At 45.1% G+C, this 55,691-nt stretch carries 53 protein-coding genes, 6 tRNA genes and 1 riboswitch (1 of these 60 cut by a window edge); of the genes, 37 read left to right on the top strand and 22 right to left on the bottom strand.

Going from position 1 to position 55,691, the window contains the following annotated elements:
- The 8 genes from ISX59_RS02985 to ISX59_RS02950 all read left to right on the top strand — a co-directional run.
- Positions 1–484, top strand: a 484-nt coding sequence (locus tag ISX59_RS02985) for a UDP-N-acetylglucosamine 2-epimerase (RefSeq protein WP_220575653.1), incomplete at its 5' end; no start/stop codon positions are given.
- A gap of 19 nt (positions 485–503) precedes the next feature.
- Positions 504–1,361, top strand: a complete 858-nt coding sequence (locus tag ISX59_RS02980) for an SDR family oxidoreductase (RefSeq protein ID WP_220575652.1) — start codon at positions 504–506, stop codon at positions 1,359–1,361.
- An 11-nt stretch (positions 1,362–1,372) separates the two neighbouring features.
- On the top strand, positions 1,373–2,572 hold the full coding sequence (locus ISX59_RS02975) for a glycosyltransferase family 4 protein (RefSeq protein WP_032540021.1): 1,200 nt from the start codon (positions 1,373–1,375) through the stop codon (positions 2,570–2,572).
- A gap of 6 nt (positions 2,573–2,578) precedes the next feature.
- Positions 2,579–3,475: an NAD(P)-dependent oxidoreductase gene (locus ISX59_RS02970; RefSeq protein ID WP_220575651.1), complete on the top strand. Its 897-nt coding sequence runs from the start codon at positions 2,579–2,581 to the stop codon at positions 3,473–3,475.
- Between the two features lie 126 nt (positions 3,476–3,601).
- On the top strand, positions 3,602–4,555 hold the full coding sequence (locus tag ISX59_RS02965) for a glycosyltransferase family 4 protein (protein WP_220575650.1): 954 nt from the start codon (positions 3,602–3,604) through the stop codon (positions 4,553–4,555).
- Positions 4,556–4,705: 150 nt separating this feature from the next.
- Complete coding sequence (pheT, locus tag ISX59_RS02960) at positions 4,706–7,168, top strand: phenylalanine--tRNA ligase subunit beta (RefSeq protein ID WP_220575649.1); 2,463 nt, start codon at positions 4,706–4,708, stop codon at positions 7,166–7,168.
- Between the two features lie 98 nt (positions 7,169–7,266).
- The gene (locus ISX59_RS02955) at positions 7,267–8,004 is read left to right on the top strand and encodes a YebC/PmpR family DNA-binding transcriptional regulator (RefSeq protein ID WP_005778114.1); all 738 of its coding nucleotides are present in this window, start codon (positions 7,267–7,269) and stop codon (positions 8,002–8,004) included.
- Positions 8,004–8,249 (top strand): TIGR03905 family TSCPD domain-containing protein, encoded by a 246-nt coding sequence (locus ISX59_RS02950; RefSeq protein ID WP_005778113.1) that lies wholly within the window; start codon positions 8,004–8,006, stop codon positions 8,247–8,249. Before ISX59_RS02955 ends, ISX59_RS02950 begins: the two co-directional genes overlap by 1 nt.
- A gap of 150 nt (positions 8,250–8,399) precedes the next feature.
- Here the strand turns inward: ISX59_RS02950 and ISX59_RS02945 are convergent, their stop codons facing one another.
- Positions 8,400–8,792, bottom strand: a complete 393-nt coding sequence (locus tag ISX59_RS02945) for a hypothetical protein (protein ID WP_005778111.1) — start codon at positions 8,790–8,792, stop codon at positions 8,400–8,402.
- A gap of 142 nt (positions 8,793–8,934) precedes the next feature.
- Between ISX59_RS02945 and ISX59_RS02940 the strand changes: the two genes are divergently transcribed.
- Positions 8,935–10,188 (top strand): Nramp family divalent metal transporter, encoded by a 1,254-nt coding sequence (locus tag ISX59_RS02940; protein WP_005806476.1) that lies wholly within the window; start codon positions 8,935–8,937, stop codon positions 10,186–10,188.
- Positions 10,189–10,198: 10 nt separating this feature from the next.
- Entirely contained in the window at positions 10,199–10,960 is a 762-nt protein-coding gene (locus ISX59_RS02935) for an exodeoxyribonuclease III (RefSeq protein WP_005778108.1), read from the top strand.
- Position 10,961: 1 nt separating this feature from the next.
- Here the strand turns inward: ISX59_RS02935 and ISX59_RS02930 are convergent, their stop codons facing one another.
- On the bottom strand, positions 10,962–11,372 hold the full coding sequence (locus tag ISX59_RS02930) for a secondary thiamine-phosphate synthase enzyme YjbQ (RefSeq protein WP_005806473.1): 411 nt from the start codon (positions 11,370–11,372) through the stop codon (positions 10,962–10,964).
- A gap of 70 nt (positions 11,373–11,442) precedes the next feature.
- On the opposite strand from ISX59_RS02930, the gene ISX59_RS02925 reads away from it, so the two are divergent.
- The 7 genes from ISX59_RS02925 (at position 11,443) to ISX59_RS02895 (ending at position 19,008) form a co-directional block, all read left to right on the top strand.
- The gene (locus tag ISX59_RS02925) at positions 11,443–11,907 is read left to right on the top strand and encodes a C-GCAxxG-C-C family protein (protein WP_005806471.1); all 465 of its coding nucleotides are present in this window, start codon (positions 11,443–11,445) and stop codon (positions 11,905–11,907) included.
- A gap of 146 nt (positions 11,908–12,053) precedes the next feature.
- Entirely contained in the window at positions 12,054–12,254 is a 201-nt protein-coding gene (locus ISX59_RS02920) for a winged helix-turn-helix domain-containing protein (RefSeq protein ID WP_005778103.1), read from the top strand.
- A gap of 125 nt (positions 12,255–12,379) precedes the next feature.
- On the top strand, positions 12,380–14,161 hold the full coding sequence (gene lepA / locus ISX59_RS02915) for a translation elongation factor 4 (RefSeq protein ID WP_005806468.1): 1,782 nt from the start codon (positions 12,380–12,382) through the stop codon (positions 14,159–14,161).
- 144 nt (positions 14,162–14,305) lie between these two features.
- Positions 14,306–15,484 carry a sodium:proton antiporter gene (locus ISX59_RS02910; RefSeq protein WP_005806466.1) on the top strand — a complete coding sequence of 393 codons (1,179 nt, stop codon included), beginning with the start codon at positions 14,306–14,308 and terminating at the stop codon, positions 15,482–15,484.
- Between the two features lie 44 nt (positions 15,485–15,528).
- Positions 15,529–16,842 carry a Na+/H+ antiporter NhaA gene (nhaA, locus tag ISX59_RS02905; protein ID WP_101603195.1) on the top strand — a complete coding sequence of 438 codons (1,314 nt, stop codon included), beginning with the start codon at positions 15,529–15,531 and terminating at the stop codon, positions 16,840–16,842.
- Positions 16,843–16,991: 149 nt separating this feature from the next.
- Positions 16,992–17,357, top strand: a complete 366-nt coding sequence (locus tag ISX59_RS02900; RefSeq protein WP_005778094.1) for a BlaI/MecI/CopY family transcriptional regulator — start codon at positions 16,992–16,994, stop codon at positions 17,355–17,357.
- Between the two features lie 4 nt (positions 17,358–17,361).
- Positions 17,362–19,008, top strand: coding sequence for a M56 family metallopeptidase (locus ISX59_RS02895; protein ID WP_005778093.1), 1,647 nt, complete (start codon positions 17,362–17,364; stop codon positions 19,006–19,008).
- 70 nt (positions 19,009–19,078) lie between these two features.
- On the opposite strand, the gene ISX59_RS02890 is transcribed toward ISX59_RS02895, so the two are convergent.
- The 3 genes from ISX59_RS02890 to map are packed head-to-tail and all read right to left on the bottom strand — an operon-like array spanning position 19,079 to position 21,942.
- Positions 19,079–19,834, bottom strand: coding sequence for a DUF169 domain-containing protein (locus ISX59_RS02890; protein WP_032539965.1), 756 nt, complete (start codon positions 19,832–19,834; stop codon positions 19,079–19,081).
- Positions 19,835–19,860: 26 nt separating this feature from the next.
- Positions 19,861–21,087 carry a DNA recombination protein RmuC gene (locus ISX59_RS02885; protein WP_032539963.1) on the bottom strand — a complete coding sequence of 409 codons (1,227 nt, stop codon included), beginning with the start codon at positions 21,085–21,087 and terminating at the stop codon, positions 19,861–19,863.
- Positions 21,088–21,942 carry a type I methionyl aminopeptidase gene (map, locus tag ISX59_RS02880; RefSeq protein ID WP_005806458.1) on the bottom strand — a complete coding sequence of 285 codons (855 nt, stop codon included), beginning with the start codon at positions 21,940–21,942 and terminating at the stop codon, positions 21,088–21,090.
- An 829-nt stretch (positions 21,943–22,771) separates the two neighbouring features.
- Between map and ISX59_RS02875 the strand changes: the two genes are divergently transcribed.
- On the top strand, positions 22,772–23,215 hold the full coding sequence (locus tag ISX59_RS02875; protein ID WP_005806437.1) for a hypothetical protein: 444 nt from the start codon (positions 22,772–22,774) through the stop codon (positions 23,213–23,215).
- Positions 23,216–23,236: 21 nt separating this feature from the next.
- Positions 23,237–23,641, top strand: a complete 405-nt coding sequence (locus tag ISX59_RS02870; RefSeq protein ID WP_005778083.1) for a hypothetical protein — start codon at positions 23,237–23,239, stop codon at positions 23,639–23,641.
- A 68-nt stretch (positions 23,642–23,709) separates the two neighbouring features.
- On the opposite strand, the gene ISX59_RS02865 is transcribed toward ISX59_RS02870, so the two are convergent.
- Both ISX59_RS02865 and rlmD read right to left on the bottom strand, forming a co-directional pair.
- The gene (locus ISX59_RS02865) at positions 23,710–24,627 is read right to left on the bottom strand and encodes an RluA family pseudouridine synthase (RefSeq protein WP_005778080.1); all 918 of its coding nucleotides are present in this window, start codon (positions 24,625–24,627) and stop codon (positions 23,710–23,712) included.
- Between the two features lie 10 nt (positions 24,628–24,637).
- Positions 24,638–26,056 carry a 23S rRNA (uracil(1939)-C(5))-methyltransferase RlmD gene (gene rlmD, locus ISX59_RS02860; protein WP_220575648.1) on the bottom strand — a complete coding sequence of 473 codons (1,419 nt, stop codon included), beginning with the start codon at positions 26,054–26,056 and terminating at the stop codon, positions 24,638–24,640.
- A 266-nt stretch (positions 26,057–26,322) separates the two neighbouring features.
- Here rlmD and ppdK point away from each other — a divergent pair, with 266 nt between their 5' ends.
- The 3 genes from ppdK (at position 26,323) to ISX59_RS02845 (ending at position 30,528) form a co-directional block, all read left to right on the top strand.
- The gene (ppdK, locus tag ISX59_RS02855; RefSeq protein ID WP_005778073.1) at positions 26,323–29,043 is read left to right on the top strand and encodes a pyruvate, phosphate dikinase; all 2,721 of its coding nucleotides are present in this window, start codon (positions 26,323–26,325) and stop codon (positions 29,041–29,043) included.
- 200 nt (positions 29,044–29,243) lie between these two features.
- The gene (locus tag ISX59_RS02850; RefSeq protein ID WP_022012391.1) at positions 29,244–29,813 is read left to right on the top strand and encodes a porin family protein; all 570 of its coding nucleotides are present in this window, start codon (positions 29,244–29,246) and stop codon (positions 29,811–29,813) included.
- A gap of 199 nt (positions 29,814–30,012) precedes the next feature.
- A complete protein-coding gene (locus ISX59_RS02845; protein WP_005778068.1) occupies positions 30,013–30,528 on the top strand; it encodes an outer membrane beta-barrel protein in 516 nt (171 codons plus the stop codon).
- Positions 30,529–30,608: 80 nt separating this feature from the next.
- Here ISX59_RS02845 and ISX59_RS02840 read toward each other — a convergent pair whose 3' ends face one another.
- The 9 genes from ISX59_RS02840 to ISX59_RS02800 form a co-directional block, all read right to left on the bottom strand.
- A complete protein-coding gene (locus ISX59_RS02840) occupies positions 30,609–31,217 on the bottom strand; it encodes a thiamine phosphate synthase (RefSeq protein WP_005778065.1) in 609 nt (202 codons plus the stop codon).
- A gap of 61 nt (positions 31,218–31,278) precedes the next feature.
- Positions 31,279–31,980 (bottom strand): HesA/MoeB/ThiF family protein, encoded by a 702-nt coding sequence (locus tag ISX59_RS02835; RefSeq protein WP_032539238.1) that lies wholly within the window; start codon positions 31,978–31,980, stop codon positions 31,279–31,281.
- Between the two features lie 15 nt (positions 31,981–31,995).
- The gene (gene thiH / locus ISX59_RS02830) at positions 31,996–33,120 is read right to left on the bottom strand and encodes a 2-iminoacetate synthase ThiH (RefSeq protein ID WP_005806424.1); all 1,125 of its coding nucleotides are present in this window, start codon (positions 33,118–33,120) and stop codon (positions 31,996–31,998) included.
- A gap of 1 nt (position 33,121) precedes the next feature.
- Positions 33,122–33,667, bottom strand: a complete 546-nt coding sequence (locus tag ISX59_RS02825) for a hypothetical protein (RefSeq protein ID WP_005778058.1) — start codon at positions 33,665–33,667, stop codon at positions 33,122–33,124.
- Positions 33,668–33,678: 11 nt separating this feature from the next.
- Complete coding sequence (thiC, locus tag ISX59_RS02820; RefSeq protein ID WP_032530984.1) at positions 33,679–35,373, bottom strand: phosphomethylpyrimidine synthase ThiC; 1,695 nt, start codon at positions 35,371–35,373, stop codon at positions 33,679–33,681.
- A gap of 30 nt (positions 35,374–35,403) precedes the next feature.
- Positions 35,404–36,180, bottom strand: coding sequence for a thiazole synthase (locus ISX59_RS02815; protein ID WP_005806419.1), 777 nt, complete (start codon positions 36,178–36,180; stop codon positions 35,404–35,406).
- Between the two features lie 128 nt (positions 36,181–36,308).
- Positions 36,309–36,923, bottom strand: coding sequence for a thiamine phosphate synthase (locus ISX59_RS02810; protein WP_022012389.1), 615 nt, complete (start codon positions 36,921–36,923; stop codon positions 36,309–36,311).
- A gap of 3 nt (positions 36,924–36,926) precedes the next feature.
- Complete coding sequence (thiS, locus tag ISX59_RS02805) at positions 36,927–37,124, bottom strand: sulfur carrier protein ThiS (protein WP_032530986.1); 198 nt, start codon at positions 37,122–37,124, stop codon at positions 36,927–36,929.
- A gap of 65 nt (positions 37,125–37,189) precedes the next feature.
- Positions 37,190–37,282, bottom strand: a riboswitch (TPP riboswitch).
- 182 nt (positions 37,283–37,464) lie between these two features.
- Positions 37,465–38,082, bottom strand: coding sequence for a superoxide dismutase (locus ISX59_RS02800; protein ID WP_005778049.1), 618 nt, complete (start codon positions 38,080–38,082; stop codon positions 37,465–37,467).
- 121 nt (positions 38,083–38,203) lie between these two features.
- Between ISX59_RS02800 and ISX59_RS02795 the strand changes: the two genes are divergently transcribed.
- From ISX59_RS02795 to ISX59_RS02760, 8 genes are all read left to right on the top strand, one after another.
- Positions 38,204–40,537: an ATP-dependent helicase gene (locus tag ISX59_RS02795; RefSeq protein ID WP_220575647.1), complete on the top strand. Its 2,334-nt coding sequence runs from the start codon at positions 38,204–38,206 to the stop codon at positions 40,535–40,537.
- A gap of 118 nt (positions 40,538–40,655) precedes the next feature.
- Positions 40,656–41,795, top strand: a complete 1,140-nt coding sequence (gene nspC, locus ISX59_RS02790) for a carboxynorspermidine decarboxylase (protein ID WP_032537980.1) — start codon at positions 40,656–40,658, stop codon at positions 41,793–41,795.
- A 130-nt stretch (positions 41,796–41,925) separates the two neighbouring features.
- Positions 41,926–41,998 (top strand) — tRNA-Gly (locus tag ISX59_RS02785).
- 25 nt (positions 41,999–42,023) lie between these two features.
- Positions 42,024–42,105, top strand: a tRNA-Leu gene (locus ISX59_RS02780).
- A gap of 37 nt (positions 42,106–42,142) precedes the next feature.
- A tRNA-Leu gene (locus tag ISX59_RS02775) sits at positions 42,143–42,226 on the top strand.
- A gap of 22 nt (positions 42,227–42,248) precedes the next feature.
- Positions 42,249–42,321, top strand: a tRNA-Gly gene (locus tag ISX59_RS02770).
- Between the two features lie 61 nt (positions 42,322–42,382).
- A tRNA-Leu gene (locus ISX59_RS02765) sits at positions 42,383–42,464 on the top strand.
- Positions 42,465–42,471: 7 nt separating this feature from the next.
- Positions 42,472–42,544: transfer RNA gene (locus ISX59_RS02760), tRNA-Gly, on the top strand.
- A gap of 260 nt (positions 42,545–42,804) precedes the next feature.
- Here the strand turns inward: ISX59_RS02760 and ISX59_RS02755 are convergent.
- The 5 genes from ISX59_RS02755 to ISX59_RS02735 all read right to left on the bottom strand — a co-directional run bounded on the left by ISX59_RS02755 (position 42,805) and on the right by ISX59_RS02735 (position 46,857).
- On the bottom strand, positions 42,805–43,248 hold the full coding sequence (locus ISX59_RS02755) for an N-acetylmuramoyl-L-alanine amidase (protein WP_032539239.1): 444 nt from the start codon (positions 43,246–43,248) through the stop codon (positions 42,805–42,807).
- Between the two features lie 218 nt (positions 43,249–43,466).
- Complete coding sequence (locus ISX59_RS02750) at positions 43,467–43,946, bottom strand: HU family DNA-binding protein (RefSeq protein WP_032539240.1); 480 nt, start codon at positions 43,944–43,946, stop codon at positions 43,467–43,469.
- Positions 43,947–44,075: 129 nt separating this feature from the next.
- Positions 44,076–45,440: a replicative DNA helicase gene (gene dnaB, locus ISX59_RS02745; protein ID WP_005806404.1), complete on the bottom strand. Its 1,365-nt coding sequence runs from the start codon at positions 45,438–45,440 to the stop codon at positions 44,076–44,078.
- A gap of 130 nt (positions 45,441–45,570) precedes the next feature.
- Positions 45,571–46,191 carry a hypothetical protein gene (locus tag ISX59_RS02740; protein WP_032539241.1) on the bottom strand — a complete coding sequence of 207 codons (621 nt, stop codon included), beginning with the start codon at positions 46,189–46,191 and terminating at the stop codon, positions 45,571–45,573.
- 354 nt (positions 46,192–46,545) lie between these two features.
- The gene (locus tag ISX59_RS02735; protein WP_032539242.1) at positions 46,546–46,857 is read right to left on the bottom strand and encodes a DUF4248 domain-containing protein; all 312 of its coding nucleotides are present in this window, start codon (positions 46,855–46,857) and stop codon (positions 46,546–46,548) included.
- 345 nt (positions 46,858–47,202) lie between these two features.
- Between ISX59_RS02735 and ISX59_RS02730 the strand changes: the two genes are divergently transcribed.
- From ISX59_RS02730 to ISX59_RS02715, 4 genes are all read left to right on the top strand, one after another.
- Positions 47,203–48,411 carry a hexokinase gene (locus tag ISX59_RS02730; protein ID WP_005778023.1) on the top strand — a complete coding sequence of 403 codons (1,209 nt, stop codon included), beginning with the start codon at positions 47,203–47,205 and terminating at the stop codon, positions 48,409–48,411.
- Between the two features lie 208 nt (positions 48,412–48,619).
- Positions 48,620–50,173 carry an ATP-binding protein gene (locus tag ISX59_RS02725; protein ID WP_220575646.1) on the top strand — a complete coding sequence of 518 codons (1,554 nt, stop codon included), beginning with the start codon at positions 48,620–48,622 and terminating at the stop codon, positions 50,171–50,173.
- A gap of 161 nt (positions 50,174–50,334) precedes the next feature.
- Positions 50,335–51,912 carry an ATP-binding protein gene (locus tag ISX59_RS02720; RefSeq protein ID WP_220575645.1) on the top strand — a complete coding sequence of 526 codons (1,578 nt, stop codon included), beginning with the start codon at positions 50,335–50,337 and terminating at the stop codon, positions 51,910–51,912.
- Positions 51,913–52,169: 257 nt separating this feature from the next.
- Positions 52,170–52,736, top strand: coding sequence for a hypothetical protein (locus ISX59_RS02715; RefSeq protein WP_032539245.1), 567 nt, complete (start codon positions 52,170–52,172; stop codon positions 52,734–52,736).
- A gap of 112 nt (positions 52,737–52,848) precedes the next feature.
- Here ISX59_RS02715 and ISX59_RS02710 read toward each other — a convergent pair whose 3' ends face one another.
- Positions 52,849–53,223: a hypothetical protein gene (locus ISX59_RS02710; RefSeq protein ID WP_005806391.1), complete on the bottom strand. Its 375-nt coding sequence runs from the start codon at positions 53,221–53,223 to the stop codon at positions 52,849–52,851.
- A gap of 206 nt (positions 53,224–53,429) precedes the next feature.
- Between ISX59_RS02710 and ISX59_RS02705 the strand changes: the two genes are divergently transcribed.
- The 3 genes from ISX59_RS02705 to ISX59_RS02695 form a co-directional block, all read left to right on the top strand.
- Entirely contained in the window at positions 53,430–54,377 is a 948-nt protein-coding gene (locus ISX59_RS02705; protein WP_080594274.1) for a Tsr25 family tyrosine-type DNA invertase, read from the top strand.
- A gap of 390 nt (positions 54,378–54,767) precedes the next feature.
- Positions 54,768–55,142 (top strand): hypothetical protein, encoded by a 375-nt coding sequence (locus tag ISX59_RS02700; protein ID WP_032530991.1) that lies wholly within the window; start codon positions 54,768–54,770, stop codon positions 55,140–55,142.
- Positions 55,143–55,177: 35 nt separating this feature from the next.
- Positions 55,178–55,691, top strand: partial view of a DUF3575 domain-containing protein gene (locus tag ISX59_RS02695; RefSeq protein ID WP_032539246.1) — the 5' portion only. It continues 44 nt past the right edge of the window; 514 of the gene's 558 nt are visible here — the first part of the coding sequence; its start codon is at positions 55,178–55,180; its stop codon lies off the right edge, out of view.

Below are 55,691 nucleotides of genomic sequence, written 5' to 3'. Positions count from 1 at the left end.
TCTGCTTTCTTCTCTGAACGCCATTGTGGACAGGTATCATAAAAAGGTGATTGTTTCCACTCATCCCCGTACCCGCAAAAAGTTGGAATCTATAGGCTTTATTAATTCCAATCCGATGATTGAGTTTATGAAACCTTTTGGCTTCATGGAGTATATCAAACTTCAACAGAATGCTTTTTGTGTTATTTCTGACAGTGGTACGATCACGGAGGAATCTTCTATTCTTCATTTTCCGGCTATAACTATCCGTCAGGCACACGAGCGACCTGAAGGTATGGATGCAGGGACGCTGATCATGACCGGATTGAATAGTGACCGTATTCTGGAGTCTATCGAAATTGTAACTTCCCAGTATGCAGAAGGTGCAGACGTAATTCACTCTATTCCTGATTATGCTTCGGATAATGTATCTAAAAAAGTAGTCCGTATCATTCTTTCCTATACAGATTATATCAACCGTACGGTTTGGCATAAAGAAATCTAGTTCCTGTTTTTCATTTTTTATGGTTAAAAAGAAGATTCTGTTGTTCGGCGCCACAGGTATGGCCGGGCATATGGCTTATTATTATCTGCAATGTACGGGGAAATACGATCTTGTGAATGTAGTTTATCGTACCCAATTGACTGATGATAGTATCGTTGTGGATGTGACGGATGGGGATGCTGTCAGTCGGCTCGTTCGTGAAGTCCGTCCCGATTTTATCCTGAATTGTATTGGCGTATTGATAAGAGGTTCCAGAGAACATCCGGACAATGCTATTCTGATAAATGCATGGTTCCCCCATTTGCTCAAGAAACTGTCGGATGAAGTGGGAGTAAAGTTGATTCATATCAGTACGGATTGTGTTTTCTCCGGTAAAAAAGGCAACTATTCAGAAACTGATTTCCGGGATGCTGACGATGTTTATGGTCGTAGCAAAGCACTCGGTGAGATAATCAATGACAAAGATCTGACAATCCGTACTTCTATCATAGGTCCTGAATTGAAGGAGAATGGCGAAGGCTTGTTTCATTGGTTTATGCATCAGCATGGTTGTGTGAATGGTTTCCAGACTGCTATTTGGGGAGGTGTGACCACTCTGGAATTGGCGAAAGCCATTGATGTGTCCATCGATCAGGGAGTAACCGGTTTGATACAACTGAGTAATGGCCTTGGTATAAGTAAATATGATTTGTTACATCTGTTTTCCCGTATATGGCACAAACAAGATGTTGAGATCCTGCCATTTGATGGAAATGGAATAGACAAGTCGATCGCAAAGTCCGCAAGATTTAGTTATGTTGTACCCGGATATGAAGAGATGCTTCGGGAACAATATGATTGGATGCAGGAAAATGAATCATTGTATTCATTTTATTAAATACTTTCATAATGAAGAGAATTTGGATTGCTTCTGAGTATTATTATCCGATTGTTACTTCTACAGGGTATTATATGACAGAAATAGCTGAGTATTTGGCGAAGAGTGGAATGGAGGTCCATGTGATCTGTACGGATGCCAGATATAATGAAACAGACGAATATAAATCACTTAAATTAGAGAAACATAATGGTGTCATCATTCATCGTGTATTAAGTGGGAATATCGATAAAAACAATTTTGCAAAGCGAACATTCCGGTTATTGAACTCGAGTATCCGACTTTGGTTTAAGATTTTGAAAAATGTGAAGCGAGGCGATAAATTGCTCGTCGTTACTAATCCCGCTTTTCTTTTGTTATTTGTTCCTTGGATAAAACGGATTAAAAAGATTCAGTATTACCTGCTTGTTCATGATATTTTTCCGGAAAATTTGGTTGCTATCGGTAAGATGAACTCTTCTTCCCGGCTGTATCATAGCTTGAAATTTTTCTTTGATCGAGCGTATTCTCAAGCAGATGTTTGTATTTCTATTGGTCGGGATATGGCCCGGGTGATTCGTTCTAAGGTCCATAAAGACATGAAAATAGCCTTAATATCTAATTGGGCGGATAATAAGGAGGTTTTTCCTTTAGACAAAAAGGAGACATGTATGTATGCCGAATTAGCTTGTCGGGATAAGTTTATTTTTCAATTTGCCGGTAATTTGGGGCATGCCCAAGGATTAGATAATATATTGAGCGCCATTTCCTTAGTTGAAAATCCCAATCTTCATTTTGTATTCATTGGTGGAGGAGCCAAGTATGAAACAATCAAGAAATTTGCCTCTGTTAGGAATAACGTAACATTGTCAGGATTTCAACCCCGTTCTATGCAGAATGATTTTTTAAACGCTTGTGATGTGTCTATTGTAACTTTGAGTGACGGTATGTATGGTCTTGGGGTACCTTCAAAATCTTACAATATTATGGCAGCCGGAAAACCTATCTTAATGGTGGGAGAAGCGGATTCGGAAATTGCTTTGTGTATCAAAGAATTTAACCTGGGTTGGATTGTAGAACCAAATAACCCATCTGCATTGAAAGATATGTTTGAGTCGGTTTATGAATCTCGTGACCAATTATCCTCTTTCCGGAGTAATGCCAGATGTGTGGCTGATACAGTGTTTGCAAAGGAAATTATATTAGATAAATATTATCAGTTATTTGATTAAAGATTAATGAAACTCTTATTTACCGGTGCCTCCGGATTTTTGGGAAGAAACATCTATCAGCTTTTGGAAAAGACGTATGTAATCAAAACGGTTGGACTTACTCCCCAAGATGATTATAAGATAGATATAGCTCGGAATATTCCTGTCTTTACAGAGGTATTTGATATTGTGCTGCATGCTGCAGGTAAAGCGCATTCTACTCCTAAAACAGAAGAGGAGAAACAGGCCTTTTTTGATGTAAATTTACAAGGTACTAAGAATTTGTGTACCGCTTTGGAACAAAGTGGTATTCCTAAAGCTTTCATTTTTATTAGTACCGTTGCTGTTTATGGTTGTGATTCGGGTGAGAATATCACGGAAGAGCATCCTTTAAATGGAACTACTCCTTATGCTTTGAGTAAGATTAAGGCTGAGAAATACCTGGAAGGATGGTGTGCTATGTATAATGTAAAGTTAAGTATACTCCGTCCTTCATTGATTGCCGGACCTAATCCTCCGGGAAATTTAGGAGCGATGATTCATGGGATTAAAACTAATAAGTATCTGAGTATTGCAGGAGGAAAAGCAAGAAAGAGTGTTCTGATGGTTCAGGATATTGCAAATCTTCTTCCTATGTTAATAGAAAAGGGTGGAATATATAATGTTTGTGACAGTTACCAGCCGAGTTTTCGTGAGTTGGAGATGGTGATATGTAAGCAATTGAATAAAAAAACACCAATATCTATTCCTTATTGGTTGGCTAAAAGTATGGCTGTAATGGGCGACTGTCTGGGAGCAAAAGCTCCGATTAATTCTTTGAAACTTCGCAAAATCACAAGCTCTTTGACCTTTAGTAATGAAAAGGCAGTACGAGAACTTGGATGGAAACCTATGAATGTTTTAGAGAATTTTCGAATAGAATAGAATAGGATAGAAGAAAGTGTGGTGAATATTCTTCTTTCGATAATAGGGCTTTTGATGGGATTGGCAGCTTTAGTCTTTTTAGGGCTTCAGTTTTGGTTTCATTTAATAGACAAGAATGAATAATTTATGTATTATTTGATGATTTTAGTTCTGCTATTCTTAGTAGAACTTCTTTATTTTCGTATCGCTGATAAATGTAACATTATCGATAAACCTAACGAGCGTAGTTCGCACACCCGGATCACGCTGCGGGGTGGGGGAATTATCTTTTATTTGGGGGCGTTGGTTTATTTTCTGACAAACCATTTCGAATATCCCTGGTTCATATTGGCCTTGACCTTGATTACTTTTATCAGTTTTGTGGATGATATCCGTTCTACCTCACAAGGATTGCGTTTAGTCTTTCATTTTACGGCAATGGCTTTAATGTTCTATCAATGGGGATTGTTCAGTTTGCCTTGGTGGACGGTCTTTGTTGCCCTGATTGTTTGTACGGGAATTATTAATGCTTATAACTTTATGGACGGGATTAATGGCATAACAGGAGGTTATTCTTTAATTGTATTACTTGCTTTAGCCTTTGTCAATATGCAAATGGTTCATTTTGTGGAAGGGTATCTTATATACACTATGCTTTGTGCGGTATTGGTATTTAATTTTTTCAATTTTCGCAAGAAAGCAAAATGCTTTGCCGGAGATGTCGGATCGGTCAGTATTGCTTTCGTTGTTCTTTTTTTGATAGGCAAATTAATAATCCGGACAGGGGATTTTAGCTGGATCGTTTTGCTTGCGGTGTATGGAATAGACAGTGTACTGACTATTATCCATCGGCTTATGTTACATGAAAATATTGGTTTGCCGCATCGCAAGCATCTATACCAGTTGATGGCAAATGAATTGAAAATTCCACATGTGGTGGTTTCATTGATTTATATGATGTCACAAGCTGTAATTATAGTTGGCTATCTGTTAATTCCCGGCAATGGTTATTGCTATTTGATGGGAGCAATCATCGTATTAAGTGTAGTGTATGTCTTGTTTATGAAGAAATATTTCCACCTGCATCAGATGACAGAATGATGCTTCGGTGGCAAGTCTGATGAAAAAAGCCTCCCGGCCATCCTTTTTTAAAGGTGACCGGGAGTTTTTTTATAAGCATTCATTCCCTGTCAACCAAAAAATCTTATTAACTTTGCGGGTCACTTTTGAAAACATAAAAAACTTAATGATATGAATATCTCTTATAATTGGCTGAAAGAGTATGTCAATTTCGATCTGACGCCCGATGAAGTGGCGGCTGCGCTGACTTCTATCGGACTGGAAACAGGTGGAGTGGAAGAAGTTCAAACGATTAAAGGCGGACTGGAAGGCCTCGTGATTGGCGAAGTGCTGACTTGCGTTGAACATCCGAATTCAGACCATTTACACATCACAACCGTAAATTTGGGTAACGGCGAACCTACTCAGATTGTGTGCGGAGCACCTAATGTCGCTGCCGGACAAAAAGTAGTTGTTGCCACTCTGGGCACGAAGCTTTATGATGGTGACGAATGTTTTACGATCAAGAAGTCGAAGATTCGTGGTGTAGAGTCTATTGGTATGATTTGTGCTGAGGACGAAATTGGTATCGGAACATCACATGACGGCATCATTGTATTGCCGGAAGACGCAGTGCCGGGAACACTTGCCAAAGATTATTATAATGTAAAGAGCGACTATGTACTTGAAGTAGATATTACTCCGAACCGTGCGGATGCTTGTTCACACTATGGAGTGGCGCGTGACTTGTATGCTTATCTGATACAGAATGGTAAACAAGCTGTATTAACCAAGCCGTCTGTCGATGCTTTTGCTGTCGAAAATCATGATCTGGATATCAAGGTAACTGTGGAAAACAGTGAAGCATGTCCTCGTTATGCAGGCGTTACTGTGAAGGGCGTTACAGTAAAAGAGAGCCCGGAATGGTTGCAGAATAAGTTGCGTATCATCGGATTGCGGCCTATTAATAATGTAGTGGATATTACTAACTACATTGTTCATGCTTTCGGGCAGCCGCTTCACTGCTTTGATGCGGACAAAATAAAAGGTGGCGAAGTGATTGTGAAAACAATGCCGGAGGGTACACCGTTTGTTACACTGGACGGAGTAGAACGTAAGCTGAATGAACGTGACCTGATGATTTGCAACAAAGAAGACGCCATGTGTATTGCAGGTGTTTTCGGAGGTCTTGATTCCGGTTCTACAGAGGCCACAACGGATGTGTTTATCGAAAGTGCTTATTTTCATCCGACATGGGTACGTAAGACTGCCCGTCGCCATGGTCTGAATACAGATGCTTCTTTCCGTTTCGAAAGAGGTATTGATCCGAATATCACTATCTACTGTCTGAAACTGGCAGCTATGATGGTGAAAGAACTCGCCGGAGGTACCATTTCTTCGGAGATTAAAGATATCTGTGCTGCTCCTGCGCAGGATTTTATTGTCGAGTTGACTTACGAAAAGGTACACAGCCTGATTGGTAAAGTGATTCCGGTAGAGACGATTAAGAGCATTGTTGCCAGTCTTGAAATGAAAATCATGAACGAGACAGCCGAAGGACTGACATTGGCAGTACCTCCTTATCGGGTAGATGTACAGCGTGATTGTGATGTAATCGAAGATATCCTGCGTATCTACGGATACAATAATGTGGAAATTCCATCGACTTTGAAGTCGAGTCTGACTACTAAAGGAGATTGTGACAAGTCGAATAAGTTACAGAATCTGGTAGCCGAACAACTGGTTGGTTGCGGTTTCAACGAAATACTGAATAACTCTTTGACTCGGGCAGCCTATTACGATGATATGGAAACTTATGCTGCCAAGAATCTGGTGATGCTGTTGAATCCTTTGAGTGCAGACTTGAATTGCATGCGTCAGACATTGTTGTTCGGTGGCTTGGAAAGCATTGCTCACAATGCAAACCGTAAGAATGCCGACTTGAAATTCTTTGAATTCGGTAACTGTTATCACTTTGATGCAGAAAAGAAGAATCCGGAAAAGGTATTGGCTCCTTATTCAGAAGACTACCATTTGGGCTTGTGGGTAACCGGTAAGATAGTATCAAACTCTTGGGCACATGCAGATGAAAACAGTTCTGTGTATGAACTGAAAGCTTACGTAGAGAATATTCTCAAACGTTTGGGACTGGAATTGCATACACTGGTGGTGGGTAACCTGAGTGACGATATTTATTCTACAGCCTTGACTGTGAACACAAAAGGTGGCAAGAGACTGGCTACGTTCGGTGTAATTACCAGGAAACTGCTGAAAGCTTTTGATATCGATAATGAAGTTTATTATGCAGACCTGAACTGGAAAGAGTTGATGAAAGCCATCCGTTCAGTGAAAGTAAGCTATAAAGAGATCTCTAAGTTCCCGGCCGTAAAACGTGACTTGGCTCTGTTACTGGATAAGAAAGTACAGTTTGCCGAGATCGAGAAGATAGCTTATGAAACGGAGAAAAAGCTTCTGAAAGAAGTTTCTTTATTCGATGTTTATGAAGGCAAGAATCTTGAAGCCGGTAAGAAATCGTATGCTGTCAGCTTCCTGCTTCAGGACGAGAGTCAGACTCTGAACGATAAAATGATTGATAAAATCATGTCGAAACTGGTGAAGAACCTTGAAGATAAACTGGGAGCAAAGCTCAGATAATACGGAACATAAAAATAACAATTAAATAATTAATAAAACTCACGCTCGCTTTTTCTATCGGGATAGGGGAGGCGGGGTGAGGCAAATATTTTAAACCAATGGGAAGAGCGTTCGAATATAGAAAAGCTACCAAGCTGAAAAGATGGGGCAACATGGCCCGTACATTTACGAGAATCGGTAAACAAATTGCTATCGCTGTAAAAGCCGGTGGTCCCGATCCTGAAAACAACCCGCATCTGCGTGCAGTAGTTGCCACTGCCAAACGTGAGAACATGCCGAAGGATAACGTGGAACGCGCTATCAAGAATGCAATGGGCAAGGACCAAAAGGACTACAAAGAGATGAATTATGAAGGTTACGGTCCGTTTGGTATTGCAGTATTTGTAGAAACTGCTACAGACAATACGACCCGTACTGTGGCTAACGTTCGCAGTGTCTTCAATAAGTTTGGCGGAACATTGGGTACTTCGGGTAGCCTTGATTTTATGTTCAGCTGGAAGTCAATGTTCACTATCACAAAGAAAGAAGGTGTGGACATGGATGATCTGATTCTGGAACTGATTGATTACGGAGTAGAAGAAGAATATGATGAAGATGGTGATGAAATCACACTTTACGGTGATCCGAAGTCATTTGCCCAGATTCAGAAATATCTTGAAGAGAATGGTTTCGAAGTGAAGGGTGCTGAGTTTACCCGTATTCCGAATGATGAAAAGGACCTGACTCCGGAACAACGTGCCACGATCGATAAGATGGTAGAGCGTCTGGAAGAAGATGAAGATGTACAGAATGTGTACACAAACATGAAACCTGCTGAGGACGAAGGCGAAGAATAATGAAATACGTTTATAAAACCAAGGGCACTTGCAGCACGAACATTGAACTGGATGTTGAGAATGGCATCGTGAAGGAAATTGCTTTTTGGGGTGGATGTAACGGCAACCTGCAGGGCATTTCACGTTTGGTGACGGGAATGCCTGTGTCAGAGGTGATCACGAGACTTGAAGGGGTCCGTTGCGGGACTCGTTCTACTTCATGTCCCGACCAACTATGCCGTGCTTTGCACGAGATGGGTTTCTAAAAAACAAAGTCTGTATTCGGGGTAAACAGAGCCTTTGTCAACTACGAACGTAGCTTCTGTTTGCACCATTTAAAGGCTCTATTTAAAAATAAGGGAGGCGATGAACTGTCAGTTCATCGCCTCCCTTATTTTTAAATAGAATACAGCTTCTTATTTATACATCTCGGGAGTAACTGTTACCTGCATCAGCTCTTCTTGCGTTTTACCTGACAGATAAATATATTTAATCGTCACATCTGATTCTCTGTACACTTTCATCTCTTCAGTGTTCTTTATAGTTTCCGGGAGCGTTTCTTCAAGTGATTTCTTTAATTGTTCCGACATGGTAGGATCGTCAGCCTGTCCGCTCAGGGTATAGAAATAGGTAAATGTATTGTCTTTGCCCGAATAAGTGGTACTGTCCATTCTTGTCATTTCATCTACAGTGATAGGGCACTGTTTGTTTACTTGTTCAGAAGCCAGTTCGAAAACCTTTTGTTTAGCTTGTTGGCAAGAAGCCAGCGTGAAAAGAACAGCGCAAGCTCCGAGAATGATTTTTTTCATTTGCTTAATCTTTTTAATGTGTGAATATGGAACAAAGATAGTTGTTAAAAGTGAACCGAACAAGGTTCTTGCTTGTTATTAATAGCTATCTTTGTAGATACATTCTGTAAATTAGAGGAAAAACAAGAGACATGACATCCTTATGAAAAATATTTTTAAAGATTTGAGAAGTAAAGACCACAAACGCTATCTGGGAGGTTTGGACGTCTTCAGATATATTGGTCCCGGTTTATTGGTTACTGTAGGTTTTATTGATCCGGGCAACTGGGCTTCTAATTTTGCAGCAGGTTCAGAATTTGGTTACTCACTGTTGTGGGTGGTCACGCTGTCCACCATCATGCTGATCGTATTGCAGCATAATGTTGCCCACTTGGGGATTGTGACCGGACTTTGCCTTTCGGAGGCTGCCACACAGTATACTCCTAAGTGGGTATCACGCCCTATTCTGGGTACAGCCGTACTCGCTTCCATCTCCACATCGCTGGCCGAAATACTGGGAGGGGCTATCGCTCTGGAGATGCTGCTTGATATTCCCATTATCTGGGGAGCGGTGCTGACAACTGTTTTTGTATCCATTATGCTTTTTACAAATTCATATAAGAAAATCGAACGTTCTATTATCGCTTTTGTATCGGTGATCGGGCTGTCGTTCATTTATGAACTTTTTCTGGTAGACATTGACTGGCCTATGGCAATCGAAGGTTGGGTGACACCGTCTATACCCAAAGGAAGTATGCTTATCATTATGAGTGTATTGGGAGCGGTGGTGATGCCTCATAATCTTTTCCTCCATTCGGAGGTGATTCAAAGCCACGAATATAACAAGCAAGATGATGCATCTATAAAAAAGGTATTAAAGTATGAACTGTTTGATACCCTCTTTTCCATGATTGTGGGATGGGCCATCAACAGTGCTATGATTCTGCTGGCAGCCGCTACTTTCTTTAAAAGCGGTATCCAGGTGGAAGAATTGCAACAGGCAAAGTCATTGCTTGAACCCTTGCTTGGTAGCAATGCAGCCATTGTTTTTGCTCTGGCATTACTTATGGCAGGTATCTCGTCTACAATCACCAGCGGGATGGCAGCCGGATCTATTTTTGCCGGTATCTTTGGTGAATCTTATCACATCAAGGACAGCCACTCTCAGGTAGGAGTCATTTTATCGTTGGGCATTGCGTTGCTGCTGATCTTCTTTATTGGTGATCCGTTTAAGGGGTTGATCATTTCCCAGATGGTGCTGAGTATCCAGCTTCCGTTTACCGTTTTCTTACAGGTAGGTCTGACCTCTTCGCGTAAGGTGATGGGAGATTATGTAAACAGCAGATGGAGCACGTTTGTGCTTTATGCCATTGCTGCGATAGTGACTGTATTGAATATCATGTTGTTGTTCTCATAAAATATAGACGATGAAAATTATAACTTATAACGTGAACGGACTTCGTGCCGCGGTGAATAAAGGGTTGCCCGAATGGTTGGCAGAAGAGAATCCCGATGTGCTTTGTTTGCAGGAAACCAAATTGCAACCCGACCAATATCCGGCAGAGGCATTCGAGGCGCTTGGATATAAAGCATATCTTTACTCTGCACAGAAGAAAGGGTATAGCGGAGTGGCCATATTGACCAAAATCGAGCCCGACCACATCGAATATGGGATGGGTATCGAAGAGTATGATAATGAAGGGCGTTTTATCCGTGCGGATTTTGGCGACTTGTCGGTGGTAAGTGTTTATCATCCTTCGGGTACGAGCGGAGATGAACGTCAGGCTTTTAAGATGGTTTGGCTTGAAGCGTTCCAAAAGTATGTGACCGAACTGCGAAAATCCCGTCCGAATCTGATTCTTTGCGGGGATTATAATATTTGTCATGAACCCATCGATATTCATGATCCTGTACGTAATGCCACCAACAGTGGTTTCTTGCCTGAAGAACGGGAATGGATGACTCGCTTCCTGTCCGCAGGGTTTATCGACTCCTTCCGCACGCTTTATCCCGAAAAGCAAGAGTACACCTGGTGGAGTTATCGTTTCAACTCACGCGCTAAGAACAAGGGGTGGAGAATTGATTATTGTATGGTAAGCGAACCGGTGCGCTCTTTATTGAAAGAGGCCGTTATCTTGAACAATGCGGTTCATTCCGACCATTGTCCGATGGCATTGGAAGTCGGCTGAATTATTCGAGAATGGTGATACTCAGTTTGCGTCTGTCTCCTCCGTCACGGAACTCACACAGGTAAATGCCCTGCCAGGTTCCGAGGTTGAGCCGGTGGTTTCGGATGGGAATGGTGACCGATGTTCCTATTAATGACGCCTTAATGTGTGCGCTCATATCGTCCGGTCCTTCTTCGGTATGGATGAAGTAAGGTGCCCCATCGGGTACCAGTTTGTTGAAAAACGTATTAAAATCATGGCGCACGTCCGGATCTGCATTCTCGTTGATGGTGATGCCTGCCGAGGTGTGTTTGATGAACACGACCAACAGTCCGTTTTCCGGTAATTCAGGGATAAGGGAGAGGACGTCATGAGTGATCAGATGAAAGCCGCGCGGATAGTGCGGCAGTCGTATATCGAAAGTTGTTGCCATAAAAATCATTGGTTAGTTGCCGGCAAAGATACTTTTTTAATAAATTTGCAAGAAATTAAAAAGATATAAAATGACACTGGAAGATAGAATAAACCGGGCCTCTGAGCTTTTTAAGAGCGGTTATAATTGTTCGCAGTCTGTAGTAGCTGCTTTTGCCGATATGTATGGATTTACTGAAGAACAGGCACTGCGTATGGCTGCTTCGTTCGGTGGAGGTATCGGACGCATGCGCGAAACGTGCGGAGCGGCTTGTGGCATGTTTCTGCTTGCCGGATTGGAGAAGGGAGCTGTCGACGGAGCCGATCGTGAAGGGAAGGCTGCCAATTATGCTTTGGTGCAAGAGCTTGCAGCCGAATTCAAGAAACGAAATGGTTCGTTGAATTGTGGCGAACTGCTTGGTTTAAAGAAGAAAGCGCCGGTTTCATCCGAACCGGAGGCCCGGACAGAACAGTACTATGCCAAAAGACCTTGTTCGAAAATGGTAGAAGAAGCAGCCAGAATATGGGCTGAATATCTCGAAAAACAGAAAAAATAGCTGTTAAATTGATGTTTTCATTACAAAGAAGAGAAAAAACTTACTAATAATCTGTTATATAACATAATTATAACTATCTTTGCAGCCGAAATAAAATCTGATTTGTTCAGGTTTTAACTCATGTCTAACTAAAATTTCTAAAGCAAATGTTGAAAGAAAAAGCAGGTGAAATTGCAGGTAAAATCTGGAATGCACTGAATGGAACAGAAGGACTGACTGCCAAGCAGATTAAGAAAGCGACTAAGTTGGTAGATAAAGATTTGTTCCTTGGCCTCGGATGGCTGTTGAGAGAAGACAAGATCTCTACTCAGGAAATCGAAGGTGAAATCTTCGTTACATTGAACTAAGGAGTGGGCTACTTCCCCAATAAAAAAATGCGTTGATACATTATGATATGTTATCAGCGCATTTTTTTATGTTCTGGCATTTGTGTATATTTGCGCACCAAATTAAATTAAGATAATAGTATCAGATGGATAAAATCAGAAATTTTTGCATCATAGCTCATATCGACCATGGTAAATCAACATTAGCGGACCGCTTGTTGGAGTTCACTAATACCATTCAAGTGACAGAAGGGCAGATGCTTGATGATATGGACCTGGAGAAGGAGAGGGGGATTACAATTAAAAGTCACGCCATACAGATGGAGTATGCATACAGGGGGGAAAAGTATATTTTGAACCTGATTGATACTCCGGGTCATGTTGACTTTTCGTATGAAGTGTCCCGCTCGATAGCTGCCTGTGAAGGTGCGTTGCTTATTGTAGATGCATCACAAGGGGTCCAGGCACAGACCATCTCAAATCTTTATATGGCTATTGAGCACGATCTTGAAATCATTCCGATCATTAATAAATGCGATATGGCGAGTGCCATGCCCGAAGAGGTGGAAGACGAGATTGTAGAGTTGCTGGGATGCAAGAGGGATGAAATTATCCGTGCATCCGGTAAGACGGGTATGGGGGTTGAAGAAATACTGGCAGCAGTAATAGAGCGTATACCTCATCCGAAAGGTGATGAAGACGCACCGTTGCAAGCTTTGATCTTCGACTCTGTATTCAACTCCTTCCGTGGAATTATAGCTTATTTCAAAATCACGAACGGAGTTATCCGTGCGGGGGACAAAGTGAAGTTCTTTAATACCGGAAAGGAATACGTTGCCGATGAAATTGGAGTGTTAAAGATGGAAATGGTTCCCCGTAAAGAATTACGGACGGGGGATGTTGGATATATCATTTCCGGTATTAAGACCTCGAAAGAGGTGAAAGTGGGAGATACGATTACCCATGTAGCCCGTCCTTGTGATAAAGCGATTGCCGGATTTGAAGAGGTGAAGCCGATGGTGTTTGCCGGAGTTTATCCTATTGAGGCCGAGGAATTTGAAGATCTGCGGGCTTCGCTTGAGAAGTTGCAGTTGAACGATGCTTCGTTGACTTTCCAGCCGGAATCTTCTTTGGCGCTGGGATTCGGTTTCCGTTGCGGTTTCCTGGGGTTGCTTCACATGGAAATTGTACAGGAGCGTCTGGATCGTGAGTTCGATATGAACGTCATTACTACGGTTCCTAACGTATCTTATCATATCTACGATAAGCAAGGCAATATGACGGAAGTTCATAATCCCGGCGGTATGCCCGATCCGACAATGATTGACCACATAGAAGAGCCTTATATCAAAGCTTCCATTATTACAACTACCGATTATATCGGACCTATCATGACGCTTTGCCTTGGCAAGCGGGGAGAGCTGTTGAAGCAGGAATATATATCTGGAAACCGCGTCGAGCTGTTTTACAATATGCCTTTGGGCGAGATTGTGATCGACTTCTATGACAGATTGAAGAGTATCTCGAAAGGTTATGCTTCGTTTGATTATCATCCGGATGGTTTCCGTCCGTCTAAGTTGGTGAAACTGGATATTCTGTTGAATGGCGAATCGGTTGACGCGCTTTCCACCTTGACTCACTTCGATAATGCCTACGATATGGGACGCCGGATGTGTGAAAAATTGAAAGAACTGATTCCGAGGCAGCAGTTTGAGATTGCCATCCAAGCTGCCATCGGTGCCAAAATCATAGCACGTGAGACGATCAAGGCTGTGCGTAAAGATGTTACGGCGAAATGTTACGGAGGTGATATCAGCCGTAAACGTAAATTGCTTGAGAAGCAGAAAAAAGGAAAAAAACGTATGAAGCAGATCGGTAACGTGGAAGTGCCGCAGAAGGCGTTCCTTGCCGTGCTTAAACTGGATTAGGAAATAAGGGCTGCAACGTGATAAAAAGCAGAAATCTTTCTGAACAAATTTCGTTGCAGCCAGTTTCTAATATACCAGGTAATTGCCATCTGTCCGCAGAGCTTTCCCTGGCAATTGCCTTTAAAACAACGATAAACAATAAAAATGAGAAAAGTTCTGTCTTTTTCGGCCTTTTTGATTATTGGCCTTTTACTATCACAATTCCTGCCATCATTGGCAGGTGAAGGATATGCTGCTGTAAAAACTGTATCTAGTATTCTTCTTTATGTCTGCCTGAGTTTTATCATGATTAATGTCGGGCGTGAGTTTGAAGTAGATAAGACCCGTTGGCGAAGTTACGCTGAAGATTATTTTATTGCGATGGCTACTGCCGCTATGCCTTGGTTCCTGATTGCCCTTTATTATGTGTTTGTACTTCTTCCTCCTGAGTTTTGGAATAGTTGGGAGGCGTGGAAAGAGAATTTGCTGTTAAGCCGTTTTGCCGCTCCTACGTCGGCAGGTATCCTTTTCACAATGCTCGCTGCTATCGGACTTAAGTCAAGTTGGATTTATAAAAAGATTCAGGTGCTGGCTATCTTCGATGACCTTGATACGATTTTATTGATGATTCCTCTGCAGATAATGATGATCGGTATGCGCTGGCAACTGATTGTGGTTATCTTTATCGTCTTTTTGCTGCTTTCATTAGGTTGGAAACAGTTGGGCAAATATAACTGGCGTCAGGACTGGAAAGCGATAATGGGCTATTCGGTACTTGTTTTTGTTGCTACACAGGCTGTTTATTACTTCAGCAAGCAGTTGTATGGCGAAGAGGGCAGCATTCATATCGAAGTGCTGTTGCCGGCTTTTGTTCTGGGTATGATCATGAAACACAAAGAGATAGATACTCCGGTGGAGCACAAAATTTCGACGGGAGTCTCGTTCCTGTTTATGTTTTTAGTCGGACTCAGTATGCCGCATTTTATTGGGGTGAACTTTGCAGAGACGCATGCCGGAACCCATTCGGTGACAGGCTCACAGGAAATGATGTCATGGGGAATGATAACGTTGCATGTGTTGATTGTTTCACTGCTTTCAAACATAGGTAAGTTATTCCCCGTATTCTTTTACCGGGACCGGAAGTTCAGCGAACGACTGGCACTTTCTATCGGTATGTTTACCCGTGGTGAAGTAGGAGCCGGAATTATTTTTATTGCCCTTGGATACAATCTGGGTGGCCCTGCTTTAGTGATCTCAGTGCTTACGATCGTGTTAAACCTGATCCTGACCGGCATCTTTGTTCTATGGGTGAAGAAGTTGGCATTGCGGAGTTATACAACTTAGCAAAGGCATAAAGTTACTTAAACCTAATTCTATAAATACATATTATGACAGTTTTACGTTCGATGAAGGATTTCTCGTCGATGAATATTACGGCGAGTATTTTATTATTTGTAACAGCGATTGCTGCTGCGGTAATTGCTAACTCTCCTGTGGCACCGGTGTATCAGGAATTTTTGTCGCACGAACTTCATTTCCGTATCGGAGGCTTTAATTTACTTTCGCATGCGGGACACAATCTGACAATGATTGAGTTCATCAATGACGGATTGATGACGATTTTTTTCCTGATGGTCGGGTTGGAGATTAAGAGGGAGTTGCTGGTAGGTGAGCTTTCTTCGTTTCGTAAAGCTGCACTGCCATTCATAGCCGCATGTGGCGGAATGGTAGTGCCTGTTGTAATCTATTCCATGATTTGTGCTCCGGGCACTGAAGGAGGACAAGGGTTGGCTATCCCCATGGCGACCGATATTGCCTTTTCCTTGGGAGTACTCAGTCTGTTGGGCAAGCGTGTGCCGCTAAGTTTGAAAATCTTCCTTACAGCTTTTGCGGTAGTCGATGATATAGGAGGTATTTTGGTGATTGCTATCTTTTACAGTTCACATGTGGCTTATGAGTATTTGTTATGGGCGGCATTACTTTACGTACTGTTATATTTTATAGGTAAGAAAGGAGCCACTAATAAGATTTTCTTTTTAGTCGTTGGGGTGGTTATCTGGTATCTTTTCCTGCAATCTGGTATCCATAGTACGATTTCCGGTGTCATTCTGGCTTTTGTCATTCCCGCTAAACCTCAGTTGAATGTCGGTACTTATATTGAGCGTATCCGGCGTATTATCAGTACATTCCCCGAAATGAGAGCAAACAATATCGTATTGACCAACCAGCAGATAGCTAAGCTGAAGGAGGTTGAGTCGGCTTCCGACAGAGTCATCAGTCCGCTTCAATCACTTGAAGATAATCTTCATGGTGCGGTGAATTACCTTGTTCTTCCATTATTTGCTTTTGTCAATGCCGGTGTTATGTTCAGTGGTGAAGGCGAGGTCATTGGCGGAGTTACCTATGCGGTTGCTCTGGGGCTGTTGGCTGGCAAGTTTCTTGGGATTTATTCTTTTACATGGTTGGCCATCAAGAGTGGACTCACTCCAATGCCTTTAGGGATGAACTGGAAGAACATATCCGGAGTGGCATTATTGGGAGGCATTGGTTTTACGGTATCACTTTTTATTGCCAATCTTTCGTTTGGCTCCACTCACCCCGTATTGTTGAACCAAGCTAAACTCGGTGTTTTGTCCGGTACGGTAATAGCAGGTATATTGGGATATCTGGTTTTGCATTGGGTCTTGCCCCGGAAAAGATGATTTTCTTATATAATAAGGTAGTCTTCTAATCTCCTGCTAAGATTAGTTAAATAACTTATGGCATTAGTTGAATAACTAATGGTTGCAGTTGTTTGTTCTGAATGATTTATTATCTTTGTGGTATCAGAACCTTTTAATTCTTAATTACGATGAAAAGACTTACTGCCAAAGAAGAAGAGATCATGCGCATATTCTGGAAAGAAGGTGCAATGTTTGTCCGTGAACTTCTGAAGTATTATGACGAGCCCAAACCCCATTATAATACAGTATCTACTATCGTACGGGGTCTTGAAGAGAAAGGGTTTGTCGGATATAAAGCTTATGGCAATACCTATCAGTATTTTGCCTTGATCTCAGAGAAGCAGTATAAGCGCTCCGCTCTTCATGAAGTTGTTTCCCAATATTATGATAATTCCTACACCAATGTTGTATCGGCATTTATTGAGGAAGAAGGGTTATCTGTTGAAGACCTGAAAGCTTTGATTCGCCAGATAGAACAAGGACGTAAAAAATAATCTTATGGGAACTTTCTTGTTTTACCTGCTCAAGTCAGCTTTCTGCCTGATATTATTTTATGTGTTTTATCGGGCGTTGCTGAGCCGCAGCACTTTCTTTCGCTTTAACCGATTGACATTGCTGGTGGGGATGTCGGTATGTGTCGTCCTCCCTTTGATGGAGTTTACTACTGAGGAAGAGCATCTCTTCCATACTCCTTTTCAGGTCATCCATCGTGTATTGGTGGAAGAAGGTTATTCCGATTCTTCGTTGGAGTTGGTTCAGGAAGGAGGAATGGGGCGGTTGGCAAACTCGCCTGAAAGGGTACGACATACTTCTCCTGATATCACATTCCGGCATGAATTAATAAGAGTAGGGGGAGTTGTCTATTTGATAGGGAGCGTCGTAGTGTTCTTAGGCTTTGTACTGTCTGCGATTCGTATGTGGCGTCTGATATTACATGCCAGGAGGAGCAGATACGGAAAGTATACATTGGCATTGACTTCTCAAACGGTAGGTTCTTTTAGCTGGGGGAGGGTTATTGTGATTTCTGAAGCGGATTATGGTCATTCACAAGAAATTCTGCTGCATGAAGTGATGCATTTGCGTAGTTGGCATACGCTGGATTTATTGTGGATTCAACTTCTTCTCATTCTATTCTGGTTTAATCCGGCCGTGTGGCTGTTGAAACGTGAGTTACAGGAAGTTCACGAATTTGAGGCAGACGACGGAGTGATAAATAATGGCATCGATGCAACGAGATATCAACTTTTGTTAGTGAAAAAGGCTGTTGGTACAAGGCTCTACTCTATGGCCAACGGTTTCAATCACAGTAAACTTAAAAACCGAATCACCATGATGTTGAAAGAAAGAACCAATGGGTGGGCACGTTTGAAGCTGTTGCTTTTCGTGCCCGTGATGGCCGGAACGCTTTATGCGTTCGCCCGGCCCGAAGTGAAGGAGACATTTGTACAGACAGTGCCCGGACTGCACCAGAAACAAGCAATGGATTATCAAACTCTGTCGAAACTGTTGAGGAATGAAGAGGAGGCCTACAACCTTCGGAAATTTGGAAAGAAGGTTGCCCCTACTACCCCTGAGAACCGGATGAATCAATTGCTAATGAATGCCAGGAATGTGATGCTGTTCGATGGAGATTATGTTCTCAAAGAAAATCTGAAGGATAAAGTTAAGGAAAAGCTTTTGTATAAACAACGGAGAGAGAAAGAAAAGTCTGGTCGTAAAGACGAACAGATTGTTGGGTTCTGGTGTGACAGAGGAACCAACGTGGATGAAGCAAGGCAGGCATTGCAGGCGGTTTACGATGCATATACCGAAATACGTGACAGCATTGCTATTGCTTCGGGTAATGATAGTAAAGATTTTCTTGACAAGGAATTCCCCATCGTTGTTTCGCAATATGAGAATTTGAAGAAGTTTGGCTCCCAAAATGGAGATTGTCTGAGTGGGATCGAGTTGAATTTTATGTCCGGTAAGGATTTGCTTAAAGAATTGAAGAATCCTACGGCAGAGGAGTTACAACAGGCGGTAACCGATTATCGGGAGAAACTGAAAGATGGCCGGAAACTTAGTGTGAGGGTCAAGGTTGATCGTGAATGTAATATGGGGACAGTGTTGAAAATGAAACAGATACTCAGAGAGAACTGGTAAGAAGAACCGGTTTCGGTTACTTTGATAAGAGCTATTCCGGTGAAACAACTCTCCGGAATAGCTCTTTTATTTAAGACTGATTGGATTTGCCCATTCTCTTTTTGATTACGTCCCACGTAGCTGTCTTCAGAAAGCTTTCTTCCATTTGCAACACCATTTTTTTGAATTTGTTAAATGGAATGGCAAAAGACAAAAGGTCGGATTTCATACATTTGCGTGCCGAAGGGTCGAATGATCCTAACACTGCCCGATTGGTTCCGTCCAGTTGTTCCCGGTACGGATGATAGATAATGGAGGCACAGCCTGCACCGAAAGGAGCAATCACTGCATCAGGATCTGCATTGTCAAAACAAGCCAGTGTGAACAATCCGGAGAGAACATCGGCAGATGCAAAGAAAATAACCGCTTCCGGTGTGTCTTCTGCTTCCAGTTTGTCCCAACGCTTGAAAATCAGGTTTTCCCCCTTGATAGGAAGTACGGGTAACTGTGCCAGAGCCTCCGCAGCCAATTCCGGCGTTTGTTTGTATCGTTCTCCTTCTCCTTGCCCATTGTGTGAAAGGAAACATTCAAACCCGGGGAACATCTTGTCCGTAAAGCTTGTATATCGTTTCCCACCCCGGCATCCCACAGAATCTGCCTGTATACAGAGAGTTTTTCCTCGTTGTACTTGTGTCAGTTGGGCAATGATACACCGATGTCCTTTCGGAGCTTCCACTACCGGAAGATTCTGTGTATCTGCCGAGTATTCAAATGCTATGGGGAGTCCGGCTTGTGGAAAATAAGTATTCCACAAGGTAATGAACTGATCCTTAAGTGTTGTTTCCATGACCTTATATCTCGTTGTTTTATCAATTAATCATCTTCTCCGCCATCGTCAATCGGTAAGATTTTCCGGCTTTCTTCGTGTGGGAGCTCTTCGACCTGCCGGAGCTTGCGTTCGATGGCGCGGGTGCGTTTTCCTATTACTTCTTCCAATTGGTCACCTGCACTTTGCAGATTCTTCTGCACCTTCTCAAGCAGTCCTCCGAATTTTCCGAATTCTGTTTTTACGGCTCCCAATACAGTCCATACTTCACCAGTACGCTTCTGTATGGCAAGTGTCCGGAATCCCATTTGCAGGCTGTTCAGTATGGCTCCCAGAGTAGTTGGTCCGGTTACGACAATCTTGAAATCCTTTTGTAGTGTTTCCACTAAAGTTGTGCGGCGGATTACTTCTGCATAAATGCTTTCAAAGGGGAGGAACAGGATGGCGAAGTCCGTTGTAAACGGTGGGTCGACATACTTGTCATGAATATCCTTTGCCATCTTTTTTATGGTTGTTTCCAGTTGACGCCCGCATGATTCCATCAGTACAGCGTCACCTGCCTCAAAGGCATCATAATATTGCTCGTAAACATCTTTTGGGAATTTTGCATCGATTGGCAGATAAACGGTACTGTTTGCATCGTCTTTCCCGGGAAGTTTGATGGCGAACTCTACAAATTCGGTTCCGCTCTTCTTGGTCTTGACATTTGCTTCATACTGTTCAGGACTCATCATCTGCTCCAGAAGAGCACCTAACTGGACTTCTCCAAAGGTCCCGCGCATTTTCACGTTGCTCAGAACTTTCTTGAGACCACCCACATCTTGTGCGAGAGACTTCATTTCTCCCAGGCCTTTTTGCACGTTTTCAAGTTGCGAACGGACTATCTCGAAGGACTGTCCGATACGTTCGTTAAGAGTCTTTTGTAATTTCTCTTCAACCATCACGCGCATGTCATCCAGACGCTTCTCAGTAGACTGTATCAGCGTTTCCTGCTGACGTGCCATTGCGTCGAACTTCTGGCGTTGCAGTTCTCCGGTGGTCATCATGTTCTTATGCATGGCGTCCTGCAACTGTTGTAAACCCTGATTCAGGGTTTGCGTCATTTCCATGCGCAACTCACGAATGCTGCGATTCAACTCTTCCCGGTTTTCCTGCATTTGTTGACGCAATGCCCGTTGCATCTCTTCGCTTTGCGAGCGATTGTTGCGGGTTAGTGTCAATACAAGCTGGACAACCAGCAAGGCTGCAATAATCAAGAGGAGAGTCAGTTCCATTTAATAAGTCAATATTTCGTTTCCGGTTTCAGTAATCAGAATCATATTTTCCCATTGTGCAGACGGCAATCCGTCGTCTGTGCAGACTGTCCAGTCATCAGCAGAGTCGACAAAGACCTCATACGTTCCCATATTGATCATCGGTTCGATGGTGAAAGTCATGCCCGGAAGAATTAACATTCCTGTTCCCCGGCGTCCGAAGTGTTCTACGTCGGGTTCTTCATGGAATTTGATACCTACTCCGTGCCCGCATAAGTCACGGACCACGCTATAACCGTTCTTCTCGGCATGTTCCTGAATAGCGGCACCCACATCTCCTAACCGTGCCCAAGGCTGTGCGGCTGCTATACCGATTTCCATACACTCTCTGGTAACTTGCACCAGTCTTTGTTTTTCCGGACTGACTTCACCGATCATGAACATACGTGATGCATCGGAGAAATAGCCTTTGTAAATAGTCGATACGTCCACGTTGACTATATCTCCGCTTTGCAGAAATTCGGTCGGACTGGGTATTCCGTGGCATACCACATCATTGATACTGGTACAGACGCTTTTAGGGAATCCTTCATAATTAAGAGGAGCGGGAATAGCACCGTGAGCTGTTGTGAAATCATAAACCAATCGGTCGATCTCTTCTGTAGGCATTCCTTCACGAATGTTTTCCGCGATGTGGTCAAGCAGCGCCGTATTGATTTTGGCACTTTCACGGATACCTTCAATCTGTTCCGGCGTACGGAGCACTTTGCGTGGGGGAAGTTTATAGCCTTGTTTTCTGTATTTCTGTATCTTATCTTCTATTTCATCCGGATAATTGGAAGGAGTAAACCGGACTCCTTTAATAAACTTTTTCATTTTACTATCTTGATTTTTTATTCGTAGCACAAATGTAGGGAATAAAAAGGGGAAATGCTGTGTATCGGGAAAGATTATTTCTGCGAGTCGGAGGTGAAAAGTAGCAATTAATACTCAATAACTCATTTTGTCATTTTGTATTTTAATGCTGCTCAGATTTGATTTTTCAGGTCCTATATCAATCCTTGTGGAAAAGAACGCGAAATAGCGGAATTTGTATAATTCAAAAAGAATGTTATTCCATTGTTTTACTGTGATATCGTTTATTGATAGTTCTAATATCGTTTATTGTGTTATGAATGTCTATGTTTATGCACGTATATGTTATTTTTGTATGATTGCTTCTGCGAGTGCTAATAAATAAAAAAAGTGGTCTTATACAGTGGGAAACGTCTTTGGGGATTATGAAGTTAGCAAAATACTCGGATGAAGTTAGCAAAATACTTAGACGAAGTTAATAAAAGACTTGGATGAAGTTAACAAAAGACTTAGAGGATATTAATAAAGGTCTAAGTGTTTTTGCATATTTATCATTAGATAGTGATAAAAGTGTATGTTATTTCTTTTTTTATCCGTTTTCTATTAAATATAAGTTCTATCTGAGGACTTTTGTTTCTATATAGAGTTAGCGATTCTTCTATAAATGAAGCAATCTGTAGCTTACTTCCTCTTAAAGGTTTCTTTTTGAAAATTCAGGTAAGGTAAACAGAATGCCTCCGAAGCGAACAATGTGGTTTTTATTTGTTTGAAATGTTTTTATTAATCCTATTTCCTTTTTATTAGAAAACAATCCTTATATTTGTCCCTTGTATTATTAATTTAATGACAAATGACACTTATGAAGACATTGAATTTTATGAAGACGCTGCTTTTATTGGTAGCTATAGTAGGCTTGAGCTCTTGTGGCGACAAGTATTATTCAGATGATTATTTGCGAAACAGTAATGCAAAGTTATGCGGAAAGACTTGGGTGAATGATTCTGATAAAAATGATGCGGATGAATGGGTGCGCCATACATTGAAGTTTGATGATAGCGGACGGCTGGCAGAAACTTATGCTTATTATCATTTGAATGAAAACCAACCTTACCGGACAGAAACAAATAATCTGACTTGGTCCTGGATAGACGATTCGATGGAAGGAATTGTTTTTGACTATGGCGTAAACGGGATGACTTATTTTGATAATGTGTGGGTGCGCGAACATAATCTTTCCGGAAAGCTGAACGGAAAGGTCGTTGTATTTGTTGATTCAAAATACAACAGAAACTAATTTAGAGAAGGAGATAGAAACATGAAAGGCTATTTAAAGATTCTGCTGGTACTGCTGCTGGCTGTCGGATTGGCATCCTGTGAAGACGATCAGGGAGAGATTGAATATGTCATTGCCGGACGGGCATGGACAGGCGATGTGGGGATGAATGCCGATAACGGTGAAGCCTTGTTTAGTACCTTTGAATTCGGGCTTGACGGTTTTGGGGTGGAAACCCAGTTTTATGCTTCTGACGGCGCTTTGTATGATCAGTATCGTTTCCGGTGGTATTGGGGCGACTCTTATAATCGTAATTTAGTGTTGGATTACGGAACTAACGGTATTTCTTTTATGGATGACGTAAGAGTATACGGAGATCGGCTGAGCGGTATCTTTTATCTTTCGGACAATGCACCGGGATTTAATTTTGAGCTTAGGATGGAATAATACTTATATTTGACAGGTGGGATATATCAAAATGGGCGTGAAATAGTTGTTTCACGCCCATTTTAGTATCATTTTCTGAGAAACAATTTCTTGAATGCCGGGGGATAAGGAGTTTCAAATTCCATCAGCTGATCTGTTACCGGATGATAGAAACAAAGTTTGAAAGCATGCAACGCCAGACGCCCGAGAGGATTGGGGCCGCCGTCGATACCGTAACGCCCGTCTCCGATCAGAGGATGCCCTAAATCCTGCATATGTACACGTATCTGATTTTTACGTCCGGTTTCCAGTCGCAGTTCTACCAATGAATATCCATTGGCGCGTTTGATAGTGCGATAGTGGGTGATTGATTTGGAACCACCGTCATCGTAGCTGCTTGAACTGACATATAAGGTACGGTCTGTCAACCAGGATACGACGGTGTCGCTGTCCTTTTCCATCTCGCCGGTAACTACTGCTACATAACGACGGTCCGTCACGATGTCATGCCAGTGGTCACGCAGTGTACGTTGTGTCTTTTCATCTTTGGCAAACATCATCAATCCTGAGGTGTCACGATCCAGACGATGAACTACAAAAATACGGTTTCCACGCCCCGAACGCCCCACATATTCACTTAAGATATGCTGTGCTGTGCGTTCCTTTTGCCGGTCGGTGCCAACAGAGAGTAAGCCTTCTTTTTTCTCTACTACGATGATATAAGCGTCTTCATAGACGATTTTCAGCAGCGGATGACGGAATTCCTTTTTATTCTTATCTTTGCTGATAAGCACTTTCATGCCCGGTTGCAGAGGGAAGTTGAACTGTGTCGTAATCACATTGTCAACCAGTACGATTCGTTTGCTGAGCAGTGACTTTAGCTTGGTACGGCTGGCATCAGGCATTTTCGCTGCGAGGAAGTCCATTAGTTCCATAGGCTCTTTCACCAGATAACCTGTATATTGCGCACGTGCCTTTTCGGCCGGAGTTCGTTTCATTCTTTTCATATTCGTTTCCTTATTTAAGTTCGAGCAGCACTACGTTTTCCACGTGATGGGTATGTGGGAACATATCTACCGGTTGCACTGCTTTCACACGGTATTTAACGTCGAGCAACTGAAGATCACGGGCTTGCGTTGCCGGATTACAACTAACATATACAATTCGTTTTGGTTCGGCAAACAAGATTACGTCTACCACATCCTGATGCATTCCTGCCCGGGGAGGATCGGTGATAATTACGTCCGGACGTCCATACTGATTGATGAAGTCCTGAGTCAGGATATCCTTCATGTCTCCGGCAAAGAACAACGTATTCTCTATTCCATTAATTTCCGCATTTACTTTCGCATCTTCAATGGCTTCGGGCACGTATTCGATGCCGATCACTTGCCGTGCCTGTCGCGATACAAAGTTAGTAATGGTTCCTGTTCCGGTATACAGGTCATACACCAGTTCTCCACCCGTTAATCCGGCAAAGTCGCGCGTTACCTTATAGAGGTTGTATGCCTGCCCCGAATTGGTCTGATAGAACGATTTCGGTCCCACTTTGAAACGCAGGCCCTCCATCTCTTCAAAGATATGGTCGTTGCCACGGAATACGTGTACATCGAGATCATTGATGGTGTCGTTGCATTTATTATTAATAATGTATAGGAGAGAGGTTATTTCCGGAAATTGGTCGGCCACATACTGCAATAACTGCTTGAAGAGATCCATTTCATGCTCTTCGGTAATTTTACAAATCAGAATTACCATCAGTTCGCCGGTACTTGAAGTACGCACAATCATGTTGCGGAGCATTCCTTCCTGTGAACGAAGGTTGATGAAAGAGTAATTGTGCTCGTAAGCATAATCACGGATTGTGTTTCGGATGCGATTGGAAATATCGTCTTGTAACCAACACTTTTCGATAGCCAGCACTTTGTCGAATGCTCCCGGGATATGGAATCCCACTGCATTCATCTGGTCGTACTTTACATCCTGTTTCACTTCTTCTGCTGTCAGCCAGCGTTTGTTTGAGAAGGTAAATTCCAATTTGTTCCGATAAAATTCGGTTTTGGCAGATCCCAGGATAGGAGAGATCTCCGGTAATTCGATCTTGCCGATGCGACGGAGGTTATCTTCCACCTGTTTCTGTTTGTATTTGATTTGTTCGGCGTAAGGCAATACCTGCCATTTGCATCCGCCGCATACGCCATAGTGTTGGCAAAAAGGAACGGCACGTATCGGCGAGAGTTCGTGAAACTTCACCGCTTCGGCCTCGGCATATTTATTCTTTTTTCTTTTGACTTGCAGATCCACCACATCGCCCGGCACTACGTAAGGTACAAAAACTACCAGGTCATTTACTTTTGCGATGGCTTTTCCTTCGGCAGCCACATCCGTTATTGTCACCTTCTCCAGCAGGGGAAGTTCTTTTTTCTTTCTAGCCACAATACTCCTTGAATTATATTAAAATGATTTCTTTATGTATAAAGCGTGAATATATAAAATCACCATTCTACGCCATATTAATAAAATCTTTCGCAAAAGTAGGTATTTTTTTTCGTATTTCTCTATATGAAGTGAAATAATGCAGATTGCAATGTCGAAATTGCATTTTGATAGAAAGTTTTTCATATAAAAGTTTTCTGGTTTGCGAAATATCCTTAGATTTGCGAACAGAAAAGAATCACAACTAATAACTTTAAAATCGTATTATGGACAAAAAAAGAGTTTATACCTTTGGTAATGGACTGGCAGAAGGAAAAGCCGGTATGCGAAACTTACTTGGGGGTAAAGGTGCGAACCTTGCCGAAATGAATCTGATCGGTGTCCCCGTACCTCCGGGCTTCACAATTACAACTGACGTTTGTACCGAATATTACGAGATGGGACAGGAAAAGGTCGTATCTCTCCTGAAAGAAGAAGTAGAAAAAGCCATTGCAAATATAGAGAACCTGATGCGTTCAAAATTTGGTGACGTAGAGAATCCGTTGCTGGTTTCTGTGCGTTCGGGTGCGCGTGCATCCATGCCGGGCATGATGGATACGATCCTGAACCTGGGATTGAACGATGAAGTGGTTGAAGGCTTGACCCGTAAAACAGGAAATGCCCGTTTTGCATGGGATTCTTACCGCCGTTTCGTACAGATGTATGGTGATGTAGTATTGGGTATGAAGCCTGTTAACAAAGAAGACCAAGATCCGTTTGAAGCCATCATCGAAGAGGTGAAACATGCCAAAGGCGTGAAATTGGATAACGAGCTTGAGGTAGAAGACCTGAAAGAACTCGTGAAGAAATTTAAAGCTGCTGTAAAAGCACAGACCGGCAAGGATTTCCCTACTTGTGCATACGAACAGCTTTGGGGAGCAATTTGCGCTGTATTTAATTCATGGATGAATGAACGCGCCATCCTGTACCGTAAGATGGAGGGAATTCCTGACGAATGGGGTACTGCCGTAAGTGTTCAGGCAATGGTATTCGGTAATATGGGCGATGGTTCTGCTACAGGTGTTTGCTTCTCACGCGATGCTGCCACAGGTGAGGACCTTTTCAATGGTGAATACCTGATCAATGCACAGGGCGAGGACGTTGTTGCCGGAATCCGTACTCCGCAACAGATCACGAAGATCGGTTCTCAGCGTTGGGCCCAGTTGGCCGGTGTGAGCGAAGAAGAGCGTGCTTCGAAATACCCTTCTATGGAAGAAGCAATGCCGGAAATATATAAACAACTGGACGAATTGCAGACTAAGCTCGAAAATCACTATAAAGATATGCAGGACATGGAGTTCACCGTTCAGGAAGGCAAACTTTGGTTCCTTCAGACACGTAACGGTAAACGTACCGGTGCTGCCATGGTAAAGATCGCAATGGATCTGTTCCGTCAGGGAATGATTGATGAAAAGACTGCCCTGATGCGTGTAGAACCCAATAAGCTGGATGAATTACTCCACCCGGTATTCGATAAGTCTGCTTTGAAACAGGCTAAAGTGTTGACTCGCGGTTTGCCGGCTTCTCCGGGTGCTGCTACCGGTCAGATTGTATTCTTTGCTGACGATGCTGCCGAATGGCATGCTGCCGGAAAACGCGTCGTAATGGTTCGTATTGAAACATCACCGGAAGATTTGGCCGGTATGGCAGTTGCTGAAGGCATTTTGACCGCACGCGGAGGTATGACTTCACATGCAGCCGTGGTTGCCCGCGGTATGGGTAAATGTTGTGTTTCGGGAGCCGGTGCACTGAACATCGACTATAAAGCCCGTACAGTAGAAGTGGACGGCGTGTTGCTGAAAGAGGGTGATTTCATCTCTTTGAACGGTAGTACGGGTGAAGTTTACCAAGGTAAAGTAGAAACGAAGGCTGCTGAGTTATCGGGTGATTTTTCCGATTTGATGAAGTTGGCCGATAAATATACTCGCCTGCAAGTACGTACTAATGCCGACACTCCGCATGATGCTGAGGTTGCCCGTAACTTCGGTGCGGTAGGTATAGGCCTTTGCCGTACGGAACACATGTTCTTTGAAGGTGAAAAAATTAAGGCTATGCGTGAAATGATCCTGGCAGAAAATGCTGAAGGGCGCCGCAAAGCACTGGCTAAGATACTTCCGTATCAGCAAGCCGACTTCAAAGGTATCTTTAAGGCTATGTCCGGTTGTCCGGTGACCGTACGCCTGCTCGATCCTCCTTTGCATGAATTCGTTCCTCACGATCTGAAAGGACAGCAAGAAATGGCCGATACGATGGGGGTAAGCCTGCAATATATCCAGCAGCGTGTAGAATCACTTTGCGAACACAACCCGATGTTGGGTCACCGTGGCTGTCGTTTGGGAAATACGTATCCCGAAATCACACAGATGCAGACTCGTGCCATTTTGGGTGCCGCTCTTGAACTGAAGAAAGAAGGAATAGAAACACATCCCGAAATCATGGTGCCGCTGACAGGTATTCTTTACGAGTTCCAGCAGCAGGAAAGTGTGATCCGTGCCGAAGCAGAAAAGCTTTTCGAAGAGGTGGGAGACCGCATCGACTTCAAGGTCGGAACCATGATCGAAATTCCTCGTGCAGCTCTGACTGCCGACCGTATCGCTTCGTCTGCCGAGTTCTTCTCGTTCGGAACCAACGACTTGACTCAGATGACTTTCGGTTACTCTCGTGACGATATCGCTTCTTTCCTTCCGGTTTATCTGGAGAAGAAGATCCTGAAGGTAGATCCGTTCCAGGTACTCGACCAGAATGGTGTAGGCCAGTTGGTACGTATGGCAACCGAAAAAGGGCGTGCTATCCGTCCGGATTTGAAATGCGGTATCTGCGGTGAACATGGCGGTGAGCCTTCATCTGTGAAGTTCTGCCATAAAGTAGGTTTGAATTACGTTAGTTGTTCTCCGTTCCGTGTGCCTATTGCACGTCTGGCAGCGGCACAAGCAGCTATCGAAGACTAAATAGATTTAGATAACTGGTTAGGCGAGGCTACCCGTGAAAGGGTAGCCTCGTTTTTTTATGGAAACAGAATAAGAGAAAGCAGAAGCAGGGGGAGTGGATAAAATGTAGAGTGAATATTTGTATAATTCAAATAAAAATATTTCCTTTATCTTATGAAACCTTACTTATTATATTTTTAACAAACTAAAATTACAGAATTATGAAAAGAAATCTTGTGTTTGTATTGTTTGCCCTTGTTTCGGTTGTGGGCTTTTCTCAAGTGAGCTGGAATGCCAAGGTGGGAATGAATATCAGTAATTATACCGGTGATTTTGACATGAATGCCAAAGTAGGATTCAAAATAGGCGGTGGTATGGAGTATGGATTTAATGAAATCTGGTCTTTGCAACCCTCTTTGTTCGTATCTTCCAAAGGTGTCAAGAAGGATGAACTGAGTGTGAATGCTGTTTATCTGGAACTGCCGGTTATGGCTGCGGCGCGTTTCAAAGTGGCCGATAATACCAATATTGTGTTGAGTGCCGGTCCTTATTTTGCTTGCGGTATCGGGGGTAATTCTAAAGTCGATTTAGGTAAAGGACGTTTGGAAGTTGATACCTTTGGCGACGACGGTCTGCTGAAACGTGGCGATGTAGGTTTGGGTATCGGTGTGGCCGCGGAGTTTGGCAAGATCATCGCAGGGCTTGACGGCCAGTTCGGATTTGTCGATGTAATGGACGACGTAAATGGTAAAAATCTGAATGTTTCGATCAGTGTAGGTTATAAGTTCTGAGAAACCGATAAATATTAAAATAGAGAAGCCGCTGTAAATCAATTACAAGCGGCTTTTCTTTTATATTCACTCAGCGAATAATGGCGGAAATAGTTGTTTAATTAATGAATATACTATACTTTTGCGCCCCGAAACAAAAGTGAAATAATTCTTTTGTTTGTTTTCAAAATAGGTACATTTAATTAAAACTACTAAGAAGATGAAAAAGATTGTATTGTTTTTATTTGTTGCTATTGCAACTTTATCTGTCAAAGCTCAGGACATTTACATGGGAGGTACCGTAGGTTTGTGGCGTAATGATGACGCTAATACTACTTCTTTCAAGCTCGCTCCGGAAATCGGATACAACCTGAGTGAACAATGGGCACTGGGCGTTGAACTCCAGTTTAACCATGATTATATAAGTCATAAAACGATTAATTCTTTTGCTATTGCTCCTTATGCACGCTTTTCTTATTACGAGAACAAGATTGTACGTCTGTTTATCGATGGTGGGTTTGGCTTTGCTACCACTAAGGTGAAAGATGGCGGAGATGCAATAAACGGTTTTGAGATCGGTCTGAAACCGGGTATTGCCATAAAACTGAACCAACATTTCAGTTTGGTTGCCAAATGTGGTTTCTTGGGTTATAAGGACGACTATATGAATAACAGCGGATTCGGCTTTAGCGCAAGTAGCGAAGACTTAACATTCGGATTCCATTACGAATTTTAATCAAATAGGTTTCAACGAAATAGGGTGGCTTCCCTTCATAAGGAAGTCACCCTATTTTATTTAGTCCGTTATTCTTTGGCTCAGTCCGCCATCTTTTTCAGTTTCTTGAAGTGTTCTATCACTGCCAGATAATCTCTGTCGGAACAGGCATCGAATTTACCCCACAAGTCTCCTAAAACCACTGCACCTCCGAATCCGAAATCCTTTACTTCCAGTATATTCTCCGGCGTGATGCCTCCCAAAGCCATTACTTTGCCATCGATGATTTTGTCTTTACCTGCCTGACGCAATTCTTCAGCCGTGTAAGGCGAGTTATATCCTTCTTTTGAGATACTGTCGTAAATCGGGCTCATAAACACATAGTCGTAAAAGTGTTTTTTGTTTTTCACTTCCTCCACCGAGTGGCAGGAACAACTGATATGCCCGGAGTAGTCATGCGGCTCTTTCGGGTTGCGGGCATTCAGGTGAATTCCCATCAGGTTGAATTCTTCTTTCAGGTAGAAGTGTTCATGGGTGACAATGCGTTTATGATATTTTTCCGGAATCAGTGTGAGCAAGCGTTCCGAATACATAGCCGGCGTTTCCGGTTTCCTGAGATGCAGAATATCCAATCCCTCTTCAAAGAGAGCAGTGATAATCTTATCTTCTTCTACAAAGAAAGTAGGCGTCGTTACTACGATAAGTTTCATTTCTGTTGTTAAACTGTTAAGTTTAGCAAAGTTAGTAATTAACTTACTCAGAAACCAACCTTTATAGTGAAAATATGTTAGATTGCAATGTCCGTAAGTCAATTGTCCATAGTTTGCCTGCCAGAACCTCGCCGAATCCGCAGATAATCTTCAGGACTTCGGTTGCTTCCACACTGCCCGTCACTGCCGGTGTTACTCCGACTACCCCTTTGGGAGGAGGAGGCATACGCAACATCTCTTCTTCATCCGGATAGAGGTCACGGTATGTTTTCCGTTGTGCCCCGCTCCCGTAGTTAAAGACAGAAACCTGTCCCTCGAAACCACAGATGGCACCGTATACATAGGGTTTTCCCAACTCTACACAGACGTCATTTATCAGATATCGGGTGATAAAGTTATCGCATCCGTCCACTACGATGTCGTACTGCCTTATCAATTCACGGGCATTGTCTTTGCTGAGCCGTCCCGGACAGGCATTTACCTCTATTTCCCGGTTCAGGGCACTGAGCCGCAGCGAAGCGCAAATCGCTTTCAGGTCTCCTACCTCTTCTTCCGTATAGAGCACCTGCCTTTGCAGATTGCTGAGGCTTACTTCATCGTTATCCACCAGTCCGATGGTACCTACTCCTGCACCCACCAGATAGAGGGCGATGGGAGAACCCAGTCCTCCTACGCCCACAATCAATACTTTGGCAGCTTTGAGTTTTGCTTGTCCTGCTTCTCCTATTTCCGGAAGCATGATTTGCCTGTTGTATCTTTCCATGATTCGTCTTGATCGTTAGCATTGAGTCAGGGTCAGTGCCGTGTCCCAGTCTTTGTAAACGGGTATCCGCCCCAGTGAACGCAGTGCGGCATCCACTTCCACGGCTTTCCGTTCGTCGCTGACATGAAACTGCTCCAGTGCCTGCGGATAGGTAAAGTAGCCTCCCGGTTCCGTTTTACTTTCGGCGCTCATGGTAGTCACCCCGAGCGTAGCCATGTGGTTACGGAACTCTGCGCTTTCGCGGGTAGAGTAGGAGATATCCACATCGTGGTCGAAGATACGCATGGCAAAAGTCACCTGTGCCAGTTCCCGGTCGTTCATCACAACATTAGGTTGGAAACCTCCGTTCTCCGAGGGACGCATCCGGGGGAAGTTGACGCTATATTTCGTTTTCCAGTAGTGCTTTTGCAGATAGCGCAGATGGTAGGCCATCATTGTGACATCCGTGCGCCATTCTTCCAGACCGATCAGTACCCCCATACCTATTTTGTGTACACCTGCTTGTCCCATACGGTCAAAACCATTGACACGCCACTCAAATTTCGATTTCATGCCACGGGGATGATACACCTTATAATTGGCTTTGTTGTAAGTCTCCTGAAAGCAGATGACTCCATTCAGTCCGGCATACGTAAGCCGTTCATATTCTTCTGCTTTAAGTGGCATTACCTCAATTTGCAGATTAGAGAAATAAGGCTTTGCCAGCAGGAGGGCCCGTTCAATGTAATCTACTCCTGCTTTGGCAGGATTTTCGCCTGTTACTAACAGCAGATTTTCGAACGGAGCCAGTTTCTTGATCGCTTTGTACTCGTTTACCATTTCCTCTTCCGTAAGGATGGTCCGTTTCATCGGATTATTGTGGTTAAAGCCACAGTATACACACGAGTTTGTACAAGAATTTGTAATATAGAGTGGAACGAACATCGAAATTGTCTTTCCGAAGCGTTCCAGCGTATATTTCCGGCTGAGACGCGCCATAGTCTCCAGATAGGGGGCGGCAGCCGGCGAAATCAATGCCATAAAATCGTTTACATCGCAATGTTCCTTTGACAATGCGCGGCGCACATCGGCGTCGGTTTTGGAATAGATGATTTTAGTCGTCTCTTCCCAGGAAATCTTTTCTAATTCATCTGAAAACATTTTATTTTTTCTTTTTATTCTTCTGATTTATTTTCTTCAATGTGTTCCGCACAGTTGTTTTTACAGCGGTCGAATACAGTTCCGTATCTGTGCTTTCCAGTATGGTCCGCAGTTCGTTGAGCAGTTCGGGTTCGTGCTTGCACAGGTGGTAGGCCATTCGGACGGCTAAGGATTGCACGCCTATGCTTTCGTGGCGAGACAGCATGCAATCCAGACAGAAGTTAAGCAATTCAACCGATGGGATTTCTTCGGCGGGAGCATGGTAGAGTATGGAGAGAAGCAGGCGCTTGGAACCATCGTGTTTGCAGGTCACCAGCCTTCCGGTCAGTTCTTCCCGGAGCGGGGCGAACCAATCGGGGTATTGCCTGCAAAGTTTATCGCATACCCACAGTGCCCGCCAGGAGACCAATAGCTTCTCGTCTGTCGTCAGATGATAGAGGGCCTCAAAGTTCTCCGGCTGCCGGCGGATCTCCTCAATGATCCGGTCTATGGATAGTTCGGAGATGGGTACGTCCAATGCTTTCCGGTATTCGTCGGTTCTTTCCATGACAGTTGGTCTTACTCTTGTTTTTTAGTTTTCTTCAAATCCCGGCTCAGTCGCATTGCGCAGAAGTTCGGTCCGCACATGGTGCAATATTCTCCGTCCGTGTGTCGTCCGGCATGGAAATAAGAGAATGCGCGTTCCGGGTCGAGTGACAAGTCGAACTGGTCTTTCCAGCGGAATTCATAGCGTGCTTTGCTCAACGCATTGTCCCGTACCTGGGCTCCCGGATGCCCCTTGGCCAGGTCGGCTGCATGGGCGGCAATCTTATAGGTGATCACTCCGACGCGTACATCTTCTTTATCGGGCAATGCCAGGTGCTCCTTGGGCGTCACGTAGCAGAGCATAGCTGTTCCGAGCCAGCCTATTTGTGCCGCACCGATTGCAGAGGTGATGTGGTCGTATCCCGGTGCAATATCCGTCACTAACGGGCCGAGTGTATAGAACGGGGCATTGTGGCACTTCTCGATCTGGCGTTCCATGTTCTCGCGGATTTTGTGCATCGGCACGTGTCCGGGCCCTTCGATGAAGGCTTGTACGTTCTTTTCCCAGGCGCGCACCACCAGTTCGCCCATGGTATCAAGTTCGGCAAACTGTGCCTCGTCATTGGCATCGTGGGTGGAACCCGGTCGCAAACCGTCTCCCAATGATACCGCTACGTCATATTGTGCCAGAATATCACAGATGTCGTCAAAGTGTTCGTAAAGGAAACTCTCGCGGTCGTGCACCAGGCACCATTTACTCATGATGCTCCCGCCGCGGGATACGATTCCGCAAAGCCTCTTTTCCGCCAGGTGCACATTGTGCCGGCGGATTCCCGCATGAATGGTGAAGTAGTCCACTCCCTGCTCGCACTGTTCTATCAGTGTGTCGCGATACAGTTCCCAGGACAGGTCCTCTACTTTGCCGTTTACCTTTTCCAGTGCCTGATAGATGGGTACCGTACCCACCGGAACCGGGCAGTTGCGTATGATCCATTCCCGTGTTTCGTGTATGTTTTCTCCCGTTGAAAGATCCATCAGCGTGTCACCTCCCCATTTACAGCTCCACATCGCTTTCTCCACCTCTTCGTCGATGCTCGACGTGGTTGCGGAGTTACCGATGTTGGTATTGATCTTTACCAGAAAGTTACGGCCGATAATCATCGGTTCGGCTTCGGGATGATTGATGTTGGCAGGCAGAACCGCCCGTCCTTCGGCTATCTCCCGGCGTACAAATTCAGGAGTAATGTGAGTATCGATACCCAGTTCCTCACAGTTCATGTTTTCGCGGATAGCCACATATTCCATTTCCGGAGTGATGATACCTTGTTTGGCATATGCCATTTGGGTGATATGTTTCCCGGATTTGGCCCGGTAGGGCAGTGCGATGTGCTCAAAGCGGAGAGGGTCGAGGCTTTTGTCGTCCCGCCGCATCCGTCCGTATTCCGAACTGATCTCCGGAAGTTGCTCTACATCCCCCCTTTTCAGTATCCATTCTTCCCGCAGCCGGGGGAGACCTTTTTTCAGGTCAATCTCTATGTCCGGGTCACTGAAAGGTCCGCTTGTATCATAGATATATACGTGTGGGTTGGGAGTTATGATTTTCTTCTCTCCTTCGAAAGTGGTGCTGGGCACTTGCTCTACTCTCCGCATACCTACGCGGATTTCGGGGAAAAGCTTTCCGGACAGGTACACTTTCTCGGAGCGGGGGAATTTTATTCTTTGTTCCATAAATTCGTTATTAGAGGTGGGACTGTTTTTTTATTCGTTTAAAAATGCCGTCAGCGGTGAACTTGCTTCTGCCACCAATCCGGTAGTCTGCATGCCGAGTCCTGCTTCATAGGCCATTCGTCCTGCTTCGACTGCCTGCTTGAAGGCCTTTGCCATTTCTACCGGGTTGCCGGCTACGGCAATGGCAGTATTTACCAGACACGCCGATGCTCCCATCTCCATCGCTTCTGCCGCATGGCTCGGCGCACCGATTCCGGCATCCACTATTACCGGGATACCCGCCTGTTCGATAATGATGTGGATGAATTCTTTGGTCTGCAAACCTTTGTTGGTTCCGATCGGTGCTCCCAACGGCATCACTGTGGCCGCTCCCGCCTCTTCCAGTTGTTTGCAGAGCACCGGGTCGGCCTGGCAATAAGGCAGTACCACAAATCCGAGTTTCACGAGTCGTTCGGTTGCTTTCAGAGTCTCTACCGAGTCGGGCAGCAGATAGCGCGGATCCGGGTGTATCTCCAGCTTCAGCCAGTTGGTCCCGAAGGCTTCGCGTGCCATTTGTCCGGCAAACACCGCTTCTTCCGCATTGCGCACTCCCGAGGTATTGGGCAGCAGTTGGATGTGTGGATGCACGATATGTTTCAGCATGTCGTCTTCCGAATTCTCCATGTCGATACGTTTCATGGCCACTGTTACCATTTCGGTGCCCGAGGCCAGTATCGATTGTTCCATCAATTCGTTTGAGTTGAACTTTCCTGTTCCCAGGAAGAGGCGGGAGTTGAATTCACGTCCCGCAATAATTAGCTTTTCCATTTCTGATTTTGTTTTGAGCTCACCACAGATTACACGGATTTTCACAGATTAATAATTTATTTTACTGAGAGTTAAATTAAAGAATCTGTGAAAATCCGTGTAATCTGTGGTGAGTTCGATTCATTTCCTTATATGTTTAGAATCCTTCTTGTTTCTTCTACCGGGTCCGGCGCTTGCAGGATGGCTCCTGAGAGGGCGATGCCGTTTACGCCTGTTTTCATGATGGCAGGGATATCTTCCGTTACGATGCCTCCGATGGCGACTACCGGAATCCGGATGCCGCATTCATCCATTTGCGATAAAATAGAGGTATATCCTTCGAGCCCCAGTACGGGGCTGAGGTTCTTCTTGGTTGTAGTAAACCGGAACGGGCCGATGCCCAGATAGTCGGCACCGGCGCTGAAGTGCATTTTCACGTCTTCAAAAGTATTGGCTGTACCTCCGATGATGAATGCTTCGCCCAGGATTTTTCTGGCTTCGCTGACAGGCATGTCTTTTTTGCCCAGATGTACTCCGTCCACTTCCAGTTTTTGGGCGAGTTCCACATGATCGTCAAGAATCAGGATGGCCCCGTGTGTCTTGCAAAGAGGTTTCAGCTGCCGGGCTACTGTTTCCACCTCTTCCGGAGATGCCTCTTTCATGCGCAGCTGTATCCATTTGCATCCTCCTTCGAGGGCCATACATGCCGATTCGAAATAAGAGTATTTCCCGGTCTGGTGAGTGATAAATTGCAGGCTCAGCATGATTTATCCTCCACAGGCTGCTTTAATCACAATCAGGTTGTCATTCTCGTGCAGGCTGAATTCGTCCCATTGCGGACGTGGGATCATTTGGTTGTTCACAGCGATGGCAATGCCGTTTTCGGGAAGTTGCAATTGCGTGGCAAGCCCGGTGATGGTGCTTGCGGTAGTTTCCACTTCTTTGTTGTTCACTTGTACTTTCATATTCGTATATGTATTTATAGATAAATGAAAGTAAATACAAAGAGAGTGCATGCGGAGAGAAACGATAAGAAGAAATACACAATCCCTTCGGCAGTACTAACTGCATCAGGTTCTTAGGGTATGATCTCAGCCACCGGGTGGCACCCCTTTGTCTTTACGGGAGCAAAGTAAGTGAAAAAGGAGATAAGAAAAAAGTAAATCAGGGATTATTTCACCACGGAGTAGGCAGAGAGTGGTGCAGAGGAAACAAAAGACGCAGAGGACACCAGAGTCAAATTCGTTCTTTTCCCGAATTTGAAACTCTGTGTCCTCTGCGTCCTCTGTGGTGAATACTTCTGAATTACAGTCGTTTTTCCACTACATCCCAGTCGATGATCTCCCACAGTTTATTTACGTGGTCGGCCCGCCGGTTCTGATAGTCGAGATAATAAGCGTGTTCCCACACATCGAATCCCAGTAGCGGTTTTAGTCCGGCACGCACCGGGTTGCTTCCATTGGCTTCTTTGGTGATATGCAGTTTCCCGTTTTTGTCCACAGACAGCCAGGCCCATCCCGAACCGAACAATCCTACGGCAGCCGCATTAAATTCTTTCTTGAAGTTCTCAAAGCTTCCAAAGTCGCGTTTGATGGCTTCTCCCAACTTACCTTCCGGTTCGTTTTTCGCCGGTTTCGGTGCGAATTGCAGGAAGTAGAGTGTGTGGTTCAGCACCTGTCCGGCATTGTTGAAGATGGCTCCGTCGGGAGCCGAAGCTACGATGGCTTCTACTGTTTTTCCTTCAAATTCGGTGCCCGGAACGAGGCTATTGAGATTGTTTACATATGTTTGAAGATGTTTACCATAATGGTAATCAATGGTCTGCTGACTGATTACAGGTTCCAGCGCATTGTTTGCGTACGGAAGTTTAGGCATTTCGTAAGTCATGGTTGTAAATATTAAAGACATTAATAATGTATTCATAAATTCAAATCTTTTATTTCATTTCTATAAATATATAACGGGATATAGGGCCTAAATGTTCGGAGTTGTCCAAACTTTCCTCTATCTTTGCCAGTGAATAGAGATTTAACAGATAAATTTTATGCCCGACTATATCGAAGAACTTAATGAAAGCCAGCGTGCAGCGGTGCTCTACGGTGATGGTCCTTCACTGGTCATTGCCGGTGCCGGTTCTGGAAAGACACGCGTACTTACTTATAAGATAGCCTATCTGCTCGAGAACGGTTACAATCCCTGGAACATCCTGGCACTGACTTTTACCAACAAAGCCGCCCGTGAGATGAAAGAGCGCATTGCCCGGCAGGTGGGCGAACAGCGTGCACGGTATCTCTGGATGGGTACATTCCATTCGGTGTTCTCCCGTATTCTTCGTGCCGAGGCATCCCACATCGGGTTTACGTCACAGTTCACCATCTACGACTCGGCGGACAGCAAGAGCCTGCTCCGTTCCATCATCAAGGAGATGGGGCTTGATGAAAAGACCTATAAACCCGGCAGTGTACAGGCTCGCATTTCCAATGCCAAGAACCATTTGGTGTCTCCTTCGGGCTATGCTGCCAACAAGGAGGCTTACGAGGCAGATGCTGCGGCCAAGATGCCTGCCATACGCGACATTTACAGCCGTTACTGGGAGCGTTGCCGGCAAGCCGGAGCAATGGATTTCGATGATTTGCTGGTCTATACCTATATTCTTTTCCGCGATTTTCCCGAAGTGCTGGCGCGCTATCGTGAGCAGTTCCGTTATGTGCTTGTCGACGAGTATCAAGACACCAACTATGCGCAGCACAGCATTGTGTTGCAGCTCACTAAGGAGAATCAGCGTGTTTGTGTGGTGGGTGACGATGCGCAGAGCATCTACTCTTTCCGGGGAGCCGACATCGACAATATTTTGTATTTCACCAAGATATATCCCGACACAAAAGTCTTCAAGCTTGAGCAGAATTACCGTTCTACCCAGACCATCGTCCGTGCAGCCAACAGCCTGATCGAAAAGAACGAGCGGCAGATCCCCAAAGAGGTTTTCTCCGAGAAAGAACGGGGGGAAGCCATCGGTGTATTCCAAGCCTACAGCGATGTGGAAGAGGGCGATATCGTGACCAATAAAATCGCCCAGCTGCGTCGCGAACACGATTATGGCTATTCTGATTTTGCGATCCTTTACCGCACCAATGCCCAGAGCCGTGTCTTCGAGGAGGCCTTGCGTAAGCGGAGCATGCCTTATAAGATTTACGGCGGCCTCTCTTTCTATCAGCGTAAGGAAATAAAAGACATCATAGCTTATTTCCGTCTGGTGGTCAATCCCAACGACGAAGAGGCGTTCAAGCGGATTATCAATTATCCGGCACGCGGCATCGGTGATACTACGGTGGGGAAGATTATCAAAGCCGCCACCGACAACAATGTCAGCCTGTGGACTGTGCTGTGCGAACCCATCACTTACGGACTTACTATTAATAAAAATACACACACCAAGTTGCAAGGCTTTCGTGAACTGATCGAACAGTTCATGACCGAGGTGGCGGAGAAGAATGCCTATGAAATAGGTACGGCAATCATCCGCCGATCCGGCATTATCAATGACGTCTGTCAGGACAATTCGCCCGAAAACCTGAGCCGCAAAGAGAACATCGAGGAACTGGTGAACGGTATGAATGATTTCTGTGCCATGCGTCAGGAAGAGGGGAACACAAATGTTTCACTGATCGACTTTCTCTCCGAAGTATCCCTGCTCACCGATCAGGATTCCGATAAGGAGGGAGATGGCGAGAAGGTGACTTTGATGACGGTGCATTCTGCCAAAGGGCTGGAGTTCCGCAATGTATTTGTGGTAGGGTTGGAAGAGAATCTCTTCCCCAGTGGCATGGCGGGCGATTCACCGCGCGCGATGGAAGAAGAACGCCGCCTGTTCTACGTCGCCATCACCCGTGCCGAGGAACACTGTTTCCTCTCGTTTGCCAAAACCCGTTTCCGTTACGGAAAGATGGAGTTCGGCAGTCCCAGTCGGTTCCTGAGGGATATCGACACCCGCTTCCTGCAACTTCCGCAGGAGGCAGCTTTAGGTCGTAGCGTTGACGAAGGAGCCGGCCGTTTCCGCCGCGAAATGGAGGAGGGATACTCCCGCCGTCCGTCTGCCGACCGTCCGCAGCGTGAACGTCCGAAGGAGCAGATCATTGCCCCGACCGTCCCCCGTAACTTGAAGAGGGTGAGCGGTACCACGGTATCCCCATCGGCAGCTCCCGGAGCCGGCATTACAGGTGTACAACCAGGGCAGACCATTGAACACGAGCGTTTCGGCATAGGCCAGGTGATTCGTGTCGAAGGTTCGGGCGACAATGCCAAAGCAACGATCCATTTTCGTAATGCGGGCGATAAACAGTTGCTGCTGCGTTTTGCGAGATTTAAAGTAATAGAATAATTATTCACCACAGAGTAACACAGAGTTCACAGAGGAAGAATTTAAGATCTTTCTATAAACCTGGAAAATAAAAACTCCGTGTCCTCTGTGTCCTCTGTGGTGAACCTTGTAGTTGACTATGATAGATTTTACCCAATTTCCCTCTCCGTGCTATATCATGGAGGAAGAATTGCTGAGAAAGAACCTCAGTCTGATAAAGAGTGTGGCCGACCGGGCCGGAGTTGAAATCATCCTTGCTTTCAAGTCTTTTGCCATGTGGCGTTCATTCCCTATTTTCAGGGAATATATCGGACATTCCACGGCAAGCTCCGTCTACGAGGCGCGCCTGGCACTCGAAGAGTTCGGCAGTAAGGCACACACTTATTCTCCGGCTTATACCGAAGCCGACTTTCCGGAAATCATGCGTTGCAGCAGTCATATCACGTTCAATTCCATGGCGCAGTTCCACCGGTTCTACCCGATGACCGTGGCCGGAGGCAGTGACATTTCTTGCGGCATTCGCATCAATCCCGAATATTCCGAAGTGGAGACCGAACTCTATAATCCGTGCGCTCCCGGCACCCGTTTCGGCATCACTGCCGATCTGCTGCCCGAACAGTTGCCGCAGGGGATCGAGGGTTTTCATTGCCATTGCCATTGTGAATCATCTTCGTTCGAACTCGAGCGTACTTTGCAACATCTTGAAGAGAAGTTCTCCCCGTGGTTCTCTCAGATAAAGTGGCTCAACCTGGGAGGCGGACATCTGATGACCCGTAAAGATTATGATACCGGGCACCTCATAGGCTTGTTGCAGGGCTTAAAGAAACGTTATCCGCATTTGCGCATCATCCTTGAGCCCGGTTCGGCTTTCACTTGGCAAACCGGGGTACTGACTTCCGAGGTGGTAGATATTGTCGAGAGCCGTGGTATCCGTACCGCCATTCTTAACGTCAGCTTTACCTGTCACATGCCCGACTGTCTGGAAATGCCTTATCAACCGGCCGTTCGCGGGGCGGTGATGGGAGAGGAGGGACCGTTTGTCTATCGGCTCGGAGGTAATTCCTGCCTGAGCGGAGACTATATGGGTTCCTGGAGTTTCGATCATGAATTGCAGATCGGCGAACGTATTGTTTTTGAAGATATGATACATTATACGATGGTAAAAACAAATATGTTCAACGGGATCCACCATCCTGCCATCGCTTTGTGGACGGCGAGTGGAAATGCTGAAATCTTCAAGCAATTTTCCTATGAAGATTATCGCAATAGAATGAGTTGATAATCAAAACATTTGTCGTTTGGCAAAAACAAAATGCACATTTTTCTGAGAAAAAAGTATCCCGAATGCTTGCAGATATCAAGAAAATGCCTACCTTTGCAACCGCAATCGAGAAACAACGGTTGCAAATGCGGAAATAGCTCAGTTGGTAGAGCATAACCTTGCCAAGGTTAGGGTCGCGAGTTCGAGTCTCGTTTTCCGCTCTCTTTGAAATGTTGGAAACCTTTTGCCCAGGTGGCGGAATTGGTAGACGCGCACGTTTCAGGTGCGTGTGTCGAGAGGCATGCAGGTTCGAGTCCTGTTCTGGGCACAAAAGGTGAGAATAGTTCAAAGCTTTAATCGAGATTGGAGAGGTGGCGGAATTGGTAGACGCGCTACTTTGAGGGGGTAGTGACATTACTGTCGTGGGAGTTCGAGTCTCCTTCTCTTCACATTCTTTATTAAAGTTGTTTTGCGGAAATAGCTCAGTTGGTAGAGCATAACCTTGCCAAGGTTAGGGTCGCGAGTTCGAGTCTCGTTTTCCGCTCAACAAGAACGTCGGTTATCTGTTCCTCTCCATTTAAACAGCAGATTCCTGATTAGTCAATGCCCAGGTGGCGGAATTGGTAGACGCGCACGTTTCAGGTGCGTGTGTCGAGAGGCATGCAGGTTCGAGTCCTGTTCTGGGCACTACATTGCGGAAATAGCTCAGTTGGTAGAGCATAACCTTGCCAAGGTTAGGGTCGCGAGTTCGAGTCTCGTTTTCCGCTCAAAGAAAAAGGAAGTTGAATCATTTGATTCAGCTTCCTTTTTTTGTTTACCGTTTACCGGGTCAGTGCCATGCTGATTCCACAAACTTCACCACAGAGTCACACAGAGTTTTAATGTTTTTCACCACAGATTACACGGATTATCACAGATTGAGAAATAGATAAATCTGTGTTAATCTGTGTAATCTGTGGTGAGCTCCGTTCATTAGCAATAAAACTCTGTGTACTCCGTGTACTCTGTGGTGAAGTTTGTGGTGAATTTAAAAGCTTTCCTCTTTCACCTCAAAGCACGGGCATGCCTTGATCCACTCTTCGGGTTCTATCTCTCCGTTTCCGTTCAGGTCCGGACTCAGATCCCTGTGTCCGCATACCCTGCTTCCGGGATACTCCTTCAGCAATACTCTCACCAGTACCCGCATTGAATGTTTTTGCCATTCTGTCCGGGTGTCTTTGGGTCGTCCGTTGCAGTCCAGCCCTCCTTCGTAGCAGATGCCTATGGAGTGTGCGTTGAATCCCTTGGCATGTGCCCCGGCCCGTTCCACCGGTCGGGTAGTGATGATCTTCCCGTCCTTGCGTATGTAGAAGTGATAGCCCGCTCCTTCGAATCCCCGTCTTCGGTGACACTCCTCCAGGTCATGCTCCGTGAAGCAGCGGTCTTCTCTGGTTGCGGAGCAGTGAATAACAATCAGATTGATTTCTCTCATAGTTCCGGTTCTATTTTTCGGTGTTCCCCCCGCGGAGAAACATCAGGAATGCCAGTAGGCATTCCAGTATTTTTTGTATTTTCTTCATTGTTTTTGCTGTATTAAGTTTCGTTGTTTCACCACAGATTTCACAGATTATCACAGATAAAGATTTATTTTCTCTGTAATCGAACTTAAAATTTAAATCTGTGTAAATCTGAGTAATCTGTGGTGCGGATTTATGCCGTCGGGTCGTCCACAATGCCCCCGTCTCCGCTTCCTCCGCCTTCCGGAACGCCTGCCGAAGCCATGGCAAACGTCACGTTGTTCGGGCTTCGGGTCATGCTCCGGCTGGCGTTCACCAGCTTCATTGCCTTATCGGGTATGAACCGCACGTTCACCCGCTTGATATTCTTCACCGTGCACTCCTTCTCGGTTTCGCCCGGCAGGCAGGTCAGCGTCATGTGGAAGGTTCCCAGTCCTTCTATTTTCACTTTGTTTCCCTGCGTCAGCACCTTTCGCAGCTGTTCCACCAGCGCCTCTATGGTGTGTTTCACATCGCCCGTTGTCAGGGCGCAATTGGTCTGGATATCTTCCGCCAGTGCATCGATATCCATAACTTTGGCTGTTCCCGCTTTTTGGCGGATGTAATACAACATGGGAGAGTTCTCCTGATTGACATACTTCTTGCGCTGATAGCGCTCCACTGATACTTCCATACAATAAAAAGTTAAGGTTTAGGTTAATAAATTTCTTGTCTCAATCACTACGTAAAGATACGAAATCAAACAGGTAAAGTCAAGTAAAATGATGAAAATAACGATGTGTAGGTTAAGAAAACGGAGCCTCTATCTGGCATTCTTTTTTATCCATTCCATGGGCGGAACGTAGTCGCCGATTTTTGTCATGCTCTTGTTGTGTCCGAAGTATACGTTTCCCGTTTCCCCGTTGCGGTGTTTGGCGATGATGGCTACTCCCAGTCCCTCCGTCGGATATCCGCTTTGTTTGTCTGTTGCCAGATGTGCCAGTGCCGGACGATAGAGGAGGAGCACCAGGTCGGAATCCTGTTCGATGGCTCCACTCTCACGCAGGTCGGCTAATTCCAGACGTCCGTACGCCCTGTTTTCGGAGCCACGGTTGAGTTGGCTTAGCAAGATGACCGGGATGTGCAGCTCTTTGGCCAGCAATTTTGCTTTACGGCTCGCCTGCGCCACCTCTTGTTCCCGGTTCCGGTTGGTTTGTTCGGTGCGCATGTCACACAGTTGCAGGTAGTCTATGATGATAAAGTCACACTTCCCTTTGCTTTGCAGCAACCGGGCGCTCGAGCGTACACGGTCCATGCTCATATCCGGGTTATCGTCTACGCAGATGGGGAGCCTTGCCAGTTCTCCGGCCGTTTGCCGGGCCTGTAGCCATGTTTCCTGTGATAGCTTTCCGCTTCGCCAGAGGTATGGGTCCATTTCTCCTGCCGACAGGAGCCAGCGGTCGCCCAACCGCTCGGCTTGCATCTCGAGGCTGTACACCACCGTGTGGTGTCCGGCCGCTGCCGCAGCTTTTGCCAGATGGAGTGCAAAGGCGGTTTTTCCCACTGCCGGACGGGCAGCGATGGTGATCAGATCGCTGTTTTGCCATCCTCCTGTCATCTTGTCCAGTTCGGCCAGTCCGGTGGGGATTCCGGTCACTCCGTCCTTATTTTTCTGCATGCGTCCTTCCGCTTCGGTCAGGGTTGCCTGCATCAGCGTGTCCATATCGCGCAACTGCCTGTTGTGCCCACATGCCCCTTCCAGCCTGTCCAGCAGGTTGTGTCCATCCACTAACGTGTCTGTCAGGTCGATGGTTTCGTCGCCGGAGAGTGTCAGCAGTTTGCTGAATCCCACGATCATTTCCCTTCGGATGTACTTTTGGTGAACGATGCGTGCGTGATATTCCAGGTGTGCCGAACTTGCCACCCGGCTACTCAGTTGGGTGATGTAGAACGGCCCTCCGGCATCGTCCAGCTTTCCACGTTTGCGAAGCTCCTCGGTGGCGGTGAGGATGTCGATGTTCGTACCGGCGTGGAACATCGCCTGCAATGCGGCGTAAATCAATTGATGACGGGTGACATAGAACATTTCCGGTTTCAGCAGTTCGTCAATCAGTGCCATGCCTTCTTTTTCAATCAGGCAGGCTCCGAGGATGGTTTCCTCGAGTTCGGGTGCTTGGGGTTGTAACATAATGTTTGGATGGTATATGGTTTTGGGTATAGTTCACCACAGATTACACGGATTTTCACAGATTTTTAATTTTAAATATCAACAGAATAACTTTGTAATCTGTGTTAATCCGTGTAATCCGTGGTGACTTCTAAAATTCGTATTCGTTCAGAAACGCCTTATCTTCCAAATATGTGGCTGCCTGTTTACAGAAGCGTATGTCCTTTTGGTGGGTGTAATACTCCTCGATGTTTTCCAGTGCCAGTTTCTTTTCCGTTACCGTCAGTTTTTTCCATTCTTTCCGGGCACGGGCTATGTTTATCTTATCTTTTTGGGTGACCCGGTGATAAAGATCCCAGAAGCCGGCAAAGCCTTCCGTCGCATGGCTGTCCCGGGTGGTGGCGGCTTTTTTATGTCCGGTCCAGAGGTCATAGTCTGTTACCCGGAGCAGGGTGATTCCGGCGGGATTCTCTACCACCTCCATGATTCCGGATTTGAACAACGTTTCGAAGAAGTGGCGGGTGCGGTATCGGCTCCATCCCAGTGTCTTTTCCCACTGTTTGTAGGTATATACGGTTTCACCCCGCCGGCAAACGATCCGGTTGCCTTGTACACAAACCTCCGTATCGGAGTAGTTGACCCGCGTCAATACCTGTATCCATGCTTCCAGGTAGCCCTCGGTTTGCGATCCGGTTTTGAAGAAATCTTCGATCATGGATTTGGGAATCAGGATATATCCTTTTTTCAGAATTGTCTCGGTCGGTGCGTTCATGGAATTTCGTTTTAAAGGTTATTGAATGTGCCGTCCTTTCCCGAACGGCATGACAAAGCTACGCATAGAAGGGCAAGGATGCAAAAGATTGGTGCAGATTGGTGCAAAAGTGTACGGTGATCCCTATTGCCGTCCTACGCACACTCTGCCGGGGTGAAACCGAGCCTTGTTTTCACCCTTTCAGACCCTCTGTTGCCGTCATTCAGAGCCTCCAAATCACCAACACGGACACCAACATGCTTTCAGACTTGTAGTCCGTTGTCCGTCAGTTGTTTACGGAGGATGTTCCGGAAGCCGCCAACAGGCAGACCTGCACATAAATAAATAATAAGCAAAAAGATATATTAACATATATCAGTCGAATTTGCGATCGGCGAACAGTTTTTGGACCCGATCCTCCGGATGTTCGCGTAGCCATTGGTACACCGTGTCGGGCATTCCCCAATGCTGTATCACGATACAGATTTGCCGGGGTGTCAGCAGTGTATTGGAGCGTCTGTATCCTGCTTCCAGTAGTTCGGCATGCAAGTCCGGATATCGTTCTATCTGCTCACGCATCTGTCTGCCCGCCGAGCGGGGATAAATACAAGTTGTAAAATACGCCATCGCCACGTCCGACAGCAGGCAGCTTCCACTCAGCAGCCAGTCAAAATTTAAGTCTTTCATTCTTGTTGTTTTTGTTTACGTGGCAAAGTAGCATATTCTCTGCTTATCGAGAAAGACTTTTTTACTATGTAACGGAACTGAATGCTTGCATGGGTTTTGTTCTGTTCTTTCACCACAGAGGACACAGAGGACACAGAGATTAATTAGCTGCGCTCTATTTGTTTTCAGACGAAAGAACAGATGAACCAATAAAGAATCATCTGTTCTTTTGTTCATCTGTCTAAAAAAACTCTGTGAGACTCTGTGTCCTCTGTGGTGAAATCGTTTTTATCCCGGTTTTGAGCAAAAAACCTTCTCAGTTGTTATTTACAGAAATAAAAATCATCCATACATAAAACCAATACCATGGAAAAGAATATTTTCAAACTGGACAACGAACAACTCAAAGGGATTGCCTATGCATTCCGGGAGAAAGTGGAAGAAGGATTAAGTAAAAAAAATGCAGAGATACAATGTATTCCTACCTTTATTCTGCCCAAGGCGGCCGATGTCAAAGGAAAGGCCTTAGTCCTCGATCTGGGAGGTACCAACTACCGGGTGGCGATTGTCGATTTCACGCAAGAAAAGCCGGTCATCTACCCGAACAATGGCTGGAAGAAAGACATGTCAGTCATGAAGTCGCCCGGCTATACGCGCGAAGAACTGTTCAAAGAACTGGCCGATCTGATTGTGGAGATAAAACGGGAAGAGGAAATGCCTATTGGCTATTGTTTTTCTTATCCCGCCGAATCAGTGCCCGGAGGAGATGCAAAGCTGCTTCGTTGGACCAAAGGAGTGGATATCCGGAAAATGGTCGGGCAGTTTGTGGGGAAACCTTTACTCGACTATCTGAATGAAAAGAATAAAATAAAGTTTACAGGCATCAAAGTTCTGAATGACACGATCGCCAGTTTGTTTGCCGGGCTTACCGACAAGAGTTACGACGCCTATATCGGCCTGATTGTCGGGACCGGTACGAATATGGCCACTTTTATTCCCGCTGACAAGATAAAGAAACTGGATCCGGCATACAGCGTAGAGGGTTTGATTCCTGTCAATCTGGAGTCGGGCAACTTTCATCCGCCATTCTTGACAGCGGTGGATGATACGGTGGATGCAATGTCCGACAGCATGGGCAAACAGCGTTTTGAGAAAGCGGTGTCCGGCATGTATTTAGGGGATATCTTGAAAGCGGCCTTTCCGTTGGATGAATTTGAAGAAAAGTTCGACGCCCGGAAGTTGACTGCCATCATGAACTATCCGGATATCCACAAAGATATCTATGTGCAGGTGGCCCGTTGGATCTATAGCAGATCGGCCCAACTGGTTGCCGCGTCCCTTGCCGGACTGATCGCATTGCTGAAATCATACAACAAAGATATTCATCGGATTTGTCTGATAGCCGAAGGAAGCCTCTTCTGGAGTGAGAGCCGGAAAGATAAAAGTTACAACATTCTTGTGATGGAGAAATTGCAGGAACTTCTTCGCGAACTCCAACTGGAAGATGTGGAAGTTCATATCAATAACATGAGCAATGCCAACCTGATAGGAACCGGTATTGCAGCACTGACTTGATTGTATTTGGGGCTCACCACAGATTACACAGATTAACACAGATATTTTAATTTTAACTCTCAGTGAAATAAATTATTAATCTGTGAGAATCCGTGTAATCTGTGGTGAACCCAAAACCATTCTTTTAAGACACAACACGTAAAATACAAAAGAAAATGTTATCTTTGTTAATTTAAGTTTGTCTGTTATTTATCCGGAATAAAAGAATATGAGCAATAAAATCTATCCTATCGGGATACAGAATTTTGAGAAAATCCGTAAAGAGGGCCTTTTCTATATTGATAAAACAGCATTGGTTTATCAAATGGTAAAGACCGGGAGTTATTATTTTCTGAGTCGTCCCCGTCGCTTTGGAAAAAGTTTGCTTGTTTCTACCCTCGAAGCCTATTTTCAGGGAAAAAAGGAGCTCTTTGAAGGGCTGGCGATGGAAAAGCTCGAGAAAGAATGGATAAAACACCCGATATTGCATCTGGATTTGAATATAGAGAAATATGACTCACTGCAAAGTCTTGAGGATATATTGGAGAAAGCAATTGTGGCATGGGAGAAACTCTATGGAGCTGAACCTTCGGAGCGCTCTTTGTCTCTGCGCTTTGCCGGTGTCATAGAGCGTGCTTGCAAGCAGGCGGGGCATCGTGTAGTCATTCTGGTCGACGAATATGATAAGCCTATGCTGCAATCCATCGGGGATGAAGAATTGCAAAAGGAGTTTCGCAAGACGTTGCAAGCCTTTTATGGAGCCATCAAAACAATGGATGGATACATCCGGTTTGCTTTTCTGACCGGTGTCACCAAGTTTGGTAAAGTGAGTGTGCTCAGTGCTTTGAACAATCTGATTGATTTGTCGATGGACGAACGTTACGTGGCATTGTGCGGCATCACTGAAGAGGAAATACGGACTAATCTGGAGCAAGAATTGTACGAACTTGCCGACAGGCAGAGGATGGATTATGAAGAGGTGTGCCGTGAATTGAAGGAATGCTATGACGGGTATCATTTTGTGGAAGATTCGATCGGCATTTACAATCCTTTCAGCCTGCTGAATACGTTCTATAAAATGAAATTTGGAAATTATTGGTTTGAAACGGGTACTCCTACCTATTTGGTAGAACTGTTGCAGATGCATCACTATGATCTTCATAAAATGGCACATGTGGAAACCGATGCGGATGTATTGAACAGCATCGACTCTTCCTCTACCAATCCTATTCCTGTGATTTATCAAAGCGGTTACCTTACCATTAAGGGGTATGACCGTGAATTTGGAATTTACCGTTTGGGATTCCCGAACCGTGAAGTGGAGGAGGGGTTCATGAAATTCCTGCTTCCCTACTATGCGAATACCGATAAGGTAGAAGCTCCGTTTGAAGTTCAGAAGTTTGTCCGTGAGATTCGCGCCGGAGACTATGACTCTTTCTTCCGCCGTTTGCAAAGTTTCTTTGCGGATACCACTTACGAGATAATTCGCGAGCAGGAACTCCATTACCAGAATGTGCTTTTCGTTGTCTTCAAGTTAATGGGGTTCTATACCAATGTGGAATATCGCACAAGTGAAGGGCGCATCGATCTCGTTTTGCAAACAGATAAATTTATTTATGTGATGGAATTCAAACTGGATGGTACCGCTGAAGAAGCTCTCCGCCAGATCAACGAGAAACATTATGCGCAACCTTTTGCGGCAGACAGCCGTAAACTTTTTAAGATTGGTGTAAACTTCAGTGCCAAAACCCGCAACATTGAAAAGTGGATTGTTGAATTTTAATATACAACACGTAAAATACAAAAGAAAATGTTATCTTTGTATTCATGGGTATAAGGATAATAAAGAAGGGACAATTGTTGCATCCCTAACATTCTTGTAACCACGTGTGAGAATCTAAAAAATAATTGTGTACATTTGCAAAAGACTAACTTCAATGCCCCATGGATACACTGATTAATGCCCCGCTTAGAAAACTCCCGATAGGGATACAGAGTTTTGAGAAACTGCGCTCCGAAAATTTCCTTTATGTAGATAAGACCGCATTGATTTACCGACTGGCTCAAGCGGGCAATCCCTGTTTCCTGAGCCGTCCCCGCCGCTTTGGCAAAAGCCTGTTGCTTTCTTCTTTCGAGGCGTACTTTCAAGGTAAGAAGGAACTCTTCCGCGGATTGGCTATCGAGAAATTGGAAAAAGAGTGGCTGCAATATCCCGTGCTGCATCTTGATCTCAATGCGGAGAAGTATGACAGTCGTGAGAGGCTGGTCGATATACTTGAGCGGCAGTTGCGGCAGTGGGAAGAGTTATACCGGACGGGAGGGGAAGGCATTACGCACTCCGGACGTTTCATGACCGTCATCCGGCGCGCCTGCGAACAGACGGGGCGCCGCGTGGTGGTGCTTATCGACGAATATGACAAACCCTTGCTGCGTTCGTTCGACAATCAGGAGTTGCAACACGATTTCAGGGAGACGCTGACCGCTTTCTATACCGTGCTTAAAAGTGCTGACCCCTGGTTGCAGTTCGTCTTCATCACCGGAGTGACCAAATTCGCGCAAATAGGCATTTTCAGTAATCTGAACCAACTGAACGATATCAGTTTCGACCTCGACTATAACACCCTCTGCGGCATGACCCGTGCGGAGATAGAAGCTACCTTCCCTCCCGAATTGGAAGCCCTGGCAGTGAAAAGTAATGCGACCTGCCGGCAGGTGATGGACCGGCTGACTCGCCAATATGACGGATACCGGTTCACCAAAGACGAGGAATTCACCTCCATGTACAATCCCTTCAGCGTGTTGAGTGCCTTGCAGAAGCGTTCGTATGGCAATTACTGGTTTGCGAGCGGCACGCCCACCTTCCTGGTGGAGATGCTGCAGAAGACCGATTTCGACCTGAGGGAGATGGAGGGCATTGAGGTGAATGAGGCTTCGCTGAGCGACGACCGCGCGGATATAAACAATCCGATACCCATGATTTATCAGAGCGGATATCTGACGATTAAGGACTACGACGAGCGCTTCCGGATGTACACGCTGGGGTTCCCCAACGAGGAGGTGAAATATGGTTTCCTCAACTTCGTCAGTCCCTTCTACACTCCTATAGCCCAGACAGACACCTCGTTCTATATTGGCAAGTTCATCCGCGAGTTGGAGAGCGGCGATGTAGACGCTTTCCTCACGCGCCTGCGCTGCTTCTTTGCCGGTATCCCCTACGACCTGAACGACCGCACGGAGCGGCATTATCAGACGGTGTTCTACCTCGTCTTCCAGCTTATGGGGCAGTTTACGGAGACGGAGGTCCGGAGTGCCCGGGGGCGTGCCGATGCGGTGGTGAAGACACCGGACTACATCTACGTGTTTGAGTTCAAGCTGAACGACAGCGCCGAGGCTGCCTTGAGGCAGATTGATGAAAAGGGATATCTGCTGCCCTATCAGGCGGACGGGCGGAAAGTAGTGAAGGTGGGTGTAGCCTTCGAGAAGGAAGAACGGAATATTGGGGAGTGGGTGATAGGAGGATGATGCTTCTTTACCGGAAATGATTGGTTTGGACCTTTTTATGATCCTGATACCGGGCTTTATGGAGATCTTTACGTTGTGGATGAAGTGATTCGTGAACTGCAAGATAAGCAGGGATAAACTATAGGAGGGTGGGTATATTGATGTTTTTTTCTATATGAATATTTTTTCTTTTGAAAATTCTTTGTATATTTATATCGAATACCAATGGACTAAACAATAATGATATGCTGAAATTATAAAATAAAATCGTATTATTTATGGAGGCAAAGCAAATAAAAATACAAAAACAGAATAATAGTTCATGCGTGAAAAGAACTTCGCATACTATGAATATGGTGGATAATCGTATAAATCCACAGGTTCAGTTAATAGCGTCTATGCAAAGTGTTCAACGAAAAGGTAATAATCCTATATTACAGTTTGTTAAATTATCATGTAAGGCAGAAGTTAGATCCAATAAATATAGAGCAAATGCAGAAACAACTAATGTAGATACTGCTACACATTGGGCAGAACGAAGAATTAAAAATAGTCCGTTTAGTACTAATTTTGAAAATGTAACTAATCAGTACACAAATCAGAAATTTAGAACTCCATATTCTTGTGCTGAGCCTAAAGCATTGGCTAAAGCTATAAGTCGTATGGGGCCTGCCATTAGGTTTATCAATCAAGCGACCATATATCCAGCGATAGTTAAAGGAAAAGATCCTTGGGATAGTCCTAAAATAAAAGTAGGAGATGCATTTACTCGATGCTTAAATTGTCGACAATGGGCCGGAAAGGGGAAAGATAAAGTAGATATTGATGTCCTTCCTAAAAAATAAACTCTTTTCATACGTCGTGTGTAGAAGTAACAATGCTCAAATAGGCGGGTCGTTTTTTTATATACTCCCCAACAACACATTACTCTTTTAAAGAGCAGAGGCTACTTCCCCTTCATCCACCCCTTTCTCTCTTAAAATATCCCAGTACCGTGCAAGGTGACAGCTTGTGGCGGTCGCGATAGCGTGACTCAAACTCGTAGCGGGTGCAGAGCCAGCGGCAGAAGCAGCGGTAAGTGATGCGGAGGTTCAGGCGTCGTTGCAGGTCTTCATAAAATAGGGCGATCCGGCTGAAAAAGCTGCCTACCTGTTTTCGGGTGATTTTTCGTTTCCGGGGGGCTTGTGGTGAGGCGGCTTGTTCCTCCCTAACTATCAGGTAGCGCAGCACACGGATGTCTTTTTCTATCGATTCTTCTTTTTCACGCAGTCGCTGTTGTTTCTCTTCCTTCTTTCTTAATGACTCTTTCAGATCTTGAATGCTCTTTTTCATTTTACTTTGAGGTTTGTATGGAATGGCGGATGCCAATGTTTGTTAAAACGACGTTAGGATCGGCAAAGATATACAAAAAGAGTATAGCATATCGTCCCGGGGATTGTTCTGCAAAGTCTCTTTAGATGTTTTTTGTAAAGATATAGATTCTGTTATCCGGCTATTTACACAATTTATATCTAAAGGAGATTTGTAAACTAAAAACAATGGATAAGATGAATGAAACATTAACAGTATTTATGATTTCGGAGATCGAAAGGCTCAAAGAAGAGGGGCGTGAACCGGCCCGGCGTATCTACCATAATATGCTGCGTACGCTTAGGGAGAGTGCAGGAAAAGAGGAGATCGGATTCGAAGAGGTGAGTCCGGTGTTTCTGGACAAGTATGAACATTGGCTGCTGGGAAAACGGTTGAGCTGGAACACGGTATCGACTTACATGCGTGCCTTGCGTGCGGGCTACAACAGGGGGATGAAAGGCCGCCCGGGATATGTGACCGGGCTTTTCGATAAGGTATACACTGGTACGCGCTCCGACGTGAAACGTGCTGTCAGTCCGGGGACAGTGGGGCGGATGATCCGGATGGCAGGACATCCGGACGGAGACGCTTCAGGGAAAGCCGTCGACTGGTTTGTGCTGATGTTTATGCTTCGGGGAATCCCGTTTGTCGATCTGGCTCACTTGCGCAGGAATAATCTCGATAAAGGAGTGCTGACCTACTGCCGCCACAAGACGGGGCAGGAGGTGACCATTACCGTACCGCATGAGGCGATGGAAATTATTAACAGGAGGATGGCTGAGAACTGCCATCCGAGCTATCTGCTGCCTATCCTGGGGCAACCCCGTACCCGAAAGCGGCATACAAAGAAAAATCCCACTCCTTATCAGGAATATCAATGTGCCCTGCGTAACCTGAACCGGCAGTTGGAACGGGTTTCGGTGGAGTTGAAACTGGGAGGCAGGCTCAGTTCATACACCGCCCGCCATACGTGGGCCACGGTCGCTTTTCATCAGGAGACTCCCGTAGGAGTTATCAGCCGTGCGTTGGGACACTCCTCGGTGAAGGTGACCGAAACTTACCTGAAGCCTTTCGGGGATAGGGAAGTAGATCGGACAAATAGGAAGATAATCCGGTATGTGCTGAATGCGGTTTGAAAAACGAAAAATAGAGTGTATTATGCTTGTAATCAGAGAAGTGTATAGACCGTTACTTTGTAGGTAACGGCAATAAATTATTGCTGCAAAATTGGATATTATTTTTCACACAAACAAATAAAAAGACAAGTTTTTTATAAAAAAGGCAATTAATTTTAAAAAAGATGCATGCTTTGCATTAGTTTTCCCTATTTTCTCCTAAAAAAACTATAAGAGGGGTTGGCCACGTTTACTGTTATTTAACGCGGATGAATATTCTATTGCCATCATCAGATGTTTTTTATTATTTAAATCTCAGTGTCCTGTCAGGAACGCTATCCGAATCTATTTTATGTTAATTGCCGTTACCTACAAAGTAACGGACGATCACACAACAAAACAAAATAGCTTATGCTTACGCCGTTAACTTTGACAGCCATATCTGTCTTGCGTCATATTTCCCTTCAGGAAACAGTAAACTTCCAGGAATTAGAAGGTAGTTGTAAGCCTCTTGGCGAACTTCTGGGGCAATTGGAATCCGCAGGGCTGATACGTGTCAAGGCGGATCATGCCGGTGATGTCACTCCGGAAATCTATGAGCTGACCCGTCCCCTCTTCCAAATCTCCCTGCTCCATGTAATGGAAGCCACGGACCAACATCTGAATTGTAATCAACCGGATTGTGAGAAAATGTACGCACGCTATCACCGTGCCGCCCATAAGTTGGGGATCATCAACCAGATGACCCGCGTCTACCTGTCGGAGATACCTCTGACCGATTTATGAACGGATTGCCGGTTTGTTTCAGATAAACTAACAGAATGAAAAAACAACTATTCATATTGCTTTTGCTTGTTTCGGGCAACGTGCTGGCACAGAGGGCAGCAGTTAAAACCAATTTGCTGCACGATGTCGCGACCGCTCCTTCGCTTGCCGCCGAGTGGGCGTTGGCCTCCCGATGGACACTCGATGTTTCGGGAAGCGCCTGTCCGTGGAGCTTTGAGAACAACCGGAAGTGGAAATTCTGGATGGCACAGGGGGAGGCGCGCTATTGGCTTTGCCAATCGTTCTACGGGCATTTTCTGGGCGTGCATGCCGGAGGGGGAGAGTACAACCTGAGCCGGGTGCGTCTGCCTTTTGTCTCCCATTCGGCCTCTTCCCGCTACGAGGGATGGGCGGTGATGGCAGGGCTTTCATACGGCTACTCGTGGGTGCTGGGCAAACGCTGGAATCTGGAGGCTACCGTAGGCGCGGGATGGGTACATGCCGAGTACAAACGCTTTAATTGCCCTGCCTGTGGCGAATATCGGGGAGCGGATAAGAAAAACTTCCTGG

This window comes from Bacteroides sp. FSHCM14E1, from assembly GCF_019633785.1.
Lineage (GTDB): Bacteria > Bacteroidota > Bacteroidia > Bacteroidales > Bacteroidaceae > Bacteroides > Bacteroides hominis.
The sequence above is the reverse complement of the archived record's forward strand: the minus strand, read 5'-3'. Positions and strand labels throughout refer to the sequence as shown.

Bases quoted from the DNA above. Each gene is read 5' to 3' on its own strand.
- ISX59_RS02980 (WP_220575652.1), top strand. From the start codon at position 504: ATGGTTAAAAAGAAGATTCTGTTGTTCGGCGCCACAGGTATGGCCGGG.
- ISX59_RS02975 (WP_032540021.1), top strand. From the start codon at position 1,373: ATGAAGAGAATTTGGATTGCTTCTGAGTATTATTATCCGATTGTTACT.
- ISX59_RS02970 (WP_220575651.1), top strand. From the start codon at position 2,579: ATGAAACTCTTATTTACCGGTGCCTCCGGATTTTTGGGAAGAAACATC.
- ISX59_RS02965 (WP_220575650.1), top strand. From the start codon at position 3,602: ATGTATTATTTGATGATTTTAGTTCTGCTATTCTTAGTAGAACTTCTT.
- pheT (WP_220575649.1), top strand. From the start codon at position 4,706: ATGAATATCTCTTATAATTGGCTGAAAGAGTATGTCAATTTCGATCTG.
- ISX59_RS02955 (WP_005778114.1), top strand. From the start codon at position 7,267: ATGGGAAGAGCGTTCGAATATAGAAAAGCTACCAAGCTGAAAAGATGG.
- ISX59_RS02950 (WP_005778113.1), top strand. From the start codon at position 8,004: ATGAAATACGTTTATAAAACCAAGGGCACTTGCAGCACGAACATTGAA.
- ISX59_RS02945 (WP_005778111.1), bottom strand. From the start codon at position 8,792: ATGAAAAAAATCATTCTCGGAGCTTGCGCTGTTCTTTTCACGCTGGCT.
- ISX59_RS02940 (WP_005806476.1), top strand. From the start codon at position 8,935: ATGAAAAATATTTTTAAAGATTTGAGAAGTAAAGACCACAAACGCTAT.
- ISX59_RS02935 (WP_005778108.1), top strand. From the start codon at position 10,199: ATGAAAATTATAACTTATAACGTGAACGGACTTCGTGCCGCGGTGAAT.
- ISX59_RS02930 (WP_005806473.1), bottom strand. From the start codon at position 11,372: ATGGCAACAACTTTCGATATACGACTGCCGCACTATCCGCGCGGCTTT.
- ISX59_RS02925 (WP_005806471.1), top strand. From the start codon at position 11,443: ATGACACTGGAAGATAGAATAAACCGGGCCTCTGAGCTTTTTAAGAGC.
- ISX59_RS02920 (WP_005778103.1), top strand. From the start codon at position 12,054: ATGTTGAAAGAAAAAGCAGGTGAAATTGCAGGTAAAATCTGGAATGCA.
- lepA (WP_005806468.1), top strand. From the start codon at position 12,380: ATGGATAAAATCAGAAATTTTTGCATCATAGCTCATATCGACCATGGT.
- ISX59_RS02910 (WP_005806466.1), top strand. From the start codon at position 14,306: ATGAGAAAAGTTCTGTCTTTTTCGGCCTTTTTGATTATTGGCCTTTTA.
- nhaA (WP_101603195.1), top strand. From the start codon at position 15,529: ATGACAGTTTTACGTTCGATGAAGGATTTCTCGTCGATGAATATTACG.
- ISX59_RS02900 (WP_005778094.1), top strand. From the start codon at position 16,992: ATGAAAAGACTTACTGCCAAAGAAGAAGAGATCATGCGCATATTCTGG.
- ISX59_RS02895 (WP_005778093.1), top strand. From the start codon at position 17,362: ATGGGAACTTTCTTGTTTTACCTGCTCAAGTCAGCTTTCTGCCTGATA.
- ISX59_RS02890 (WP_032539965.1), bottom strand. From the start codon at position 19,834: ATGGAAACAACACTTAAGGATCAGTTCATTACCTTGTGGAATACTTAT.
- ISX59_RS02885 (WP_032539963.1), bottom strand. From the start codon at position 21,087: ATGGAACTGACTCTCCTCTTGATTATTGCAGCCTTGCTGGTTGTCCAG.
- map (WP_005806458.1), bottom strand. From the start codon at position 21,942: ATGAAAAAGTTTATTAAAGGAGTCCGGTTTACTCCTTCCAATTATCCG.
- ISX59_RS02875 (WP_005806437.1), top strand. From the start codon at position 22,772: ATGACACTTATGAAGACATTGAATTTTATGAAGACGCTGCTTTTATTG.
- ISX59_RS02870 (WP_005778083.1), top strand. From the start codon at position 23,237: ATGAAAGGCTATTTAAAGATTCTGCTGGTACTGCTGCTGGCTGTCGGA.
- ISX59_RS02865 (WP_005778080.1), bottom strand. From the start codon at position 24,627: ATGAAAAGAATGAAACGAACTCCGGCCGAAAAGGCACGTGCGCAATAT.
- ppdK (WP_005778073.1), top strand. From the start codon at position 26,323: ATGGACAAAAAAAGAGTTTATACCTTTGGTAATGGACTGGCAGAAGGA.
- ISX59_RS02850 (WP_022012391.1), top strand. From the start codon at position 29,244: ATGAAAAGAAATCTTGTGTTTGTATTGTTTGCCCTTGTTTCGGTTGTG.
- ISX59_RS02845 (WP_005778068.1), top strand. From the start codon at position 30,013: ATGAAAAAGATTGTATTGTTTTTATTTGTTGCTATTGCAACTTTATCT.
- ISX59_RS02840 (WP_005778065.1), bottom strand. From the start codon at position 31,217: ATGAAACTTATCGTAGTAACGACGCCTACTTTCTTTGTAGAAGAAGAT.
- ISX59_RS02835 (WP_032539238.1), bottom strand. From the start codon at position 31,980: ATGGAAAGATACAACAGGCAAATCATGCTTCCGGAAATAGGAGAAGCA.
- thiH (WP_005806424.1), bottom strand. From the start codon at position 33,120: ATGTTTTCAGATGAATTAGAAAAGATTTCCTGGGAAGAGACGACTAAA.
- ISX59_RS02825 (WP_005778058.1), bottom strand. From the start codon at position 33,667: ATGGAAAGAACCGACGAATACCGGAAAGCATTGGACGTACCCATCTCC.
- thiC (WP_032530984.1), bottom strand. From the start codon at position 35,373: ATGGAACAAAGAATAAAATTCCCCCGCTCCGAGAAAGTGTACCTGTCC.
- ISX59_RS02815 (WP_005806419.1), bottom strand. From the start codon at position 36,180: ATGGAAAAGCTAATTATTGCGGGACGTGAATTCAACTCCCGCCTCTTC.
- ISX59_RS02810 (WP_022012389.1), bottom strand. From the start codon at position 36,923: ATGCTGAGCCTGCAATTTATCACTCACCAGACCGGGAAATACTCTTAT.
- thiS (WP_032530986.1), bottom strand. From the start codon at position 37,124: ATGAAAGTACAAGTGAACAACAAAGAAGTGGAAACTACCGCAAGCACC.
- ISX59_RS02800 (WP_005778049.1), bottom strand. From the start codon at position 38,082: ATGAATACATTATTAATGTCTTTAATATTTACAACCATGACTTACGAA.
- ISX59_RS02795 (WP_220575647.1), top strand. From the start codon at position 38,204: ATGCCCGACTATATCGAAGAACTTAATGAAAGCCAGCGTGCAGCGGTG.
- nspC (WP_032537980.1), top strand. From the start codon at position 40,656: ATGATAGATTTTACCCAATTTCCCTCTCCGTGCTATATCATGGAGGAA.
- ISX59_RS02755 (WP_032539239.1), bottom strand. From the start codon at position 43,248: ATGAGAGAAATCAATCTGATTGTTATTCACTGCTCCGCAACCAGAGAA.
- ISX59_RS02750 (WP_032539240.1), bottom strand. From the start codon at position 43,946: ATGGAAGTATCAGTGGAGCGCTATCAGCGCAAGAAGTATGTCAATCAG.
- dnaB (WP_005806404.1), bottom strand. From the start codon at position 45,440: ATGTTACAACCCCAAGCACCCGAACTCGAGGAAACCATCCTCGGAGCC.
- ISX59_RS02740 (WP_032539241.1), bottom strand. From the start codon at position 46,191: ATGAACGCACCGACCGAGACAATTCTGAAAAAAGGATATATCCTGATT.
- ISX59_RS02735 (WP_032539242.1), bottom strand. From the start codon at position 46,857: ATGAAAGACTTAAATTTTGACTGGCTGCTGAGTGGAAGCTGCCTGCTG.
- ISX59_RS02730 (WP_005778023.1), top strand. From the start codon at position 47,203: ATGGAAAAGAATATTTTCAAACTGGACAACGAACAACTCAAAGGGATT.
- ISX59_RS02725 (WP_220575646.1), top strand. From the start codon at position 48,620: ATGAGCAATAAAATCTATCCTATCGGGATACAGAATTTTGAGAAAATC.
- ISX59_RS02720 (WP_220575645.1), top strand. From the start codon at position 50,335: ATGGATACACTGATTAATGCCCCGCTTAGAAAACTCCCGATAGGGATA.
- ISX59_RS02715 (WP_032539245.1), top strand. From the start codon at position 52,170: ATGGAGGCAAAGCAAATAAAAATACAAAAACAGAATAATAGTTCATGC.
- ISX59_RS02710 (WP_005806391.1), bottom strand. From the start codon at position 53,223: ATGAAAAAGAGCATTCAAGATCTGAAAGAGTCATTAAGAAAGAAGGAA.
- ISX59_RS02705 (WP_080594274.1), top strand. From the start codon at position 53,430: ATGGATAAGATGAATGAAACATTAACAGTATTTATGATTTCGGAGATC.
- ISX59_RS02700 (WP_032530991.1), top strand. From the start codon at position 54,768: ATGCTTACGCCGTTAACTTTGACAGCCATATCTGTCTTGCGTCATATT.